Here is a 52,811-nt window from a genome sequence, read left to right as displayed (position 1 = left end):
CTCAGGATGAACTGCCCAAAGGGCAGCTGGTGGTGGAGGGGGAGAGACCCCTCCGTCACGCACTGCGTGCGCGCCACCTCCCCATCCCCTGCGGGGACAGGGAGGATTGGCTTGGACTCCCGGCGTGGAATAGCTGTTCCGATGTTGAGCCCGGCGCGAGCCGTTTTCCTACACTGGCGGTCTCTGTCACACTGCGCGTGGCATCTGTTTGCCCGTGCTCTTTGAACCGTTCATCTTCTTCGGCAAACGCGCTCTCTGGAGCATGAAGTTCCAGTGTGGCGAACTGTTTGGAATTAGCTGATTTTGCGAAAATCTGCCGTGGCCGGTATGGGCAAACTTCGCGAAGTTTCGCTGCACGGTTCTGGGCGGGGCTGGACCTTGAAATGAGAAGGGCCGCACCGGAAAACCGGTACGGCCCTTCGCATGGTCAGCGGCCGGAAGTGCCGCCAGCGAGTACCTTTATCGCTTAATTGAAATCAGCGATAATGCCTCGCGACGGAAATTGCCGACCTCTCTGCTGAACCATGAGACATCGGATCACCTCCTTTCGCGCTGTTGAGCCAGGTTGCCGCAATGAAGCGGCATGAACTTTGGGATGTTCCGGGCGCGTTTCCCAGGTCCCGCTGTTCTGTGAAAATTTGTGTCTGATTCTGCGGCGCACAACAAGTCTTGCAATCATTTTTTTTGCCGTCATTATCTCGGCTTCCGGTCAGTTTTCCCCAGCTGTGCGGTCACTTGCAGGCACGGTTTGGGGCGCTGGAAAGTGCGGCCTGCTTTCCCTGAAAATTTGCAGAATTTCGGCCTGTTTCGCCTCGCCTTGGAGTGTGTCCTAGCGGCAGTCTTCGATGACTCGCGATACTTCGGTCCAGCTCGGGATGTAGAGCGGGGCGGCACCCGTGGTTTCCACGGCGAAGCGGCCCCGGCTGAACGCCATGGCATCGAGCAGCGGATCGCGCGCCATGAGCGTGACGCCCACGCCGCCTGCAACCGGCACGGCGGGCAGGGCGCGGGTGGTCTCGCTGGTGCGGATTGTCATCGCAACCTGGCCACTGGCCCCGGCCATGGCGCGCAGCAGAGTAATCGTGTGGCGAGCCGGATTGCAGTGCAAGACGAACTGCCCGTTCGCGAAAGCCGCGTCGGACCCGCTAGCCGAGCGGGACCAGTGCCAGTTGCCCGGCGTCGCGGGCTGGTCGCGCCAGTTGGGGGCGGGCGACACCGTGGGCGGCGCTGCCGGTGCGGGCGGCGGCGGGGCCGGGCGCGCTGCAGTTGAAGGCGTGGGGGCAGGTGCGGGCTTGGGCGGCTGCGGCACGCAGGCGCCGAGCTGCGTTACGGCGGCAAGCACTGGGAGAGAGAGGATACGCAGGGCGATGGTGCGGGGGCGCGGATTTGCCTTCATGCGCACGGTATGGAATGACACGCGCCCCACCTCAAGTGCACAAGCTCAGATGACCGACCCGTCCACCTCTCGTCCTGTCGATAAAAAACGCAAGCCCGCCAAAGTGCGGGCCGATCAGATGCTCGTGGACCGGGGGCTTGCCGAAAGCCGCACCCGCGCGCAGGCGCTGATCCTCGCCGGGCTGGTCTTCTCCGGCGAGAGCAGGATCGCCAAGTCCGGCCAGAGCCTGAAGGACGACGCTCCGCTGGACGTGCGCGGGCGCGATCATCCCTGGGTTTCGCGCGGCGGCGTCAAGCTGGCCCATGCGATCGAGCATTTCGGCCTCGATCCCGCCGGGGCTGTCGCCATGGACGTCGGCAGTTCCACCGGCGGTTTTACCGACGTGCTGCTCAGCAAGGGCGCGGCCCATGTCTTCGCGGTGGATTCGGGGACCAACCAGCTTGCCTGGAAGCTGCGGCAGGACCCGCGCGTGACTGTGCTTGAACAGACCAGCGCGCGCATCCTGACGCCCGAACAGATCGACAGGCCGTGCAACTGGGTGGTCTGCGATGCCAGTTTCATCGGGCTGGCCAAGGTTCTGGAGGTGCCGCTGCGCCTCGCCGCGCCGTCGTGCCGCCTTGTCGCGCTGATCAAGCCGCAGTTCGAAGTGGGGCGTAACGAAGTGGGCAAGGGCGGTGTCGTGCGCGATCCGGCGCTGCACGAACGTGTCTGCGGCGAAGTGCGTGCCTGGCTGGAGGATGAGGGCTGGGAGATTCAGGGTATTGTCGAAAGCCCGATCAAGGGGCCGGAAGGCAATGTGGAGTTTCTCGTTTCGGCACGGCGGGATAATTGACTGTTAGCAGACGATTGCGCGTTGCGCTTCGCGCCTGCACAAAACGCGCCATCTTCGTGGCCGCCTAGTGATTCGGGAGTAGTTAAGCGAAATGACCCTGCTCGCCTCTTCAGGTCAGTTGCGTGCGAGTTTAATCCGCTGGGCTCTCGTTTGCGTTCCGGTGATCGTTCTTCTCGGCTTTCTTTCCGGCACGGCGGCGCAGAGCGGGCCGCAGAACCCGTGGTTTGCCGCTCTCGTCAAGCCTGCCGCCTATCCGCCGCCACAGGTGTTCGGGATCGTGTGGACCGTGCTTTACATCCTGATGGGGGTGGCACTGGCGATGGTCCTGTCCGCGCGCGGTGCGCGCAGGCGCGGTCTGGCGGTGATCGTGTTTGCTGTGCAATTCGTGTTGAACCTCGCCTGGTCGCCGGTGTTCTTCGGTGCGCATATGTTGACTGGCGGGTTGATCCTGATCGCGGTTCTCGACGTTGCGGCGCTGGTTACGGTGTTTCTGTTCGGCAGGGTACGCGTGGTCGCGGCGATGCTGCTGGTGCCCTATGTGCTCTGGCTGCTGTTTGCGACGTATCTCAACTTCGCGTTTCTTCAGGCCAATCCGGCGATGGACGGGGCCGCGGGAAATGGCGCGGTGGTGCGTTACGAGATCTGATAGGCTCTTGCGCTTGGGCGCGGAGAGTTCCATTTAGGCACCATGCAAAGCGAAAACCCCTTCGTCGCCGACTTCGCCAAGATGATGAACAGCGCCGCCGGTACTTTGGCCGGAATGGGGCGCGAAGCCCGCGAGAACGCTCGCGAGCGGTTCAAGGAGTTCATGGGAGACATGGACTTCGTCAGCCGCGAGGAGTTTGAGGCCGTCAAGGAAATGGCCGCCACTGCCCGGGCCGAGGCCGATGCGCTGAAAGCGCGGCTGGACGCGATCGAAGCGAAGCTGAACGCGGACGGCTGAGCCTCTTTTGCCTTCGGGTGCTTTGATCCTCCGGCGGGCTCAGGACTCAGCATGAGCGGTATCCGGTAGGATTGTGTCTTACACTCCGCTCATCCTGAGCTTGTCGAAGGATGGGGTGAGCCACTGCCGTTGCAGCTTTCCCAGCAACCGTCCAAACCCTCACCATGCACTTTCGCGCGCCCGCTCTTGTCTGCGCCACACATGCGCACGGCGAAACCGCCGTCATTGCCCGGCTGCTGACGGCGGACCATGGGCTTGTGGCGGCTTACGTTGCCGGAGGCAGGGGGCGGCAATTGCGTCCGGTGCTGATCCCCGGCAATGCCGTGGACGCGGACTTGCGTTCGAAAACTGAAAGCCAGCTTCCTTTCGCCCGCGTCGAACTGTTGCAAAGCCGCGGTCCCTGGCTGACCGAACCCTTGCCTGCCGCCGCCATTGCCTGGGTGACGGCGCTCACGGCTTCCGCCTTGCCCGAGCGGCACCCGTATCCGGCGCTCTACGAGGCGCTCTCCGCCCTGATCGAGGCCGTCTGCATGGCCCCTTCGGCACGCGGCTGGGCGCTGGCGCTGCTGTCCTATGAAGTGCTGCTGTTGCGCGAGCTGGGTTACGGCGTGCCGGTGCAGCGCCCCGATCCGTCCGACTGGGCCGCGATTCTCGATGCTTTTGACCGCATCGGGCGCGAATTGGCCCGCTACCCGCTTGCCGATCGCCGCAGAGACGTTATGGCGGCCCGCGACCTGCTGCGTGAGCGGCTGAAGCGTATCGAAGGCTGACAGAACATGACCAAGAACTCCCTGCGCATCGCGGTTTTCGCCGGTGACGGCATCGGCCCGGAAGTGACCGGAGAGGCCGTGCGCGTGCTCGAAAAGCTCGGCCTTGAAGGCCTTGAGCTGGTCGAGGGTGATGTCGGCGGCATGGCCTACCGCAAGCACGGTCACCCGCTGCCGTCCGAAACGCTGGAGACCGCGCGCTCTGCTGATGCCATCTTGTTCGGCGCGGTGGGCGATTTCTCGTGCGATAATCTGGAGCGTCATCTGCGGCCCGAACAGGCGATCCTGGGCCTGCGCAAGGAATTGGGCCTCTTTGCCAATCTGCGCCCGGCGCGCGTGTTTCCGGGGCTGGAAGACCTCACCACGCTGCGCTCCGAAGTCGCCAGCAAGATCGACCTCTTGATCGTGCGCGAGCTGAATGGCGATGTCTATTTCGGCGAGAAGGGCATCCGCACGCTGCCCGACGGGCGCCGTCAGGGCTGGGACATGATGTCCTATGCCGAAGATGAAGTGCGCCGCATTGCCCATGCCGGTTTCACCGCCGCGATGGGCCGCTCGAAGAAGCTGTGCTCGGTGGACAAGGCCAATGTGCTCGAAACCTCGCAGCTCTGGCGCGATGTGGTGATCGAGGTGTCGAAGGAATACCCGGACGTCGAACTCAGCCACATGTATGTCGATAACGCGGCGATGCAGCTGGTGAAAAACCCGGGCCAGTTCGACGTGATCGTGACCGGCAATCTCTTCGGCGATATCCTGAGCGATCAGGCCAGCATGTGCGTCGGCTCGATCGGCCTGCTGGCTTCGGCCAGCCTCGCCGAGGGGACGTATGGCCTCTATGAGCCGATCCATGGCTCGGCGCCCGATATCGCGGGCAAGGGGCTGGCCAATCCGATGGCGACGATCCTGTCCGCCGCGATGCTGCTGCGCCACTCGCTGGGGCTGGAAGAGCAGGCCGCGCGGATCGAGAATGCCGTGGCCGGTGCGCTTTCCGCCGGTGTGAAGGGCGGCGATCTGGGCGGTTCGGCAGGCACGCGGGAAATCGGTGACGCGGTGCTCGAACGCCTCTAATAAAGCTTTTTTGATTTTTACGATGTACACGCGGGACGCATGAACATTTCCAGTTCCGATCTTGCCCAGATCGCAGGTGCCGCTGGCGATTCCGCCAGCCGCCCGTTGGAGTTGGCCGTCGTGCTGCCGACTTACAACGAGCGCAAGAACGTTGCGACCATGGTCGAACGGCTCGACAAGGCGCTCAAGGGCATTGCCTGGGAAGCGATCTTCGTTGACGACAACAGCCCGGATGGCACGTCCGACGAGGCGCGCGAGCTGTCGCTGAGCGATCCGCGCGTGCGCTGCATCCAGCGCATCGGCCGCCGCGGGCTCGCCAGCGCGGCGATTGAGGGCATGTGCTCCACCGCCGCGCCGGTAGTGGCGGTGATGGACGCGGACCACCAGCACGATCCCGAACTGCTGCCGCAGATGCTGAAGGCGGTAACGTCGGGTGAATACGATCTCGCTTATGCGTCGCGCTTTGCCGAAGGCGCCAGTACCGAAGCCTGGGGACGGCCGGACCGGGTGAAGGCCTCTGGCCTTGCCAACCGGATCGCCAACAAGGTGACCGGCGTTGAACTGACCGACCCGATGAGTGGCTTCTTCATGTTGCCCACCCGGATTCTGCGCGCCGATGCCCATCGCCTCTCGGGCGTGGGTTTCAAGATCCTTCTCGATATCCTCGCCACGGTCGAAAGGCCGCTGCGCGTCAAGGAATTTCCCCTCCACTTCGCCGCCCGCGCGGAAGGCGAAAGCAAGCTGGATCAGACCGTCGTGTTCGAATTCCTCGTAGGCCTTTATGACAAGTGGCTCGGCCGCATCATCCCGACCCGCTTCGCGCTGTTCGGCACGGTCGGCGCGATGGGCGTGGTGGTGCAGTTCGCCGCGCTGTGGCTGATGCTGAGCGTGATCCTGGGCGAGCGCTTCGTCTACGGCCACTGGGAAACCGGCCGGATGACGTTCATTACTGCCAACACTGTGGCAGCGGCCGTGTCGATGACGTTCAACTTCGTGCTCAACAACGAACTGACCTATTCGGACAAGCGCCTGCGCGGTTTCGGCCCGCTGATGCGCGGCTGGGCGCAGTTCGGTGTGACCTGTTCGCTGGGCCTGCTTACGAACGTCGGCGCGGCGGCAGTGCTCAAGAGCATGGGCATCCATGACGTGCTGGCCGTGATCACCGGCATCGTACTGGGCGCGGTGTGGAACTTTGCCCTGTCGTCCAAGTTCGTCTGGGGCAAGTACTGACGGCTGTGAATGGTTCGCCAGCCGGTGGAGCAGGGTAACTGAGTCACGCCTTGCCAGCGAACGCAGTAAAAGCTGACGGTAATTCTACGGCGGCTAGCGCGGTTTGCTATCGGTAAGCGGATTTTCCGGATACGCCGGGATGGCGGACGCAGGCACTATCGAGCCAGCAATGCCTCAGGATCGTGATTGAGCGAGCCACCCTCGATAATTCGACCGTCATCGCAGATAATCACCGGCCCTTGCCCCACCAGCATTTCACCAAAATCACCGCTCGCGATGTACGCTTGCGACTGATAGAAAAAGGACCAGCCGCTCGACAAGCGCTGAGCTGAGCTGACGGGCGCCAACGGCTCACCGATTTCAGTCTGTTTGTGAAGCAAGAAGTTTCGAAAGGCGCTGGCTGCAACTTTTTGATCCATCAGAAATCGATAAATCAATTAGAAAGTCGCTGCCAACGAATTTCCGCTCACCCTGGCCAAAAGGTCGTCCAGTCTGTCCAATCGGCATCCCGATAACAGACAGTCATTCAACCTGAATTTCTTACGGTCTGCGGCCGGCTTCACCGCCAGGTCGGTAGCCACATCCAGAAGTTGTAGGCATCCTTGTAGGGCAGCGGCGTTGCCGAGATGATCGGGTAGAACACCGCGAACATCAGCAGGGACAGCACCATCGATCCTGTCGCCACCAGGCGCCAGCGGTCGCGGCGCTGCCACAGCACGTCCAGCCACAGGCCCATCAGCCCCATGAGGAACGCGCCGGAGAGCAGGTAGTGGTAATAGAACTGCACCGGCTTGCCGTTGAGCGCCCACATGGCCAGACACGCCGCATAGAGCACGATCAGCGCCAGCGCATCATAGCGGCGGCGGAACAGCATGGCCCACAGACCCCACAGCAGCGCCACCAGTCCGGCGAGCATCGAGAACGGATTGCCGATCATCACGATCCCGCGCTGGGCGCCGTCGATATCCTTGAACAGGTACCAGATCACCCGCCAGTTCACGATCCACTGATACCACTGGCTCTGGTAGGGGTGCGGCTTCCGGACGCTGTCCTGCAGCTTGATCATGTATTCGTGGTGGCCGATGAAATTCAGCGGGTTTATCGGCCGGTCGGTGTAGAACATCGCAGGCAGGAAGGTCAGCCAGTATACTGCCAGCGGGAACAGCCCCAGCCACAAAGTGGCCTCTGCCAGCGACACGCCCTTGATGGGGCCAGCCCCCTTGCGGCCGACGATGAAGACACCCCGTTCGCGGATGCGCAGGATCAGGAAGGCGAGGCCGGGCATCATCAGCGCCGGCGCGCTGCTCCATTTGGCGCCCAGCGAAAGGCCCAGTGCAATGCCGCTCAGCACCAGATGCACGCGCGCGCCGCCGGTCGAGCGGGCGCGCAGGGCGGCGGCGAATTGCCACAGGCCGACCATGCACATGCCTGCTTCCATCATGTCGAGCATGGCGATGCGGCTCTGGACGAACCACATGCAATTGGTCGCGAGCAGGGCCGTCGCCGCCAGCGTGGCCGCGCGGCGGCGCGAGAGGTGCCAGATCAGGCGGGAGAAGCCGAACAGGCCGAGCGTGCCGGACAGCACCGGGCCCAGACGCCAGGCCAGCGGGCGGTCCTCCAGGAAATGGATGCAGGCCGCGATCACTTCCTTGCCGAACATCGGGTGTTCGCGGTTGGCGGGGATCAGGTCCAGCAGCTTGAGCGCGGCGGGGACGTAGTGAACCTCGTCGAAATAGTATTTCGGCGGCATCGAAACCCGCCACAGCGCCAGCATCAGGAACAGGGCGGTAATGCCAAGGCACCAGCCGATCGGATCACGGGCATTTCTGGGGGATAGTGGCATTGGGCGAGCGGGATAGGCAGGAACGCGGGTCTCTGCAAGAGCGCTTGGCGCGCGACGGCTTGCGTTGGCCTGCGCGGCCTCTTACAGCCAGTGCCATGAAACGCACCACCGGACAGGACCGCAGCAAGACCCGCAACTGGCGCCCCGCAACGCGCGCAATCCGTGGAGGAACGTGGCGTTCCGAAATGGGCGAGACGAGCGAGGCGCTCTTCCTCACTTCCGGCTATTGCTACGACGATGCCGCCACCGTCGCCGCGCGCTTTGCCGGTGAGCAGGACGGCATGACCTACTCGCGCCTGCAGAACCCCACTGTGGCCATGCTGGAAGAGCGCATTGCGCTGCTCGAAGGCGCGGATGATTGCCGGGTTCAGGCCTCGGGCATGGCGGCGATGACGGCGGCGCTGCTGTGCCAGCTTTCGGCGGGCGACCACATGGTCTCGGCCCGCGCTGCGTTCGGTTCGTGCCGCTGGCTGGGTGACAGCCTGCTGCCGCGCTTCGGTGTCGATGTGACTGTGGTGGATGCGCGCGATACCGCCGCGTGGGAAGCGGCGATCCGGCCCAACACCAAGGTGTTCTTCTTCGAGACCCCGGCCAACCCGACGATGGACGTGGCCGATCTGGAAGCTATCGCCAATATCGCCAAGGCCCATGGCATCACTACGGTGGTGGACAACGCCTTCTGCTCGCCAGTGCTGCAGCGCCCGATGGAATTCGGCATCGACGTGGTTGCCTATTCGGCCACCAAGCTGATGGACGGGCAGGGCCGCGTGCTGGCAGGGGCCGTGTGCGGCAGCGAGGAATTCATCAACGAGAAGCTGCTGCCTTTCCAGCGCAATACCGGGCCGAACCTTTCGCCGTTCAACGCCTGGGTCGTGCTCAAGGGGCTGGAAACGCTCGATCTGCGGGCGAAGCAGCAGAGCGAGAACGCGCTCAAGGTCGGTCAGTTCCTCGAAGGCCGCGTGCCCGTGATCCTGCACCCCTGGCTGGACAGCCACCCGCAGCAGGCGCTGGCGAAGAAGCAGATGGACGCCTGCGGCCCGATCTTCAGCTTCGTGCTCGATGGCGGGCGGGCGCAGGCCCATGCGCTGCTCGATGCGCTGGAACTGATCGATATCTCGAACAACATTGGCGATTCGCGTTCGCTGATGTGTCATCCCGCTTCCAGCACGCACCACAACATGGGGCCCGAAGGGCGCGAGGCGATGGGCATTTCCGAAGGCATGCTGCGTATCAACGTGGGTCTGGAAGATGCCGATGATCTGATCGAGGATCTCGATCAGGCCTTGAGCAAGGCCGGCCTCTGAACGCGGTTGATCCCGGTGCCGATCCGGCGGCGCTGCTCGCAGCGATAGTCGAATCGAGCGACGATGCGATTGTCGGCAAGGCGCTGGACGGGCGTATCCTGAGCTGGAACGCTGCGGCAGAGCGCATTTTCGGCTGGTCTGCCGAAGAGATCATAGGCCGCAACGTGCGCACGCTCATCCCGGAGGACCGGCAGGCGGAGGAAGACGCGATCATCGCCAGCATCAGCGGCGGTGAGCGCATGCCTTCGTTCGAAACCGTTCGTCAGCGCAAGGATGGCAGCTTGGTCAGCGTTGCCGTTACCGTGTCTCCGGTGCGCGACGCCGAAGGGCGGGTTGTCGCCGCCAGTCAAATCGCGCGCGACATGTCCGAAAGCATCAGCATCCAAAACCGGCTGGCGCTGAGCGAGGAACGCTTTCGCTTGCTGGCAGACAATATCAGCCAACTGGCCTGGATCGCCGACAGCGAAGGTTCGATCTTCTGGTACAACAAGCGCTGGTTCGATTACACCGGCACGACGCTTGAACAGATGGAAGGCTGGGGCTGGAAAGAGGTCCATCATCCCGATCACGTCGACAGAGTGGTTGAGAAGATCGCCAGCCACTTCGCGTCCGGGGAGGACTGGGAAGATACTTTCCCGCTGCGCAGCGCGGAAGGGGAATGGCGCTGGTTTCTCTCGCGGGCCAAGCCCATTCGCGATGACAGTGGAACACTCCTCTGCTGGTTCGGCACCAACACCGATGTGACGGCCATGCGCGAGGCGGAAGAGCGGATCGAGCTGCTGCTGCAGGAGGTGAACCACCGCAGCAAGAACATGCTTGCCGTCGTGCAATCGCTGGCCCGCCGGTCAAACATAGACCGGCCGGATTTCATCGAACGTCTTGAACAGCGCATTCATGGGCTTGCCGCAAATCAGGACGTGCTTGTCCGCCGGGCGTGGTCGCGCATTCCCGTGCAGGAAATGGTGGAGGCGCAGTTGCGCTCGCTGGGGGACGCACAGGCCCAGATCCGCTGCGAAGGGCCGTTGGTAGAGCTGTCTTCGGGCGCGGCGGAGGCCATGGCGATGGCGTTCCATGAAATGGGCACCAACGCGCTCAAGTACGGGGCGCTCTCCGTGCCGGAAGGGCGGGTTGCGATTCGCTGGCGGATTTCGGGGGCGGGCGATGAAGCGCGGTTTCACATCGAATGGGTGGAAAGCGGCGGCCCGCCTGTTCGCGAGCCGGAACGGCAGGGTTTTGGCACGCGGATCATTGCCGATGTGCCCCGGGTCAAGCTCAACGCCGAAGTCCGGACCTGTTATGATCCGGAAGGCTTCCGCTGGATCCTGGATTGCGCAGCTGCGTCGATCCTGTGAGACGTGCGGGCCGCTTCAGCAAAGCAGTTGTAGGCTCGCGGATTCGCCGTTAGTCTGATTCTCACGATGAAGGAACTGTTCCAGCATACCGCGATCACGGACGGCGTAACGGTGCGCGTTGCCGTCAATTTCCTGCCCGAGCAATCACGCATCGAGGCGGGGAAGTGGTTCTGGGTCTATCACATCCGTATCGAGAACGACACGCCGCACACGATGCAGCTGATCTCGCGCCACTGGCGCATTACCGATGGGCATGGCGAAGTCAGCGTGGTCGATGGTGAAGGCGTGGTGGGTGAACAGCCGGTGCTGCGCCCCGGTGCCAGTCACGATTACGTCTCGGGCTGCCCGCTCTCGACCCCGCAAGGCTCGATGGAGGGCTATTACACCTTCCGCCGTACCGATGGCACCGAGTTCAAGGCGCTGATCCCCTTCTTCCCGCTGGCAGCGCCCGCTACAGCGGGCTAAGCCACTTGCGCGAGGTTGCCCTATGAACAGCCGCCAGCGCGATGTGCTCGATTTCTGGTTTCGCGAACTGACCCCGCAGGACTGGTTTCAGGCTGGCGAAAAGCTGGACCCCGTGGTGCGGCAGCGGTTTGGGGCACTGGTGGAAGAAGCGCGTGCCGGCGCGTTGGACGATTGGGCGGAAGACCGCCTTGGCCGTCTGGCGCTGATCATCCTGCTCGATCAGTTTCCCCGGCATATTTACCGGGGAACCGCTCAGGCTTTTTCCTCGGACCGCCGCGCGCAGCAGCTTGCCCTTGAAGGGATCGCTGCGGGCGTGGATGAGCAATTGGCGGCCAGCCAGCGGCATTTCTTCTATATGCCGCTGATGCACGCGGAAGATCCGGCCTTGCAGGCGAAGAGCATGGAGCGTTTCACGGCGCTGCGCGACTATGCAGACTGGATATTGCAGTTTGCCCAGGGGCATAGCGACGAGATTGCCCAGTCTGGCCGTTTCACGGGCCGCGATGCCGCGTTGGGCCGGTCCTGAACGAGCCGTGCCGGCCTTCTCCGGTTGTGCCCTTGCAACAGGAACTTCGTTGCCCTGTGCGGCTGCCGGGCATAGGGAGGCGGCATGAAGCGCACGCATCTGCCCCTTAACGCCCTTCGTGTTTTCGACGCCGCCGCCCGGCATCTTTCGTTCACGCGCGCGGCGGACGAATTGGCCGTCACTCCGGCTGCCGTTGGCCAGCAGATCCGCGCGCTGGAGGACTTGCTCGGCGTCGTCCTGTTCCGCCGCACCAGCAAGGGGCTTGAACTGACCGACGAGGCCGGTTCGGGCCTTGCCGCGCTGCGCACCGGATTTCTCCATTTTGAGGATGCGGTGCAGGCGATGCAGGCGGGGCAGTCCAGTCACGTCTATACCATTGCCGCGCCGCGCGAATTCTTCGCGGCCTGGCTGGCGCCGCGTCTTTCCGCGTTCCGTGCCGAAAACCCGCAGGTCCGCTTCGTGCTGCTTGACGGCGAGATGACCGATTTCACCGAAGCCAATCTCGATCTTGCGGTGCGCTGGACCGATGGTCCCGGCAATCTTGAGGGTGTGCCGCTCGGCGATCCGGACTGGGTCATGGTTGGCGAGGGGGACTGGATCGGCTGGCCCGGTGATGCGGCGCCGGGAAGCGAAGACGACGATGCCCCCTCGGGTGACGATGGCGAAGAGGGCAAGCCGCCAGTCATGGTCGCCGATGCCGGACAGGCGATGGCGGCAGCGCTGGCGGGGCTTGGCCGCGCGCGGGTGCCTGCCTTGCTGACTGCCGGGTTGAGCGAGGCGGTGGCGCAGGCTGTCACTGCTATCGAGGCGCCTTGCCGCCGGGGATACTGGCTGGTCGCCCCGCTGCCGCAGTGGCGGCAGAAAAAGGTGAAGGCGCTCGTCACCGCGCTTACCGCCGGGGCGTGACTCCGGCGCATTGACCGCCGGTGCATGGCGGGTCACTCTCCCGGAAAAACAGGGAGAGGAGATACGATCATGGCAAGGCACCCTTTTGTGGCGTTGGGCAAGGGCATCGCGGGAATGACGGCACTGGCGCTTGTGGCCCTGCCGCTGGCGGCACGCGCGCAGACCGCGCCTGCGGCTGATGAGGCCTCGCCGGTCGCCGGCTGGGACGCGTTCGTGGATACGCTGCGCGATCTTCCGGCCAGAATGCTGGCCAAATTGCCCGAAGACATGCGGCAGGACCCGCAGGTCCGCGCCGAGATCGGCCGGATCGCGCTCGATGCTCTGGCGAGCAGTTCGATTGCGGCGCTGGGGGCTGATCCCAAGGCGCCGGTGTTCCTGCCCGCCATCGGCCAAGTGCTCAATGTTGGCCAGCCCAACGCGGATACCGTGTACAAGATGGCGGCGGTCGATCCCACGCAGGCTTATCGCATTTCCGGCAAGGCGGGCACGATCCCGTTTGCGGTGATCGCGCAAGTCGCGCCCGGCAGCAACAACCGGCCGCATCTCGACCTTGCCACTCTCAAGGTGGACAAGGACGGGCGCTTCTCGGTGCTGCTCGCTGGCGATAAGCCGGAGAGCTACACAGGCGATTTCTGGAAGCTGGAGCCCGGTACGCACCGGCTGATGATGCGGTTCATGAGCGCGGACTGGGGCCACGAAACCGATCCGGTCGTGACGATCGAGCGGGTGGGCGCACTGATGGGGCGTCCGCGCCCGTCCGCGCAGGAGCTGACCGCGCGGCTCAACGGCCTCAGCCGTGCCGTTGCTTATCTCGCGCCGATGTTCGTCGGCCGGGTGGAGGAACTGGCCGGGGAAGGCTATGTCAACAGGTTCAAGGTCATGGTGCCGCCCGAAGGCGCGCTGGAATCGCAATTCTACTATGACGGCGTGTTCGATCTGAAGGACGATGAAGCGCTGATCATCGAGAGCGATGTGCCCGAGAGCTGCCGTTACCGCTCGCTGATCCTGACCAACGAACTCTACGAAACGATCGACTGGACCAACAACCATGCCAGCCTCAACGGCGCGCAGGCCGCGCCCGATCCGGACGGCAAGCTGCGCGTTGTGGTCTCGGCCAAAGACCCCGGCGTGAAGAACTGGCTCGATACATCCGGCTATCCGCGCGGGATCATCCAGGGGCGCTGGACCGGGTGCAGCAGCCATCCGATTCCAACACTTACCAAAGTGAAGTTCAGGGATATTCTGAAGTCTCTCCCGGCGGATGTGGCCAAAGTCACGCCTGAACAGCGTGATGCCATCGTGCGCGAGCGCAACCGCGCTTATCAGGCGCGTGCGCTGTGGTGACGGACGCGCAAAGGTAACCGTTTCAATCCGCATCGGAAATGGTCTAGGCATGTGACCCATGCCCAGACACTTCCTGACGTTTGCCTGCCTGAGCCTGGCGGCACCTGCCACGATCCTGACCACTTCGATGCTGGCTGCCGCGCCTGTGGCGGCAGCTCCTGCCCACAAGCCTGCCGACAAGGACGCCATGACCGGCCAACTTACTTTCGAGCGCGTTTTCGCCAGCCCTTCGCTCAATGGCCCGCAGCCGCGCGGGGTGAAGATCTCGCCCGACGGGCGCTACATCACGGTGCTGCGCAACCGCGCGGAAGACCGCGATCGCTACGATCTGTGGGCCTATGACCGCAGCGACGGGCAGTGGCGCATGCTGGTCGATTCGCTGAAGCTCGGCAGTGGCCGCGAACTCAGCGAGGCCGAGAAGATGCAGCGCGAGCGCCAGCGCCTGAGCGGCATCAAGGGCATCGTCAGCTATGACTGGACGCAGGACGGCAAGGCCATTCTGGTGCCGCTCGACGGCGATCTCTATCTGGCCGGGCTCGACGGATCGGTGCGCCGCCTGACGGATTCGCCCGAGGATGAGCTCAATTCCGCGCTGAGCCCCAAGGGAACCTACTTATCCTATGTGCGCGACCGGCGGCTGTGGATCGGCAAGCTGGGCGACAGCGCGCAGACCCCGGTGACGCCCGAGGAAAGCGCGGAGACCGTGCACTGGGGCGAGGCGGAATTCGTCGCGCAGGAAGAAATGGGCCGGATGGACGGCTACTGGTGGTCGCCTGACGATGCGCACATTGCGGTCGAGCGCTTCGATGAGGCGCCGGTGGGCGTGGTGACGCGCGCGGCCATCGGGGCGGAGGGCACCAAGACCTACCAGCAGCGCTATCCGGCGGCGGGCACGCCCAATGCGCTGGTTTCGCTCGCGGTGATGAAGCCGGACGGCAGCGGGCGCGTCGATGTCGATCTGGGCGGCGATGCCGATACCTACCTCGCCCGTGTCGACTGGGCGCGCGATGGCCGCACGCTCTATGTCCAGCGCGAGAACCGCGCGCAGACCCGGCTCGACATGCTGGCGGTGGACCCGGACACCGGCAAGAGCCGCGTGCTGTTCAGCGAACGCAGCGCGGACAAGAGCTGGATCAACCTCACCGATAACTACCGCTTCCTGAAGGACGGCAGCCTGATCTGGTGGTCGGAGCGGGATGGCTATGGCCATCTCTTTCATTTCGCGGACGGTCAGTGGCAGCAGCTCACTTCGGGCAAATGGGTGGTCACGAAACTTGTCGGCGTCGACGAGAAGAAAGGCCGCATCTACTTCACCGGCACGAAAGACGATGTGCTGGCGCCGCAGCTCTATGCCATCGGGTTGCAGGGCGGCGCGCCCGAGCGGCTGACGGACATGGGCTGGTATAACGGCGCCGTCGCCAGCACCGATGCGACCACCTTCGTCGTCTCGCGCTCCTCGCCCACGCAGCCGCCGCAAAGCTACATCGCCGATGGCGAGGGCAAGCGGCTCGCCTGGCTGGAGGAAAATGCGCTCGATGCCTCGCATCCTTATGCGCCTTATGTCGCCAGTCACCGGAAGACGACGTTCGGCACAGTGAAGGCGGATGACCGCTCCGATCTGCACTGGATGATGATCACGCCCGAGATGAAGCCCGGCAAACGCTATCCGGTGTTCTTCGAGCATTACGGCGGCCCGCACGTGCAGACCGTCTCGCGCGCTTGGCAGGGCGCCTTGCCGCAGGCGATCGTCGACAAGGGCTATATCTTCTTCGAGATCGACAACCGCGGCAGCGCCGATCGCGGCGTGGTGTTCGAAAGCCAGATCCACCATGCGATGGGGACGGTCGAAGTGGCGGACCAGCGGGCCGGGGCGGCCTATCTCAAATCGCTGCCCTTCGTCGATCCGGACAAGATCGCGATCTACGGCTGGTCCTACGGCGGCTATATGACGCTCAAGATGCTGGAGGCCGATCAGAGGCTCTATGCCGCAGGCATTGCCGGGGCGCCGGTGACGAAGTGGGAACTCTACGATACCCATTATACCGAACGCTACATGGGCGATCCGCGCAAGGTGCCGCAGGCCTATGCGGCGTCAGACGCGCTGGACGATGCGGTGAAGATCGCCGATCCGCTGTTGCTGATGCACGGCATGGCCGATGACAATGTGGTGTTCGAAAACAGCACCGCGCTGGCGGCGAAGCTGCAGGGTGACGCGCGGCCGTTCGAGATGATGTTCTATCCCGGCTATACCCATGCGGTGAAAGGGCCGAAGATCAGCGTCCACGTGTGGGATACGATTTTCGACTTCCTCCAGCGGCATGGCGTGACGCCTGAGGAGAGGGACTAGCTGACGTTTCTCGATCCTCCCTGTCCCCGCAGGGGATGGGGAGGGGGACCGCCCGCGCAGCGGGTGGTGGAGGGGGCTCAAAACCCATCCGTCACGCACTTCGTGCGCGCCACCTCCCCATCCCCTGCGGGGACAGGGAGGAATGCTGCGGCGCTCACTCCGGCGTGTGGCACACGGCTTCGACATTGATGCCATCGGGATCGAGCACGAAGGCCCCGTAATAGGTGGGATGATAGTATGGCCGCAGGCCGGGCCCGCCGTTATCGCGCCCGCCCGCATTCATGGCCGCAGCGTAGAACGCATCGACATCGGCCCGGCTCTCCGCCCGGAACGCCACATGGAGACCGCTGCTCAGAGTGCCTTCGCTGCCGAGCCAGAAGAAGGGCTTGCTGTCCCGGCCATACCCGCTCCCGGCATAGCCGCCGGTCTGTTCCTTGGTGATTTCGAAGACGCGCTTGAAACCGAGCGGGGCGAGCGCCGCGTCATAGAACTGTCTGGAGGCGGCGAAATCGCTGGCGACAATACCGATGTGATCGATCATGAGGCGAGTCTCCTCTGCTGTTCTCGCCCCCCTTATGCACCCGGTTCCCTTCCATGAAAAAGGCTCCGAAGGTGCACTTCGGAGCCTTTTCGTGTCCGGCATTCCGGCTGGATCAGAATTCCAGATCCTGAATCGGCCCGTCAAAATTGCCGCCGAGCTTGGTGATGGCTTTGGCCAGCTTGTCCTGCGGCACACCGGCGATGTAGCCGTCGATGATGCGCTGGTAATTGCTGATCATGCCTTCCACCCGTTCGGACAGGCGCATGAATTCGAAGCCGGTCGCATGCAGGCCCTTCTGCTGGATCGGGATGTTCGAATAGTCCTGCCGGGGGATCGGCGGGAAATCGGCGCTGTCATAGGGCAGCACGGTGGGCTCCATCACCGGTTCGGGCTCCTCGCCTTCGGGGAAGAAGGTGAGCGACCAGATCTCGAAGAAGCAGCTTTCCGGGCCGGTCGGGCGGATGCGGTAGGCCGACATCGAGCTGAAATAGGGCAGCAGGAAGTAGTGCGGGAACAGGAACTCCACCGCGTTCACCGGATCGGTCTGCGCGACGGTGCACAGGTCCGGGATCGGCTCGCCTTTCTCCTTGAGCTGCGTGGAGATGGTGTGCATCACCATGCCCAGCCACATCATCATCGCCTGCCCCTTGTCCTCGGGCAGGCCCTGCGTGGCGTGCTGCAGGCTCTTGGCGATCTCCACTTCCTTGGCATGGAGCATTCCGGCCATGCCTTCGCTCAGCCGTTCCATGTTGACGATCATCGCCTCGATGTTCTCTTCCATCGTCAGCGAGGGATCGGCGAGCATCGGCGTGCGGTCGGGATTGTCCGGCATGGCGTACATGCTGTCGTACATCATCGGCACCGCGTGCTGGAGCTGCGGGTGCGTCTGCATCACGTGATAGCCTTCCATGAAGGCTTCCATCGCGATCTTCCAGTTAGCCGGAATTTCGGTGGCAAAGCACCATTCGGCGCGCAGCTTGCCGATGTGGTGGGCATCGAGCCGGTCCGCCACCGGGCCGAGCGCTTCCTTTACCGAAGGCGCATCGGGATCGTGGTTGATCCATACGCAGCCGCCCCAGGCTTCGGCGCGGCAGGGGATCAGGTTGAGATCGCCGTCCTCAAGCTGCCGCTCGCTGAACAAGTGCTTGCCGTAGACCAGCGTGCTTTCGCCGTCCATGTTCCAGCGCCAGCCGTGGAACGGGCAGACGAAGCCGCTCTTGGAGCAGTTGCCGTGCGCCGTGGCATGGCTGGCGCCGATGGGGGTGCCGCCCGCGAAAGGCACGCCGCGGTGGCGGCAGGCGTTGTGAAAGGCCTTCACGCCGCTCGCCGTGCGCACGATGATCACGGATTTGCCGACGTTTTCGTACTCGATCCAGTCGCCGATCTCGGGAATCTGCTCCTCGCGGCAGGCCATCTGCCAGCAGTGGCCCCACAAGTGCTCGACTTCGGCCTGGTAGAAGTCGTTGTCATAGTAGCGCTTGGCCGGGATCCGGTCGGGTTCGCCGATGGGAAAGGGGACGGGCCGCAGGCCTCCGTCAGCTGATTTGAGCACTCCCACACCTCTTTTGATCGTGAGTCTGTTGTTGTGGAGCGAGTGTAGAGCCCGCAGGAGGCGAGGCAATGGCGCAAGGCCGCGAGATCATCGCAGGCGCGCTAAATCGCGGCAGCGCTGCCGCACAGGTCAAGTCCGCGCCGCAGCGCTGCCGCGATAGTCGCACCGGCTGGCCGGTGCAGACGGGCCTTGCGCTTGATGCCGCCACGGCCTTGCCCTAGCGAAACCGCAGGAAAAAGGCATTGCGAGAGAGGCAAGAGGACATGGCATTCAAGACCCGCGTCACCGAGATGCTCGGCATCGAGCACCCGATCGTGCAGGGCGGCATGCAGGGCGTGGGCCTTGCCGAACTGGCGAGCGCGGTGTCCAACGCGGGCGGCCTCGGCACGCTCACCGCGCTGACCCAGCCGAGCCCCGAGGCGCTGCGCGAGGAGATCGAGCGCTGCCGCGCGATGACGGACAAGCCCTTTGCCGTGAATATCACCGTGCTGCCCACGATCCTGCCGCCCGACTACAAGGGCTATGCCCAGGCCGCGATCGACGGCGGCGTGAAGATCATCGAGACAGCGGGCACCCAGCAGGTGCGTGAGATATGGGAAATGGTGAAGCCGCACGGGATCAAGATCGTGCACAAGTGCACCGCCGTGCGCCATGCGCTCTCCGCCGAACGCCATGGCTGCGACATCATTTCGATCGACGGTTTCGAATGCGCCGGGCACCCGGGCGAGGACGATATCCCCGGCCTGATCCTGATTCCGGCCGCAGCGGACAAAGTGAAGATCCCGATGCTGGCCTCGGGCGGCATCGGCGATGCGCGCGGGCTTGTTGCGGCGCTGACGCTCGGCGCCGAAGGCATCAACATGGGCACGCGTTTCTGCGCCACCAAGGAAGCTCCGATCCACGACAACATCAAGCAGCTCTACGTGAACAACGACGAGCGCGGCACCAACCTCATCTTCCGCAAGTTCAAGAACACCGCACGCGTGGGCAAGAACTCGGTGTCGGACAAGGTGGTCGAGATTTCGGCCCGCCCCGATGCGGTGTTCGAGGATATCAAGCCCTATGTCGCGGGCGCGGTGGGGCGCGAGATGCTCAAGAGCGGCGATGTCGATCAGGGCATCTTCTGGGCCGGCATGGTCCAGGGCCTGATCCACGACATCCCGAGCTGTCAGGAACTGATCGAAGGCATGATCGGCGAGGCGGAAGAAATCGTGAAGGGACGGCTCGGCGCGATGCTGGGCTGAGGAAAGCCCTTTCAACGCCCGTTCATCCTGAGCCTGTCGAAGGATGTTGGAATCAAGGCGCTGTGCTAAGCGTGCTTCGACAAGCTCAGCACGAGCGGAGGTGGGGCAGCCCGCCTGATAAGGGTTATTGGAGATACCTGAATGGCTTACGAGCATATCCTCTACAGCGTCGAGGACGGCGTCGCGCGCATTTCGCTGAACGATCCCAAGACGATGAACGGCGTCACCGAGCCGATGGGCCATGAAATGGTCGATGCTTTCGACCATGCCGCGAGGGATGCGCGTGCCGTGCTGCTGACGGGGGAGGGCAACGGCTTCTGCTCGGGCGCGAACCTGGCCGCTGCGCAGGACATGCTCGCCGATCCGATGCGCGATGTCGGCGGTCAGCTCGATCGGGTGTTCAACCCGGTGATCATGGCGATCAAGCGGATGGAACAGCCGGTGATCACGGCGGTCCGCGGCCCGGCAGCAGGCTACGGCGCGGGGCTCGCGGCGGCGGGCGATGTGGTGCTGATGGCGGACAATGCCTTCTTCTTCTGCGCCTTCTGCCATGTCGGCCTCGTGCCCGATGGCGGCGCGACCTATCTGCTGGCGCAGGCGGTCGGCCGCGTGCGCGCGATGCGGATGATGCTGCTGGGCGAAAAGATCGATGCCAAGACCGCGCTCGACTGGGGCCTTGCCACGAAAGTCGTGCCCGAAGCGGATCTCGACAGCGAAGCGATGACGCTGGCGAAATCTCTCGCCGCCGGTCCGCGCTCGCTGGGCCTGATCAAGCGCATGGCCTGGGACGCGCTCGATTCCAGCCTCGAAACCGCGCTGCAGGCCGAACGGCGCGGCCAGCGCGATGCCGGGCGGACCGAGGATTTCCTCGAAGGCGTCACCGCGTTCGCGGAGAAGCGCAAGCCGGTGTTCAAGGGGCGCTAACGGCCGCGCGGGGCCGGGGTAGTGCCGAAAGCCGTCCACAGCGAATTGGCCCGGCGGCGGGTTGCGGCTTGAACCGCCGTGCGAAGGCGTTCATGACACGTGGATCGGGACCATCGTTTGCAGGCCTGTCCCGGCTGAGAGACGCATCGTGCTCCCGCTTGCAGCAGGGGTGAAAGTTGCAGGCCGTCTCTCCCGTTCCTCCGGCGCCAGTCCGGCCCTGATCTACTCATTGAGATGTTTTACACGCGTCTTTCCGGCGCAATCGGGCTGGCCGTTCCGCTAACGGCCAAAGGCGCGGTGCGCCGGGAGTATTCATGACCGAGGAAGATGAGCTGGTCGGTATCGCGCATGTGCCCGGCGGCGTGGAATTGCGGCTGGTGCGGCACGGCGATGACGATGGCTTCACGATCCTGTTGGAGGACAATGAACTCATGAGCACGGATGCCAGCGCCTCCGAAGAAGCGCTGGCGACGATGACGTGCGCCAGACTGGGAAATCGCGGCGGCCTTCACATGCTGATCGGCGGTTATGGAATGGGCTACACACTGCGCGCGGCGCTTGCGGCCTTGCCGGACGATGCCAGCGTGTGTGTGGCGGAGCTTGTGCCCGAGATCATCGAATGGGCGCTTGGCCCGATGCGGCATGTCACGGCGGGGTGCCTCGATGATCCTCGCGTCATGCTGGTCGATGAAGACGTGGGCAGGCTGATCCGCGCGGCGCGGCAGGGCTACGATGCCATTCTGCTGGATGTCGACAACGGCCCCGAAGGCCTGACTTGCAGGCAGAACGATGGCCTCTATTCCCCAGACGGGCTGCACAACGCGTTACGGGCATTGCGGCCCGGCGGCATTCTGGCGGTATGGTCGGCCTGGCCGGACCCGGTTTTTACCGCGCGTCTGGAGGAAGCCGGTTTTACCGTATCGGTATCGGCCGCGACATCGCTGCCGGACGGCAAGGGCTGGGAACACGTCATCTGGTTTGCCCGCAAACCCTGAGATACCGCGTTCCGGACAGCCCTCCCGGCGTCAGATAATCTTGCGCTCTTTCATATCCGCAATGTTCTCTGCGCTGTAGCCGATCTCGCCCAGCACATCTGCATTGTGCTCGCCCAGCATCGGCGGGGCCATGCGGATGGTGGCGGGGCTTTCGCTCATCTTGGCAAGCGGGCTTTCGATCAGGTCGACATGGCCGCTTTCCGCATAGGCGTGCGGGGTGCGGGCGCGCAGTTGACGGTGCTGGACCTGCTCATCTTCCCACACATCGGCCAGCTCGTTGTACTTGGCGGCGGGGATGCCCACACCGTCGAGCATTTCCTGCACTTTCACCGTGGGAAACTGGCGGCTCCAGGCGTTGATGATGTCCATCAGCTCGGCGCGGTTGGTCTTGCCGCGCTTGAAATTGCTGTCGAAGCGTTCGTCGGTGAACAGCTCGGGCTGTTCCATCAGCACGGTGAGACGGCGGAAGTGTTCGTCCGTCCCGGCGGTGAGGTAGATGATGCCGTCCGCGCAATAGATGAGGTCAGCCGGGCCGCCGCCGTTGCCGCCATTGCCGAGGCGGGGCGGGGCATTGCCGCTGATCAGGTAGTCCTGCATGATGTGGCTGACCATCGCCACCGAACTGTCGAGCAGCGCGATGTCGATATACTGCCCTTCGCCGGTCTGGTTCCGGTACATCAGCGCGCCCAGGATCGCGAGCGCTGTGTTGTGGCCGGTGACGAAATCGACGAGGCTGGGCCCGGTCTTGAGCGGCCCCGCGCCGGGCTGGCCATCGGGAATGCCGGTGACGGCCATCATGCCGCCGGTTGCCTGAAACAGCCCGTCATAGCCGGGGCGCGCGGCCATCGGGCCGTCCTGTCCGAAGCCAGTGACGGAGCAGTAGATCAGGCGCGGGTTGATGGCCTTCAGGCTCTCGTAATCGAGGCCGAAGCGCTTGAGGTCGCCCACTTTGTAATTCTCGATCAGCACATCGGCGGTTTCGATGAGCTTTTTCAGAATTTCCTGCCCTTCCGGCTCGCGGTGGTTGACCGTGATCGAGCGCTTGTTGCGGTTGGACACGGTGAAGAAGCTGGAATGGCGGGTTTCCACGCCGTCCTTGCCGGGCACCCATGAGAAGCCGTAGCCGCGCCCGTCATCACCCACGCCCGGGCGTTCGACCTTGATCACGTCCGCACCGAGATCGCCGAGGATCTGGGCGCCGACCGGGGCGGCGAAGACACGGCTCATGTCGATCACGCGGATGCCGGAGAGGGCTGCCTTGCTGGCGGGGGCGGTCTGGGTCATGGTCCTCTCGGTCGCTTCTTCTTTGGTGTTTCGGAAAGCCGGACACTAGCCAGCGCGCGGGGGCGGGCCAAGTTGGCAGGGCGTGCTCATCGCAGCGACGATCAAGGGCGCTTGCCGCGCCCGTCAGGCTTGGTCCGGCGGGGAAAACGACGTTAAGCCGCCCGGGTTGAAGTTTACCCCCTTCGTCATTGCGAGCGCAGCGAAGCAATCCAGGGCGGTTTGCACGACTCTGGATTGCCGCGGGGCTTTGCCCCTCGCAATGACGAAAAAGCAATGACGGCAAGCGCTGCCGCCATCTCATGGCAGCGAGGCCGAAGGGAAGGAAGAATATGGGCGAGATGAAAGTGGCGATCATCACCGGTGCGGGCAGCGGCATCGGTCTGGAAACGGCAAAGCTCCTGCACAAGGAAGGCTTCGCGATCGTCGGCGTCGGCCGCAGCAAGGACAAGCTGGCGACGCTGGAAGCGGCCATCGGCAATCCCGATCACGTGCTGGCGATCAGCGCCGATGTCACCGATCCCGCCGCGCCGAAGATGATCGTCGACAAGACGCTCGAACGCTTCGGCCGCATCGATGCGCTGGTGAACAATGCCGGTGTCGGCAGCCCCAAGCCGCTTGATGAGACGGACGATCCGACGCTGGATTCCTTCCTCGACATCATGCTGGTGGCGCCGTTCCGCCTGTGCCGCGATGCGATCCCGCACCTCAGCGACGGGGCCAGCGTGGTGAACGTCACCAGCACTTTCGCGCATATCGGCGGGCGCCGGGGCGGAGCCTATTCGGCGGCCAAGGGCGGCCTCAAGTCGATGACCGAGCACATGGCCTGCGAATATGGCCCGCGCGGCATCCGCTCCAACTGCGTGGCGCCCGGCGTGACGATGACCGACATGGTCGCCCACCGTTTCGAGGACGAAGTGTTCAAGCGCAGCAACGTGGAGACCACGCCCTATCCGCGCCTCGCCCAGCCGGAGGACATCGCCTCGGTCATTGCGTTCCTGTGCCTGCCGGGCAGCGAGATGATTAATGGCCAGTCGATCGTCGTCGATGGCGGCTGGACGGCGACCAAGTACCTCAGCCCGCGCGTGACCCGCACCAGGTGGATCGAGCCCGACGAGGCATGAGCGCGTTGCCGCTGCGGTCAAGCAGCGGCGATTGCTCCGTCATGCTCGATCCGGGATAGTCCGGGGCAAACAGCGTCCCCGGGAGAATTGGGCATGATCAGAGGCATCCATCACATCGGCGTGAACTGCCGCGATATCGCGCGGATGAAGCGCTTCTATTGCGAGGCTTTCGGCTTCGAGCCGGTCGACGAGGACGGGTTCGGCTGGGCGGACATGGAGGTGATGGACTACATCGTCGACGTGCCCGGCTCGAAAGCCAGGGGCTACATGCTGCGTGCGGGCACCTGTTACCTCGAACTGTTCGAATACAGCGCGCCAGCGTCCGGTCTCGACAGGCCGCTGCGGCCCTATGACCGGGGCTATACGCACATGTGTATCGACGTGACCGAGATTGAGAAGGACATGGCGCACCTCAAGGCCTGCGGCATGACCTTCAACGATCGCGAGTTTGTGGATGCGGGCCATGTGAAGACGCTCTACGGCTACGATCCCGAAGGCAATGTGATCGAAGTGCAGCAATGCGCGCCTGCCAATGGCTTCACGCTGGAGGAACTGCGCGAGCGGGCTCCGGCGGATTGACGGGCCAGTCCCCGTGCGGGAACTGGCGGCCGCTTCCGCAACCGGTAGGCAGAGAGGCCGACGCGCCGGAAAAGGCACGCGGCCAGAGGGAGAGAGCGGCTTGGCCGATGCGAAACTGACTGCGGGGCAGGAATTCCGCCGCCATTGGAAGATGGTGCTGGCAGCGGCTATCGGCTTTTCGTTCACATCGATCACTACGGCCGCCATGGGGCTTTTTATCGGCCCGATCAGCAGCGAGTTCGGCTGGAGCCGGACGCTTACGGCCTCAGGCGTCTCGATCACTGCATTGCTGACGTTCCTGTTCTCCCCTCTGTTCGGAGTGTTCATCGACAAGTGGGGCGTGCGCCGGATGGCGCTCCCCGGGCTGGTGCTGATGGCAGGGGTGATCAGTTCGCTCAGCCTGCTCGATGGATCGGTGTGGCAGTGGTTCGCGATCTGGGCCGCCTATACGGTGGCCGCGCTGATGACCAAGTCCACGGTCTGGACTGCATCGGCGAACAGCACGTTCGATGCCGGGCGCGGGCTGGCCTTGGGGTTGGTGCTTTCGGGAGCGGCGCTGGCGCAGGCTTTCGCGCCTCCGGTTGCCGAATATCTGATCCGCGTGCACGGTTGGCGCATGGCTTTCGTCTGGATGGCCGTGGGCTGGGGGTCGGTGGCGGTGCTGATGTGCCTGCTCTGGCTGCGCGATGGCTATGAGATCAGCCGCAAGCAGCGTGAGGCCAACCCGGAGCAGGCCAAATCGCGCGCATTGCTGGACGTGCCGGGACTGACGGTGCCGCAGGCGCTGCGCGATCCGGCGCTGTGGCGCATCGCGATTTCCACTTTCGTGATCATGACCGTGACCATCGGTCTTGTCGTCCACCAGATCCCGATCCTGACCGAGGCCGGTTTCAGCCGCGAAACCGCAGCGCTCTATGCGATCCCGGCGGGGCTTTCGGGGATTGCGGGCAAGCTGATTACAGGATCGCTGCTGGACCGGTTCCCGGCGCGGTGGGTTGGCGGGCTGACCATCGGTGCAACGGCGGTATCGTTCCTGCTGCTGCTCATGCCCGGGGCACCGGCCTGGGCGATGATCGCGGCGCTGATGATCAATGGCTATGCCGGAGGCACCAAGCTGCAACTGGTGGGCTACCTCACCGCGGCCTATTCGGGCATGCGCAAGTTCGGTGCGATTTTCGGGCTGATGGCGAGCCTGATCGCGGCGGGATCGGGGCTGGGCCCCGTGCTGGGCGGCGTGATTTACGACGTCTGGCACAGCTATGTGCCCGGCCTGTGGGGCGGGTTTGTATTGACCTTGCTCAGCGCGCTGCTGCTGCTGGGGCTGGGCCCCTATCCGGACTGGAGCAAACGGGAAGCCGCGCGCGTCACGTAGTGACGGCAGGCGCTACCGAATCGCGGATGATTAGATCGGTCTCGAACCCGCCGGCCGTTTGCGTCTGAGGCGTGCCGCTCATGATGCGGGCCACGGCTTCGCGGGCGATGGCGGTCCACGGCACATGCATCGACGTCAGCGGCGGCAAGGTGCGGGCGGCGAGGGCGGTATCGTCGAACCCCACGACAGACAGTTCGCCGGGCACCGAGACCCCGGCTTGTGCCGCGGCATGGAGCACGCCGTTCGCCATTTCGTCGTTACAGGCGACGATGGCCGTGGGGCGGGGGCTGACTTCCAGCAGCAGACGCCCGGCCGAAATGCCGGATTCGAACGTATTGTCCCCGGAAACAATCAGCGAGGGACCCCGGTCCAGTCCGTGATCGGCCATGGCATCGAGATATCCCAGTTCGCGCTGCTGCGCGGTGAGCGAGCTTTCAGGGCCGCCGACAAGGCCGATACGGCTGTGCCCGATGCGAACCAGCCAGGTGACGAGCGTGGCCATGGCGCTGCGATCGTCGCAGGCGAGCCCGTTTTCGCCGCGCACCCGGCCCAGACGCACGCAACGGATCTGGGCTTGGGCGCAGATGTCCGCCAGATCCTCACGCTCGGACAGCGGCGGCAGCAGGACGACGCCGGCCGGGCGCAGGCGGTCGAGGAACGAGCGCAGCCGTGCGGCTGCATCACCCGGGGGCAAGGGCTGCAGCACAAGCGCCAGTTCGCTGCCTTCGAGCGCTTCCGTCATGCCAGCTTCCACCAGTTCGAACACGCCCCGGTCCGAATTGTCATGGATGAGCGCGGCGAGGAAATTGCGCTGCAGCGCCAGCGCGCGCGCCTGGGCATTGGGCACGAAGCCGGTATCGGCGATGACAGCCTCAACCTTGGCCCTCGTTTCCGCGCTCAGCAGTTCGGCATGGTTGAAGTAGCGGCTGACCGTCTTTTTCGAGACGCCGGCCAGTTCGGCGATCTCGGTAATGGTCATTCGCGAAGAGGGGACCTTCATCGGCAATCCTTCAAGGCCCGCGCCTTGCGGAACCATCTGGGTAAAATCGGTTGGCCCTTAAGGAAATGGGACGGAGCGCTAAGTCAAGGTTTCACACGGATTACAGGCGGCAAAACGGCAAGGATGACGGGAAAGGACGTGCAAAACCGGCCTGTACGGCGCGCGAACGGGGACTGTTCCGTATCGGTGCTGATACAACCGCGCGATTGCAGAGCGGCGGCAACCGGCCTAAGGCGGCGTTCCCTTTGGCCGCCACAGCTGCCCCATTCGCGCCAGGAAAGAGATGAAGCCCGCCCCGCCGCAACGCCACTACGGAATGGATTGGCTGCGCATTGGTGCCTTCGTGCTGCTGATCTTCTACCACGTCGGCTACAATTTCACCCCCTGGGGCTATCAGACGCCGACGCGCGGCGTGGTGAGCTGGGCCGAGATTCCGCTGCTGGGGCTCAGCCCTTGGCGGCTTTCGCTGCTCTTTGCGATTTCCGGCTATGCCAGCGCCGCATTGCTGGCCAAGGACAAGGGCAGCACCAGCGCCTTTTTCCGCAGCCGTCTGGCCCGGCTGGGCATCCCGCTGATCTTCGGCCTGCTCGTGGTCGTGCCGCCGCAGCCCTACATGGGGCTGGTCAATTCGGGGTACGAGCACAACTACTTCTACTACCTGATCCACGATGCCTTCAGCTTTCAGAAGATCCGGTACGAATACGTGCCGCGCGTGATGCACTTGTGGTTCGTGATCTACCTGCTGGCCTATACCGCGCTGCTCTGCGCGGTGCGGGCAGCGCTGCCGCAGGGCTGGCGCGACAGTATCCGCAAGGCCGTCGAAAAGGTTCTGGCAGGCCCGTTGCTCCTGCCGCTGGGGATCGGGCTTGTCTACGCAGTGCGCGAATACGTGCCTTACGGATGGACGGACATGCACTCGCTTCTGGAGGACCGGGCGGCGCATCTGCACTATTGCGGAATGTTCCTGTTCGGCTTCCTGCTGCGCCAGTCCGAGACCTTGCGGCTGGCGATTGCCAGGCAGTGGAAGCTGGCCGCCGTGCTGGCCGTCGCGGGCTTCGTGTGGACGGCGGGCGATACCGCGATCTTTCCCGGCAATGTGCCGACGCCGCCAGAATGGCGGGCGCCGCTGTGCTTTTCCAAGTCCGTGCAGAGCTGGTCCACGGTGATCGCGCTGTTCGGCATTGCCGACCGGTACTGGAACTATGATGCGAGCTGGCGCGCCACGCTCGCCGAAGCGGTCTTCCCCGTCTATATCGCCCACCAGACGGTGATGGTGCTGGTCATGTACCCGATCCGTGACTGGGGCATGACGGCGTTGCCGGAATTCCTCGTGCTGGCCGGATCGGTGGCGGCGGGGTCCTGGCTGTTCTACCTGATCGGGCGAGAGATCGGGCCGCTGCGCCCGCTGATCGGGCTCAAGCGCCAACGCCCGCCCAAGCGCAGGACGCCGAAGGAACCGGCGCTGGCGTAGTATGGTGGAAACGAAGTTCACATCATAGTTCGTCGCCCCCGCGAAGGCGGGGCCCCGCTGCCTTTTCCTGCGCTATGCCGCGAGAAGCGGGATCCCCGCTTTCGCGGGGATGGCGGAGATGTGATAAGAACTTCACTTCCACCATGCTTTAGCGTGATCGCTCTACCTTGAATCGTCATTGCGAGGCCCCAAGGGCCGCGGCAATCCAGAGCGGGCGCAAACTGCCCTGGATGGCTTCGCTTCGCTCGCCATGACGAAAGCCATATTCACAGACGATCGCGCGCTGCGCCGGGGCGCCTGACCAGAAATCTTTGCCGGTGGGATGTGGACCGGCCCCGCGGGAGGAGAGCCCGCGAGGCCGGAACCTCGCGAAAATTCAGTCTTTGGTCAGCAGCAGCGCGGCCGCCATCGGCCCGCCGCCGGAACTGGCGACGGCCACTTTGGGATCGCCCGGAATCTGCCGGTCTCCGCCGTTGCCGCGGAGCTGGGTGACGGCCTCGTGCGCGAAGCCGAAGCCGTGCAGGCGCCCGGAGCCCAGCTGGCCGCCGGAGGTGTTCAGCGGCAGTTCGCCGTCGCGCGCGATGCGTGTGCCGCCTTCGATGAACTTTCCGCCTTCGCCTTTCTCGCAAAAACCGAGCCCTTCGAGCCAGGTGATCGGCAGGAAGGCAAAGCCATCGTAGAACTGCGCCATGTCGACATCGTTTACCGTGTAGTCGGTGCGCTTCCACAAGTCGGGGCCCGTGTCATAGGCGGCGGGCCATTCTACCTGATCCCACGAATAGCGGTCCACCGATCCGGCCATCGCGGCGATGCGGATCGGCTCGCACTTCACCTCGTCGAGCGCGTCGCCCGCCGAAACGATGATCACGGTGGAGGCATCGGAGAAACGGTCGCAGTCATAGAGGCACAACGGTGTCGAGATCATGCGCGCCGACATGTACTTGTCGAGCGTCAGCTCTTCCTTGGTGATCGCGCGGGCGCGCGGGTTCAGCATCGCGTTCTTCGATCCGTTGATCGCGATCTGGCCGAGCTGTTCGCGGGTCAGCCCATATTTGTGGACGTGGCGTGCGGCGTATTGCGCGGTCCAGCAGGCGGCCGAAGTGGCCCAGAACGGGCTGGTCCACTGCGAGGGGCCGGAAACGGTTTCCGAGCGCGCGGGCATGTAGTGCGCCGGATCGGCCATGCCGCCCGCCTCATAGACGGTACGGAAGCACAACACATGGCGGCAGATGCCTTCCTTCACCGCCCAAGCGGCCATGCCTATGGCGGAAAGCTGCGCGGGCTGCTCCAGCGCGCCCATCTGCCATTTCGATTTGATGCCCAGCGCATCGATCACTTCGTCGGTGCCGACGGGAGAGAAGGCGAGGTAGCCGTGAGACTTGCCCGGGAATGAGAAGACGCCGTCGATCTGGTCGAGCGTCAGGCCCGCTTCGGCCACAGCTTCCTTCGCCGCGTCGAGCGTCAACAGCAGCGGATGGCGCGGCAGACGTATGCCGACTTCGGACTGGCCGACGCCAGTGATGTAAGCTTCTTTCGCCATCTCAACCAACTTTCTCGAACAGCGGATAGAAGATGCCGTCGTTCTCTTCGAACGTGACGCGCACCGCATCGCCGAATTTCACCTCTTCCACCGGCGAATTGACGATGTTGGTGGTGAGGTAGACGCCCGGCACCCCGTCGAGCGCGACGCGCGCGATCACGTAAGGCACCGGCAGGTCCTTGGCCCAGGGCTGGTGGTTTACCGTCATCGTATCGATCACGCCGGTTCCGGCCACGGCTTCCGGCGCCACGTTTTCGGACTGGCAGTGGCGGCACAGCACGCGCGGGGGATGCGTGTATTCGCCGCAATCGCCGCACTTGATGATGTTGAGCTTGCCTTCCGCGCCGCCGGTCCAGAACGGTGTGTTTTCCTGGTCAAGCTTGGGCTTTGGCCGTGGGGGTGCCATCTGTGATCTCTCCCTGTTCGAGCCGGATAGTTCTTCCGCAAGGCCCCTTTACGTCAAGTGCGCCGGATTATTGATCGTCGCTGCGGTTGGGCATTTCAACGCACCGCCGGCATGATCTCTTCGGCCACCCATTGCGTGTAGTCGTAATAGGCCTCGATCGAGGGCAGGGCGGGAATGGGCACCGAACTCCAGGTGACGCCAAGGTCGCTGAGATGGCCCAGACGGTCGATGATGTCCTGCCGGGATTGTCCGGCGCGGGCCGCGGGATCGTCCACCACTTTGTGCCCTTCGCCGACGCGGGCGGTGGACATGCCGTAATACACGTCCGCGAGCTGGCCGTTGTAGCCCGGCTGGGAGCGGATGAAGTCGATCCGTGCGGGAATATCGTCCGGCTTGGTCAGGAACGGCCACCAGCCCTGCGCGTAACGGGCGGTGCGCCGCAGCACGGCATCGGCATCGCCGCCGAACCAGACGGGCAGGTGCGGCTTCTGCACCGGCTTTGGCTCGAAGGCGACATCCTTGAACGAGACGTATTCGCCTTCGAACCGGGGCTCGTCCTGGGTCCACAGTGCGATGATCGCCTGGATATATTCCTCGGCCATGGCGCCGCGCTTGTGGAACGGCACGCCGAGCAGGGCGAACTCCTCCTCCAGCCAGCCCACCGCGAATGTCACCGTCACCCGGCCGGAGGAGAGCCAGTCCATCGTCGAAAGCGCCTTGGCGGTGACGATCGGGTTCTGCGCGGGCAGGATGGCGATGCACGAATTGACGCGGATCGTCTTCGTTGCCCCGGCCATATAGGCCATCGCGGTATAGGCGTTGAAATAGAACGGGCCGGACAAGTCCACGTGGCGGCGCGGGATCACGTGATGCTCGGGAACCGCGATCATTTCGTAGCCGAGCTTTTCGGCCCACTTCGCCAGCTTCGTCTGATCGGCGCCAGTGACCTGCATTTCCCACGGCTGCATCGTGGCCTTGAGCTGCAGCATGTGCGGCATCGCGAAACCGAGCTTCATATATTTCTCCCCATCCTCCCCCATCGGGGGAGGGGGACCATGCGAAGCATGGTGGAGGGGCACGGGCGGCAAAACGAAACCTTGCGCAAACCGCCGGTGCCCCTCCACCACCCTGCGGGTGGTCCCCCTCCCCGTGCCGGGGAGGATTAATCGATCACCTTGCGCGCGATCAGATCGTCCATTTCCTCTTCCTGCAAGCCCAGCAGTTCACGGTAGACATAGGCATTGTGCTCGCCCAGCAGCGGTGCGCCGCGTTCGATCGCTGCCGGATCGGGGCTCATGCGCCATGACGGCCCGATGATGGGGCGGGCGCCGGTGCGGTGGTCGGAGACCATGCGATAGGCCTCGCGCGCCCACAGGAATCCATCTGTGCACAGATCGATCGAACTCATCGACTGGAACGCCGGAACGCCCGCTTTCCGGAGCATTTCGGCCAGTTCCGCGGCATCGTGCGGGCGGGTGAGCGCCGCTAGCTCTGCATCGAGTACCTGGCGGTTCGCCTGCCGCTCCGCCAGCATGGCAAAGCGTGGGTCGGCGGCAAGGGCAGAGGCCTCCAGCACCTCGCACAGGGCCTGCCATTCCGCCTCGTTCGCTACGGCGATACTTGTCCAGCCGGTGTCCAGACAGGGATAGGCGCCGTGCGGGCACATCTCGGGATGGAAATTGCCGTCGGCCTCGGGAATCTCTCCGGTGACGGACCATGCGAACAGGCTGTCGCCGACAAGGCTGGTCATCGTCTCGACCGCCGACAAGTCGATGAACTGGCCTTCGCCGGTGGTTTCGCGGTGATGCAGCGCGGCGACGCAGGCGAGCGCGGCGCAGGCCCCGGCGGTGGAATCGCCGTAGCGGATATTCATGCCCTTGGGCGTTTCCCCCTCGTGCCCGACGAGCGCGGTGAGGCCGGACAATGCGGCGAAGCATGGCGCATAGCCGGTCTGATAGCCCAGCGGCCCGTCGGTGCCCCACATCTTGATCGAACACTGGATGAGATCGGGCCTGATCGCTTTCAGGCTTTCGTAGTCGAGCCCGGAGCGCTCCATCGCGCCGGGGCGGATATTGTCGATCAGGATATCGGCCTCGGCGATCATCCGCTTGACCAGATCCAGCCCCTCGGCGCTCTTCATGTTGACCTGGACCGAGAGCACTTCCTGATTGATCGAGAGGAAATAGGGGGCGGAATTGATGTCTACCCCGCCATAGGCGCGCATCTCGTCGAGATTGCTCATCGATTCGATCTTGATGACCTCGGCCCCGAGATGGGCGAGCATCTTGCCCGCGTAGGGGCCGGCCCAGACTTTGGTCAGCTCGATGACGCGCACGCCCTTCAATGGGCCACCCCGGTCAGCCAGCGGCATGGCAGGCCTCCTCTTTTCTTCCCCCTTGATGGGGGAAGGATACGAAGCCTTGGCGACGAAGGAGCCTAGGTGCAGTTGGATGGGGGTGATGGTGCGTGAGAGCGCAGTTCACCCCCACCCAACTTCGGCTAGGCAGACAAGCTGCCAAGCCTGCGTATCCCTCCCCCATCAAGGGGGAGGAAGTGAGCCCCAAAACTGTCCGTCGTCCCCGCGCAGGCGGGGACCCCGCTTTTTGTGCCTTGCCGGTAGAGCATGAAGGAAGCGGGGCCCCCGCCTGCGCGGGGGCGACGCAGAGTTTTTCCGGGGTGAGGGGGCAGGGCACTGCCTGCAAGTGATCCGAAGTCCTCATCGCGCTTCCCTCTGATCCGCACCCAGTCCCGGAGCAGGCTTGCGCACGCGCACCGGCGTGGCGCTCATGCGGTAGGAGGCGCCGGGATAGGCGACTTCACCGAAGGCCGGATGCTCGGCCTGTTGGAAGAACGCGCGGTGGCTGAACTGTTCGTGCCGGGGCAGGTCGGCGGCGGTGTTGACCGGAACCATGGCGACACCTGCCTTCTGCGCCGCCTCGGTGATGGGCAGCTTGTCCTGCCGGGCGATCCAGCCGGTGAAGGCCTCGCGGAATTTGGCGACATTGGCCGGGGTGCAGTCGAACTCCAGCCAGTCCTCGCGGAATGCGGCGGCCCAGCCGGGATGACCCATCAGCTCGCACAGGGCCTTCCAGTGCTGCTGCGTGGTCATGATCAGGAAGACATGACCGTCCCTGCACGCGAACGAGGTGCCGGGGCCGCCCATGTCGTAGGCGGTGCGCTCGGTACCGGGATCGATGTCGCCCGCCAGCATCCGGCCCAGCACGCAGTCGGTGCGGTTGAGCTGCACTTCCACTTCGGAGACGTCGACGAACTGCCCCTCGCCGGTGCGGCGCAGGCGCAGCAGCGAGGCGAGCGTGCACAGGGCGGCATCGATCCCGGCTTCGTAGTCCGAAAGGAACCGCCCGGCGCCTTTCAGCGGCGGCTTGTCCGGCGGGGTCTCGCTGGGCGTGTGATAGGCCCAGCCGCCCGCGTTGATGACGTTGAGCGGACGGCAGATCTGCATCTCCGCGGGCGCGCCTTGCCCGAAAGGCGTGACGACGGTGTGGACGAGCGCGGGGAAAGCTTCCGCTACCGCTGCTTGCGACAGGCCATGGCGCTGGCACCAGTCCTCGGCGTGATCGTCGATCAGGGCATGGGCGCGCGAGAGCAGGCGGCTCAGCAGGGCGCGATCTTGCGCTGTTTCAAGGTCCAGAACGACCGATTTCTTGCTGGTGTTGAGATAGGCGAAAAGCGTGCTCTCGCCGCTGTGGAACGGACCCATGCCGCGCGTGGGCGCGCCGCCGGGGCGCTCCACCTTGATCACTTCGGCGCCAAGGTCGGCCAGCAGCTTGGCGGCATATTCGCCGCTCACGCGTTCGGCGGTTTCGATCACGGTGAGGCCGGCGAGGGCACCGGGAGTATCCATTACAGCGATTGTCCGTCGTCGATGAGAAAAGGAAAGGCCGTCACAGGCAGGAGCCGCCGGGGCCGGGGAAGGCACTGGCGGCTCCTGCCTGGAAGCGCGAAGGTCACTTGCGTTGCAGCGCCTTCCAGTTCGGGATCTTCGGCTCCATCGCCATGTACTTGTCGACCGCCTTTTCGAAATGGCGGATGCGGATTTCCTGATAGTCGCCCAGCGTCAGGCCCGGCTTGGCCGAAGCCTCCACGCCTTCCTGCTGGAGGAACAGGTTGTCCGTATCCTGATCGAGAATGCCGCCGAAGCCCGGGTCCATGCCCTCCGCATCGCAGAACGACTGTTCGGCCGTCAGGTGCACGGGCTCGGCCGTTTCCACATAGCTGCCGTCCTTGGGCCGGGGGCGCAGGAACAGCACTTCGTAAAGGCTTTCGCGGTGGTTCTTCGGGTTCGGGCGGAAGCGGTAGACCATCGGCAGCGAAATGCCCGGGAACAGGAAGGTGTTCGGGAAGATCGTGTAGCTGAAGCAGTCGAGGATTTCCGAATCCGACATCGCCGAAAGATCGGTGTTGGCGGCCTTTTCGAACATGGTGCGGAACATGTCCGCCATCATCTGGCGCGCGGTCTGGCCTTCGGGGACCTGCGGCTTGTCGGTGACGATCGAGCTGTCGCCCACGGTGAACATGTCGAGCACGTCCTGCTCGCTGTATTTGCCCGCATGTTCGGGGCTGACCACGCCCAGTGTCGAGATGAAGCGGTTCACGTGGTCGCCGTAGGTATCGTACTGCGAGTTCACGTCCGCATTGGTCGGCGAGACTTGCGGGTGCGTGTCGGGCACGTGGTAGGCCTCCATGAAAGCCTCGATATTGAGCTTCCAGTTGGAGGGGATCGGCTTGGTCACGTGACAGGCGATGTAGCGGTCTTCCAGTTTCCAGGCCTTGATGTGCGCCAGCGCCTGCGGGCCGAGATAGTCCTCAAGGCTGGGGGCGTCCGGGTCCATGTTGATCCACACGAAGCCGCCCAGCGTCTGCACCTGCGCTTCGGGAAGGGAGTATTCCTGGGGATCGGCATGGGGAAAATCCCAGGGGCACAGCATCGACTTGTTGGTGCCGTCGATATTCCAGCTCCAGCCGTGGAAGCTGCACTTGAACTCGCTGGCCGCGCCTTCGGTGCCCGATGCGCGCAGCTTGGTGCCGCGGTGGAGGCAGGCGTTGAAATAGGCGCGGATCTCGTCCTCGCCCACGCGGGTGACGATGAACGAGTAGGGCCCGATGTCGTAGACGTAGTAATCGCCCACTTCGGGAATGTGCTCCTCGCGGCAGGCGAACTGCCAGGTGCGCGTCCACAGGCGCTGGAATTCCTCCTGCATGTATTGGGCGGAGGTGTAGCGCGTTGTGTCGATATCCTCGCTGCCGAGGTATTCGTAGGACTCGCTGGCCACCCATTCGGGCGCCTTCTTCCTGTCGCGGGCAATGATGTCCTGCGTGCTGATATCGGGGTGGCGCGCCTCTCCGGGCTGCATCTTGCCGGTCTGGACGTTCATGGCTTGGTGCTCCTTATTCCGCGGCGACGGCGTGTGCTTCGGGCGCGGGGGTGTTCTGTTTTGCGGCGAGGGCGGGGGACATCTTCTGGATCAGGCCGTCCCGCATCACGAAGGCGACCTTCTCGGGGCCGGACAGGACGGAGAGGTCGGCCAGCGGATTGCCGTCGACGAGGATGAGATCGGCCAGCTTGCCTTCTTCCAGCGTGCCGAGGTCTCCGCCATAGCCCATGGCGAGGCCGCCGTTGCGGGTGGCGCAGATCAGCGCGTCTGCGGGCGAATAGCCGTAGAGATCGACGAAGGACTGGATATCGCGCCCCTGCGTGCCGTGCGGGCTCCAGCCGAAGCCGTAATCGCCGCCGATGAGGTGGCGAATGCCGCGCTTGCGCAGTTCGGTGTGCGTCTTGACCGAGTGTTCCAGCAGTTCGGGAATGTTCATGTAGCCGCCCACTTCGGGCGTCAGCCCATGGCCGGCGGCCTCACCCGCCATGATCTGCGCGAAGAGGCCCACGGTGGGCACGACGAAGATATGGTCCTTCGCCTCCTCCATCATGTCGAGCAGTTCCGCGTCGGAATATTCGACATGGAAAAGGCCGTCGACACCGGCGCGCACGCAATGCTTGGAGCCTTCGACCGAGCGCGTGTGCGCGTTGATCTTGCGGCCATAGGCATGCGCGGTTTCGGCGGCGGTGCGGATTTCGTCGAACGTCATCGGCGTCGTGTGGCCGGGGGTGTTCGGGTAGAATGGGTCGCCCGAGACATCGAGCTTGATGTTGTCGATCCCCTCGCGGCAGTGCAGGCGCACGGCCTTGCGCATTTCCTCCACGCCATCGACGATAGTGGCCGGGCCGATGCGCGGATTGTGGAGCGTGCTTTCATCGCCCATCGCGCCGGTCACGCTGATTTCCATGCCGCCAGCGCGGATGCGCGGGCCCGGCAGGCGCCCGGCGTTCACTTCCTCGCGCACCGCGACGGCGAGCTTCAGCTTGGCTTCCGAGGCGCCGTAAGCGCTGGTGAAACCGGCCTCGATCAGGTTCTTCGCCCCGCGCGCGGCAGTGAAAGCCTGGGTTTCCGGGCTCGGCGTGATCAGATCTTCGGTGGCGCCGACGTTCTCGAACGAGAGGTGCGCGTGGCCTTCGGTCATGCCCGGCATGCAGAACAGGCCGGTGGCGTCGATCACCGCGTCCGCCGCTTGCCCGCCCGCGCCGGGGCCTACAGAGACGATGCGGTTGCCTTCCACCAGCAGATCGCCCGTGAAGGCATCCGCGCCGGTGGCCGTGAACATCGTGGCGTTCTGGATCAGGGTCCGGCCCACGTTTCCTCTCCTTGTTGCCCGGCGGGGCGCGGGTGCGCCGCAGGCCGGTTTCGCGATGGGCAAAGTAGTTTGGGCACAGGTTCCGGCAAATGACTGGCCCTGCAGAACCGGTTTCCCCTGACGGCGCGCGCCGGTGCGATCTTCCCTGTCAGTCAAGGGACGGCGCGCGGGAGGCCCTTTGCAGAGGGAACGGGCTCAGGCATGGAACGGGAAAACGTGCATTCGCCGGGGTGTGGGGCCAAGGCGGGCAGGGCGAGAGGACAGGGCAAGAATGGGCAATCTGAAAGTCACCATGACCGACGTCGAAGGCGCGACGCAGACGTTCGACGATGTCGAGGAAGGCATGAGCCTGATGGAGCTGGGCAAGCTGCACGGCGTGGCGGGCATCATGGGCGATTGCGGCGGCGGCTGCGCCTGCGCGACCTGCCATGTCTATGTTGCGGAAGACTGGTTCGCGAAAGTCGGCGAGCCGGACGACATCGAGTTCGCGATGCTCGACATGGTGGCCGACGTGATGAAGGACAATTCGCGTCTGGGCTGCCAGATCAAGATGTCGCCCGAGCTGGACGGGATCGAAGTGACGGTGGCGCCTGCCTCTTCGTATTGAAGCTAGATCCTCCCTGTCGCGCAGCGATGGGGAGGGGAACCGCCCGCGCAGCGGGTGGTGGAGGGGGAGAAACCCCTCCGTCACGCACTACGTGCGCGCCACCTCCCCATCGCTGCGCGACAGGGAGGAGTGAAGACTGCCTTTTGCCCGCAAGGGCAAGCACGGCTTCGAAGGCGGGCATGGCGGCGGGGTGGCCGGGCGTCCATATGATAAGGCAAGACAGGCAGTGCCGCGCAGGCAGCAGACCCGCGCATGATAGGCGAGAGGAGCACTCATGGCGACACAGACCACCGAGGACCGCGTTTCCGAGCGGCTTGCGCTTACGCCCGAAGAGACGGCGCTGCTCAAGGAAGGCACGCTGACCGATCGCGCCGTTCAGGCCCATCCGCGCGCGTTCTACCGCGCAATGCGTCACGGCGATCCGATCCATTTCGACGAAAAGCTGGGCTCCTGGCTGGTGACGCGGCACGAGGATATCTCGGCGGTGCAGTCCGATCCGGTCACGTTCTCGGTCAAGCACGGCTATTCCGAACAGCAGGCGCGCGGGATGCGCGAGGAATTCGAGGCCTACTTGCGCGAGCATGGCGGCGGCTACTTCCCCGACGCGATCATGTCCGACCCGCCCTATCACACGCGCATCCGCAAGCTGATGGAGAACGCCTTCACCGCCCACCGCGTGAAGGAACTGGAGCCGCGCATCACCGCCGTTGTCCATGACCTGATCGCCAGCGTGGTGGCCAGGGGAGAGGGCAAATGCGATGCCGTGAAGGACATCGCCATCCCGCTGACCATCCGCGTGATCGTGGAACAGCTCGGGCTCGATCACGGCATGGAAGAGCAGATCTCGCGCTGGTCGGTCGCCGTCACCGCGCAGATCGGCGCCATGCAGACGCGCGAGACGATGCTGGCGAACGCGAAGGAAATCGCCGAGCTGCAGAACTACCTCATCGGCAAGATGCGCGAGCGCGAAGTCACGCCGACCGAGGACATGATTTCCGACCTCGTGAACGCCGAAGTGACCAATGCCGACGGTACGAAGGAAAAGCTGACGTTCGAGGAAGCGGTTTCGCTGTGCCGCGCGGTGCTGATTGCGGGCAACGACACGACCGCGACCGCCATCGGCAACCTGTTCTACGTCCTCACCACCAAGCCGGGCATTGCCGAACTGCTGGAAAGCGTGATCGACGATGACCGCCAGCTCAACCGCTTCATCGAGGAGCATCTGCGCAGCGAGCCGCCGGTGCGCGCGCTTTCGCGCATGACCACGCGCGAAGTGACGGTGAACGGCACCACCATCCCGGAAGGGGCGCACCTGCTGCTGGTCTACGGTTCGGGCAACGATGACGAGACGGTGTTCCCCGAACCGCGCAAGTTCGACATCGAGCGCAAGAACCTCGGCCGTCACGTGGCTTTCGGGGGCGGCCCGCACCGCTGCATCGGCCTCGCACTCGCGCGCATGGAAGTGAAAGTCGCCGCACGCGAGATCGTCAGGCAGATGAAGAACCTCAAGCTGGCGATCCCCGAAAGCGAGATCACCTATCAGCCTTCCGTCGCCACGCGGACGATCGAATCGCTGCCGATCACTTTCGAAACGCGCTGAGGCCGGGCAAGGGGGGAAGACGTGGCACAGGATCTGGCGGGCAAAGTCGCTATCATTACCGGCGGTGCCAGCGGCATCGGCAAGGCGACCGTGGAACTGTTCGTGGCCGAAGGCGCCAAAGTCGTCATCGCCGATATCCAGGATGAGGCGGGCGAGGCACTGGCCGCGAAACTGGGCGATGCCGCCGTGTATCGGCATACCGACGTCGGCAGTGAGGCGGATATACAGGCGGTGGTCGATCTGGCCGTGGAGCGTTTCGGCGGGCTCGATATCCTGTTCAACAACGCGGGCATGTCGTGCGGGGCCTATCCCAGCTTCCTCGACGACAAGCTGGACGATTTCGACCGGGTGATGCGCGTCAACGTGCTCGGGCCGATGCTGGGCACGCGCAATGCCGCGCGGGTGATGAAGGCGAGCGGGAAGGGCGGGGTGATCCTCAACAACTCGTCTATCGCCGGGCTGCTCGCGGGCATGGCGATGATGACGTACCGGGCTTCCAAGGCGGCGCTGATCCAGTTCAGCAAGTCCTCGGCCATCGATCTGGCGCAGCACGGCATTCGCGTGAACTGCATCGTGCCCGGGCATGTCCGCACCGAACTCTCCTCCTTTGGCGAGAAAGGCGCGGACAGCGATCTGGCCGCGCGGATCGAGCAGGGAGTCGGCGCCGTCTATCTCTCCAACCAGCTGATAAAGCGGCGCGGGGAGCCGGAAGACGTCGCCCATGTCGCGCTGTTTCTGGCGAGCGACAAGTCCCGGCACATGACCGGCGCGGTGATCCCGGTCGAAGGCGGGGTGACGACAGGCGATCCGGTCAATCATCTGCAGGAGATCATGGATGCGCGCGCCGCGGCCATCGCGGGCGGCAAGACATAGTGTGAAGAGGGCGCAGGGCGGTGGAAACGAGGTTCGTATCGTTGTTGTCCGTCATCCCCGCGAAGGCGGGGATCCCGCTTTCTATGGCGCAACGTCAGAATCAGAAAAGGCAGCGGGGCCCCCGCCTGCCCAAAGGGCAGTTTATCCTGAGCGGCCGACCTGCCGGCCAGCCGAAGGGCGGGGGCGACGAAGTTTACACTACACCACTTTGAAGAAGGCGCGCCGTAAGAGCGCGTTGCATAAGGAGGGAAGTCATGAGGCAAGTGATTCTGGCCGCGCTGGCGGCCGGTACGGTCCTGTCGGGCACGGATACCGCATTCGCGCAGGCGGCAGGTGAAGAGGGCGCATCGAATGGCGAGATCATCGTCACCGCGCGCCGCCGCGACGAAACGCTTTCAACGGTTCCGGCCGCGATCACCGCGCTGGGCAATGATGATCTGATCCAGCGCGGGGTGCACACCGACTCCGACCTGCAAACGGTCGCGCCGGGACTGACGATTCGCCAGACGCAGGGCAACAACTCGCTGACCTATTCGATCCGCGGGCAGACGGCGGATACCTTCTCTGGCTCGCCCTCCGCCGTGATCGCCTATCTCAACGAAGTGCCGCTGACGATCAACGGCGCCTCCTCGTTCTATGACCTTGAAAACGTGCAGGTTCTGAAAGGACCGCAGGGCACATTGTTCGGGCGCAATGCCACGGGCGGGGCGGTGCTCTACAACTCGGCCAAGCCGGTGAACGAGCTCAAGGCCACGCTGCGCGGCCGGATCGGCAACTACGACATGCACGAAGTGGAAGGCATGGTGAACGTGCCGCTGGTGGACGATACCGTGCTGCTGCGCGCCGCTTTCGATACGGTCCGCAAGGATGGCTACATCCGCAACCTGCTCAACAATGAGCGGCTGGGCAATATCAAGCGCGACAGCGGCCGTGTGACGCTGACAGTGAAGCCCGCTGAGGGCATCACCAACACCACCATGGCGCAATATACGAAGACCGGCGGCACCAATACCGGCGCGTCCTACACCTACAGCGTCTATTCCTGCGGGGATACGAACAACGGCTATGCACTGACCTGCAGTGCCGGGCTGCTGTTCGGGCCGGGGCTGGATGCCGCGTTCGGCACTCCGGGGCTGTGGGATGCCTATCTGGCGGCGCATCCCGATGCCTATGCGCCAGGGCTGGCCGCCTATGTCGACGAGCAGCGCCGGATCGGGCCTTACAAGACCCGCCATCCCGGCGGTGCCAGCCATCACGGCAAGGACTGGTTCGTCACCAACACCACCGAGATCGAACTCGGCGGCGGGGCGACGCTGCGCAATATCTTCGGCTATTCGAATTCGAAGACGCGCTCGGAACAGCCCCAGCTCGGCGCGCCTTTCGTCACGATCCTGACGGCCAATGCCGATGCCGGGGAATACGGCAACCAGCTCAAGGTGCGCTCGTTCTCCGAGGAAGTGCAGCTTCTGGGCGATGTTCTGGACGGGAAGCTGGAATATATCTTCGGCTACTACATGCAGCGCCAGCGCAGCGATACGCTCTGGCCGCAGACCTATTTCGATGTCTCGCCGGTGCTGGCGCCCAGCTATGTCACCAACAATTTCCGCACCCGCAACAAGACCGACGCGCTCTATGGCCAGCTTTCCTACGAGGTCGTTCCCGATCTCAAGCTGACCGGCGGCCTTCGCTACACCTGGGAGCGCGTCTCGATCGAGCAGCTTCCGGCGGCGACGTACACCTATGGCCTGCCCGGCCAGAAAAAGACCTTCTCCGATCCTGCTTGGGAAGTGGGGCTGGAATACAAAATCACGCCCGAGTGGTTCGCCTATCTGAAGACGCGCGGCAGCTTCCGTTCGGGCGGTTTCAACGGCGCGGCCCCGCCTGTGAGCGCCACGGCGACCGGCGGCGGCAACCTGTTCGATTCCGAGCATACGCAGGACATCGAAGGCGGTCTCAAGTATTCGGGTTATGCCTTTGGCCATCCGGCGAATTTCGCGGGCGCGGTGTTCGTGCAGTGGATTCAGGACGTACAGCGCGTCGAGTTCCCCGATCCCGACGGGCCGGGCGGTCTGGCCTCGATCGCGGTGACGGCCAATGTGCCTTCCAGCCGCATCTGGGGCTTTGAGGCGCAGGGCAATGTGCGGCCGGTGGAATGGCTCGAACTGGGTGGCTCGATGGCCTACACCAATGCGAAGTTCACCGACGGCAATATCGAGCTATTCGGCACGCCCTATTCCTATGGGCCGGTGGGCGATACGCCCAAGTTCTCGGGCACGGCTTATGCGCAGATCACGATGCCGGTGGGCGAGAATATGGGCGATGTATCGCTACGTGGCGAAGTCTATGGTCAGAGCGCGCAGTACTTCTCCAACGCGGCGGCTTCGATCGCACCGGGCACGCGCCTGCCGGGCTATGCGCTGGTTCATGCGCGGCTGGACTGGAACGATATCGCCGGTTCCAACTTCTCGGCAGCCTTGTTTGCCAAGAACCTCACCGACAAGGCCTATTTCGTAGGCGGCATGACGCTCGCCGCCGCGCTTGGCCACAATGCCGCCGCGGTGGGCGCGCCGCGCACTTACGGTCTGGAGCTGAGCTTCAAGTACTGAGGAACGAGGCGATGTCCCCGGCGATCTTGCCGGGGATTTCGAGATTGAGCAGGTGGCCCGCGTCGGCATGGTCGATGCGGGCCACGTCTTGTCCGGCTCCGGCGATCACATCCGCGATCAGCCGGAAATCCTCGGTGTCCAGCCCGCCGGTCAGCAGCAGCGTGGGCACGGCGAGATCGGTGAGCCTGTCGATATCGGGCAGTTCCGGGCGCTGATCGTCCTGCACCCACTGCCTTCCGTGGAACCCGGCGATTGATTCGCGCAGCATGTCGGCAGCGGGGCTGGCGCGGGTCGGATCGAAGAGCGGATGCTCCCACCACAGCACGCGCGCGGTCTTCATGTCTCCGGCACGCGCGGCGCGGCCGATCTTTTTCCAGCGCTCGATCCATTCGCTCGTCCACGACCAGCCGACCATCGCCGGACTGATCAGCACCAGCTTGCGCACGCGGTCCGGCCAATTCAGCGCAAAATGGAGTGCGGTGGCCCCGCCCATGGACAGGCCGCACAAGTCGATCCGGTCGATTTGCAGGCGGTCGAGCAGGGCCAGCAGGTCCTCGGCGTGCGAAAAGGGTACTCCGGCCTCTCCGCTCGAATCGCCGAAGCCGCGCTGATCGTAAGTGATCAGCGGAATGTCCGCGGGCATGGCGGAAATCAGCGGCTGCCAGTCATGCCGGGAGCCGCCGAAGCCATGGATGAGGACGAGCGGAGCGCCCGTACCTTCGCGCCGCTCTCCAACGAGGGCGGCATTGTCCAGCTCGATACGAAAAGGGGCGGTCATGGCCGCCCCTTGGTAACGCCATCCGGCCAAGCTGCAAAGGGCGGCGTGTCGTGCTGGCCCTAGTATGAGGGAACCGGGTTCCTATCACCACCTCGTCATCCCCGCGAAAGCGGGGATCCCGCTTCCGGGGCATAGCGCAAGAAAAGAAAGCGGGGCCCCCGCCTGCCCAAAGGGCAGTTTATCCTGAGCGGCCGACCTGTCGGCCAGCCGAAGGGCGGGGGCGACGAATTATGAGGTGACTTCGCTTCCTCGACACGAGGTGTTGCCTGCAGGTAGCCCTGGGCTGAATGCAGGCAATATCTTAAGCGCTCAGGCGGAACCCATGTAGCGGCCGCCGTTCACACTGATGGTCTGACCGGTGATGTAGCTTGCTTCCTCGGACGCGAGGTAGCTGGCGGCGGCGGCGATGTCGTCGACCGTGCCGATGCGCTTGACGGGCAGGGCATCGCCGTAGGCCTTGATCGCGTTCGGGGCCTGCATGACCGCGGCACCCCGCAGCATCGGCGTGTCGATCGAGCCCGGCGGGATCATGTTGGCGGTGATGCCGGTGCCGCCCAGTTCCATCGCCAGCGCCTTGGTCAGCCCGAGCAGACCGCCCTTCGACGAGACATAGGCGGACTGCATCGGCGATCCGGTCTGGGTCGAGGACGAGGTGATGTTGATGATGCGGCCCCATTCGGCCTTGAGCATGTCAGGCACGATCTCGCGCGTGACGAGGAAAGGCCCGCGCAAGTTGATGTGCAGCACTTTGTCCAGCAGCGCATCGTCCATGTCGAGGAACGGCACGAAGGGGGCAATGCCGGCATTGTTCACCAGGATCGTGATCGGGCCCAGCGTGCTGCGGGTCTGCGCCGCCGCCGCCTCGATCGCGGCGCGGTCGGAACAGTCGGCGGTGATCGCGAGGCCCTTGCCGCCCGTTTCGGTGATGGTCTTTACCGTTTCCTCGGCGCCTTCGCCGTTGACGTCCCACACCGCGACGGCGGCGCCGTCCTCTGCCAGGCGGACGGCAATGGCCCGGCCCATGCCCGAACCGGCACCGGTGACGACCGCAACGCGGCCTTTGAGCGAACGTGTCATTGTGAAGACTCTCCCGAAGTGGCTGTGTCAGCTGCTGAACACGTGATCAGTATCCGGCCCGGGGAAGTCAAGCCGCCTAGGCGATGTCCGCAGGCGAAAGCGTCACATCCGTTCGGCAAAGCCGCCGTAGCGGCCACGGTGGAACAGCATCGGATCGTCCTCGCGCACGGTTTCCATGCGCAGAACCTGGCCGAGCACGAACCAGTGGTCGCCCGCTTCGGTGACGGAATAGAGCTTGCACTCGATGCAGGCGATCGAATTGGCGATGACCGGCAGGTTGTGGTCCGACACCACATATTCGACGCCGACGAACTTTTCGGCCCCGCGCGCCGAGACCGAGCGGCACACGTCCTGCTGATCGCTGCCCATCACATTGACGCAGAAATGCCCGGCCTTCTCGATCAGCGGCCAGGACGAGGAGGACTTGTCCGGAAAGAAGCCCACCAGCGGCGGATCGAGCGAGACTGAAGTAAACGTGCCCACGACCATCCCGGCCGGCTTTTCCCCGTCGAGCGCAGTGATCACGCAGACCCCGGTGGGATAGCTGCCGAGCACTTTGCGGAAAGCGGCCGGATCGATGGTTGTCTCACTCACGGGCAATGGTCTCCGTCTGGTTGCGTCTTGCAGCGGGCGCCTGGTCCGGGCCGGGGCCGGAGAGGATACGCCACCGCGATATCGGCGCCGTTCCTGCCTTCTTCGGGGTTTCAGGGCAAGCGCTGTCATGAAAAACGTGCCTTGAAACCTACGCAAATCGAATGGCTGCATCGCAACATGAATGCCGCGCTTGATTGCAGCTGCAGTAGATTTAACCGCGCGCTTAAATTGCTTGCCATCGCGCCGCCAAGAGTGCAGGGGCGGGGCAAATCGGAGTGTCCCGGCAGGCCGGGGCCTGCTGCGCAGGAGATGACCGATGAAGAGAACCCCGCTGATTGCCGCCATGGTGCTTGCCATGGCCTTGTCCGCCTGTTCGGGCGGCAAGCAGGAGCCCGAACCTGCCGCCAGCAGCGAAGCGAGTGCGCAGGCAACGGATGCGGCGGTGGAGGCGGCTGCCGATAACAGTATTCCCGAGGTCCTGCGGGGCCGGTGGGGGCTGGTTCCCGCTGACTGCACCAGCAGCCGGGGCGATGCCAAAGGTCTGCTGACGATCAGCGGCGACACACTCACATTCTACGAATCCGTAGCGGAACTCGGTTTTATAAAGGCGCGTGAGGCCGGCCGGATCACCGCCGCTTTCGAATTTTCGGGCGAGGGCCAGAGCTGGGTTCTCGACGTTACGCTTTCGACGCCGGACGGCGGCAGGACGCTCGTCCGCAAGGACACGGGGCCGGACGCGGCGCCGGAACCGCTCACCTATCAGAAGTGCCCATAAGCGGCAGGTTTACCAAAGACAGGGGTTGAAATGACCGAACAGTTCGGGCTGACCGAAGACCAGATCGCGATCCAGGAGACCGCGCGCAAGTTCACCGCCGACAGGATTACGCCCTTCGCGGCCGAGTGGGACGAGACGTGCCACTATCCGGTGGACGTGTGGAAGGCCGCGGGCGAGCTGGGCTTCGGCGCGATCTACGTTTCGGAAGAGAACGGCGGCATCGGCCTGGGCCGTCTCGACGCGGCGCTGATCATGGAAGCCATGAGCTACGGCTGCCCGGCGACCAGCGCTTACGTCTCGATCCACAACATGGTCGCCTGGATGATCGACACCTTTGCCGATCAGCAGCTCAAGGACCGCTATCTGCCCGATCTGGTGACGATGGAGAAGATCGGTTCCTACTGCCTCACCGAACCCGGCTCGGGCTCGGACGCGGCGGCGCTCAAGACGTCTGCCCGGCTGGAGGGCGATCACTATGTGCTGAACGGCACCAAGCAGTTCATTTCGGGCGGCGGTTATAACGACGTCTATGCGGTCATGGCCCGCACCGGCGAGCACAAGTCGCGCGGGGTGTCCTGCTTCATTGTGGACAAGGACACGCCCGGCCTCAGCTTCGGCGCGCCGGAAAAGAAGCTGGGCTGGAATGCCTCGCCTACCGCGCAGGTGATTTTCGAGGACGTGCGCGTCCCGGTCGAGAACCGCGTCGGCGCCGAGGGGGACGGCTTCAAGTTCGCGATGGCCGGGCTTGACGGCGGGCGCCTCAACATCGGCGCCTGCTCGCTGGGCGGCGCGCAGCGCTGCCTCGACGAGGCGGTGCAGTACGTGAAGGACCGTAAGCAGTTCGATCAGCCGATCGCCGAGTTCCAGAACACCCAGTTCCGCCTCGCCGAAATGGCCGCCGAACTGGAAGCGGCCCGCGCGCTGCTCTACCTCGCCGCCGCCAAGGTGACGGCAGGCGCGCCGGACAAGACGCGCTTTGCCGCCATGGCCAAGATGATGGCGAGCGACACCGGCTCCTCGGTGGTGGACCGCGCGCTGCAGATGTTCGGCGGCTACGGCTACTTGCGCGACTATCCGATCGAGCGCTTCTGGCGCGACTTGCGCGTCCACCGTATCCTCGAAGGCACCAACGAGGTCATGCGCATGATCATCGGGCGCGATCTGCTGAAGTAACGGGGGGATTGCTGAAATCATGACGGATGAGCTGCTGATCCGGCGCGAGGGCGTTGCGGGCATCATTTCGCTGAACCGGCCCAAGGCGATCCATGCGCTGACGCTGGGCATGTGCGAGGGGATGAGCGAAGTGCTCACCCGCTGGGCTGCCGATCCCGAAGTGCAGGTCGTGATCCTCGATCATTCCGAGGGGCGCGGCTTCTGCTCGGGGGGCGACATCAACCTGCTGCGCCAGTCGGCGCTGGAGGATGGCGGCGTCGCCGGGCGGCAGTTCTTCTTCGCGGAATACCGGCTCAACCATCAGCTCTTCACGTATGAAAAGCCGGTGGTCGCGTTCATGGACGGGATCACCATGGGCGGCGGCGTGGGGATTTCCCAGCCCGCGAAATACCGCGTGGCGACGGAGAACACCCGCTTCGCCATGCCCGAAACCGGCATCGGCCTGTTTCCGGACGTGGGCGGCGGCTGGTATCTCTCGCGGCTGGAGGGGCGCGTGGGCCAGTTCCTCGCGCTCACCGGCGCGCGGCTGAAGGGGGAGGAATGCCTCTGGGCCGGTCTCGCCTCGCACTACCTGCCGAGCGAGGAACTGGCCGAAGCCAAGCGCCGCATCGCCGCGGGGCACGAGATCGCGGGCGTGCTGGGCGCGCTGGCGGTCAACCCGCCCGAACCGGCGGTTGCCGGACAGGCCGCGCAGATCCGCAAGCACTTCGCTTTCGACAGGCTGGAGGAAGTCCTGGCCTCGCTCGATGCGGAAGGCAGCGAGTGGGCGGACAAGGAACTGGCCTCGCTGCGCACCAAGAGCCCGCAGGCCTGCAAGGTTTCGCTGCGCCAGCTTGCCGAATCCGCGAAGCTGGAAACTTTCGCACAGAATATGGCGATGGAATACCGCATGGGCAGCCGCGTGATCGTCCTGCCCGACTTTGCCGAGGGCGTGCGCGCGGTGATCGTCGACAAGGATCAGGCGCCGAAATGGAACCCCGCCACACCCGAAGGCGTGACCGACGACATGCTGGATGCGATCTTCGCGCCCTTGCCGGAGAACGAGGAATGGACGCCGCTGTGACTTTTGCCTCGCCCATAGAGCTCTATCACGTCGTCAAGCAGGCGTGGTCGGCCGAGACGATCCCCGATGCGTTCGATCCGGCCAATCCCTGCCTCAACCAGTGCGCGGTAACGGCATTGGCCGTGCAGCATTACTTCGGCGGAGACATCTGCAAGAGCAAGACCCAGGGCGGGACTCACTTCTACAACCTGATCGACGGACGGTATTGGGATCTGGCCACGGACCAGTTCGACGAGCCGATCCCCTACGACAACACGCCGACTTCGCGCGAAGAAGCGCATGAACACGCCAGCGCTGCCCATCTCGCGGCACTGATCGCCAACATCGAAGCGAACACCTGAAGGACATCACCATGAGCTACGAAACGATCCTGGTCGAACAGAAGGGTGCCGTCACCCTGATCACGCTCAACCGCCCGCAGGCGCTCAATGCGCTGAACGCGCAAGTGCTGGCCGACATGATCGATGCCTTCGGCAAGTTCGAGGCGGACGCCTCGCAGCTCTGCGCGGTCGTGACCGGATCGGGCGACAAGGCTTTCGCCGCCGGGGCCGACATCAAGGAGATGGCGGACAAGTCCGGCGCCGAGTTCTATGCGCAGGATTTCTTCTCCGGCTGGACCAACCAGCTTGTGAAGGTAGTGCGTAAGCCGTGGATCGCGGCGGTCAATGGCTTTGCGCTGGGCGGCGGCTGCGAAGTGGCGATGATGGCGGACTTCATCATCGCCTCGGAAACCGCGAAGTTCGGCCAGCCCGAAGTCAAGCTGGGCGTGGCGCCGGGCATGGGCGGCTCGCAGCGCCTCACCCGCGCGGTCGGCAAGGCCAAGGCGATGGACATGTGCCTGACCGGCCGCATGATGGACGCCGCCGAAGCCGAGCGCTCAGGGTTAGTCAGCCGCGTGGTTCCGGCGGACAAGCTGCTGGAAGAAGCGATGAAGGCCGCCGAGACCATCGCCGCGATGCCGCCGCTTGCCGCGATGATGAACAAGGAACTGGTCGACATGGCGTTCGAGACCACGCTCGACACCGGCCTCGTCATGGAGCGCCGCATGTTCCAGGTGCTGACCGCCACGGAAGACAAGGCCGAAGGCATGAAGGCTTTCGTCGAGAAGCGGCCGGGCGTCTGGAAGGGCAGGTGATTGCTGCCTTTTTCTTTGCGGTGTTCGGGGCATTCCTGACTTGGGTGTCTGTCCTCAATTGGCGGCATCGCGGTGAAGAAAAGATAAGTCTGCTGGAGGCTGCGATCCTGAAGGCGGCGGGAGAAGACCCTCTTCCGCCGTCATGGATCGATCGGCTTCTGCACAAGTTTCACATCGCTTTTGCGTCTGTTTTTGGCCCATTGTTCCTGTTTCTGGCGCTGGCGATGCTGATCAACGAACTTGGGAGAATGACATGAAGACGATCGCGTTCATCGGCCTTGGCAATATGGGGGGCGGCATGGCCGTGAACCTCGTGAAGGCGGGGCACAAGGTCCGTGCCTTCGATCTTTCAGAAGAAGCGCTGGCCAGGGCGAAGGACAACGGCTGCGAGACCTTCGCCACCGTTGCCGAAGCCGTCGCCGGGGCGGATGCGGTCGTCACCATGCTGCCCAACGGCCAGATCGTGAAATCGGTCTATACTGGCGACGTGATCGGCAAGGCGCCCAAGGGCGCGCTGTTCCTCGATTGCTCGACCATCGATGTCGCCACCGCGCGCGAAGTGGCCGGGCTCGCCGGGGAGGCGGGCTATACGATGGTCGATGCCCCGGTCTCGGGCGGCATCGCGGCCGCGAACGGCGGCACGCTGACGTTCATGGTCGGCGGCTCGGAGGAGGCTTTCGCACAGGCGGAGAAGGTGCTGGAGCCGATGGCCAAGGCGGTGATCCATGCCGGGCAGGCCGGCAGCGGGCAGGCTGCCAAGATGTGCAACAACATGCTGCTGGCGATCCACATGATCGGCACTTGCGAGGCGATGGCGCTGGCGGAGAAGGCCGGGCTGGACCCGCAGAAATTCTATGAGATCAGCTCGAAGTCGACGGGCTATTGCTGGTCGCTCAACGACTATACCCCGGTTCCGGGCATCGGCGCGGCGAGCCCGGCGGACAACGGTTACGAGGGCGGCTTCGCCTCGGCGCTGATGCTCAAGGATCTGGGGCTGGCGATCGGCAGCGCGCACGACACGGATGCCAAGGTTCCGCTCGGCGAACATGCGCTGGAAATCTACAAGGCCTTTGTCGAGGCAGGCAATGGCGGCAAGGACTTCGGCGCGATCTTCACGACGTTGTGAAGGCGTGCTGCGGAAAGGGCATCGGGTGAATATCAGGCAAGACGATCCGGCCGCGCCGCATGTTTCCGGTCTGCTTGCCTTTCATCTTGAGGAGCTTCGCGGCGTGATGGGCGAGCACGCTTTCGCGCTCGATGCGAGCGGGCTCTCATCCCCCGATGTCACGTTCTGGACCGCTTGGCGGGAGGACGAGCTGGCGGGCTTCGCGGCCCTCAAGCATCTCGGCGCCGGTCTGGGCGAAGTCAAATCGATGCGGGCCGCCCCATCCGCGCGCGGTTCCGGCGTGGGCCGGGCGCTGATGGACCACGTCATCGCCGAAGCCCGGCAGCGCGGATATCGCGAACTCTATCTGGAAACCGGCACCGCGCCGCTGCACGAACCGGCGATCGGGCTCTACCGGCGGTCCGGCTTCGTCAATTGCGCGGCTTTCGCGGACTACCAGCCCAGCCCGCACAACCAGTTCATGGTGCTGGCTCTCTGAGCCCCCGCCGCCGTTCGATTTCGAAACGCGGCAGCTTCATCCCCTTGGTGCGGCTGGTCAGGTGATACTGGCGGCACAGCCCGCAGCGGTAGGGGCGCAGCGGGAAGGGCGCCTTTGCCGCAGCTTCCAGCGCCGCGTCCTCGCTCGCGTAGCGGACCTTGCGGCGGCAGATGCCGGGGCGGGTGCGCATTACCCTGTCTCGGTGATGGACAGCGTGATCATGGCGATCCCGCACAGGACAAGGAAGATACCCGCTGCCCGCATTTTGCGGTCTGACTTGTAAGGCGGATAGGCCAGCAGAGAGCGGCGTTCTTCAAAAAAGGTTTCCTCAGCCCCAGCATCCAGTTGAGCGAGACGCTCGCTCCATGCGGCTTCGGCGGCTTTCCGCTTGCGATGGGGCCATAGAGCCATCGGAATGCCTGAAACGAGGCTTAAAATACCAATAGCGAAGCCGAAGAAGTCCATGATCTTTGCCCGCCCGATGCGTCAGCCGAGCAGCTTCGCGCCCAGCAGCATCAGCATCTTCACGTCGATGGCGTAACCTTCGGCACGCCAGCCCGCCACGGCCTCGCCGATCTGCGCGAGCGGCACGCGGTGGACCACGATGTCCTCGCTGTCGACACCGCCGCCTTCGCCCACTTTCACCAGATCGTGGGCGCGGAACAGGGTGAAGCTTTCGCTGACCATGCCGGGCGAGGAGAAGAACTCGCCGAGGTCTTCCATGCGGCCCGCCCGGTAGCCGGTTTCCTCTTCCAGCTCGCGCAGGGCGGCGACGCTGGCGTCTTCCCCGGCGACATCGTCATGATCGCCCACCAGCCCGGCGGGCAGTTCCATGCAGCGCCTGCCCAGCGGCACGCGGTACTGATCGACGAGGATCACGTGATCCTCGGCATCGACCGCCAGGATCACCGCCGCATGGATGCCGCGCGCGCGGCCGACATATTCCCACTTGCCGCGCCGCTTGGCCGTTATGAAGCGGCCCTCCCACATGATCTCTTCGGGTTTACCGGCATCGTAGTGGTCGGCCAGATCTTCGCTCACGCCTGTCATAGCTCGATTCATACCTCGATCAGTCTGTCGGGAAGTTCGTTCACATCGTCGTCCGCGCGCGGGAAGTGCGGCGCGACGATCGCGCCCACTTTGCCGATCGCGGCGCACATGCCGTCGGCGATCCGGCCCTCGCGCACATGAGTAAGCATGGCTGCCATGGCATCGCCCCAGACTTGTGGATCGACCTTGGTGGCAATCGCTTCGTCGGCGACGATTTCGGCGCGGTGTTCGCGCATCGAAAGGTAGATCAGCACGCCGGTGCGCCCCATGGTGCGTTGCTCGGCACCGATGCGGAAAGCGCGGACGGCGCGGTCATGCACGCGCGCGGTCTTCACCGCCGCCGGGATCAGCCGGAACTTGAGCGGCTGCCAGTACTGGACGAGGAACACCACGCCAAAGCTCAGCGCGGCCATAGCCGCCGCCAGCGAAATGATCGCGCGCGGCGTCCATTCGTGGCCCCAGTCGGCCAGCAGGTGATCGTAGAGGCCGAGATAGAAGCCCGGCGTGATGACAAGCACGCACAGCGCCAGCAGCGAGGCTGCCGACGACCAGGCGAGCTGGACGTCGGTATAGCCATCGGACCGGTCGGCCAGGATCGTGACGATCTCGCCCGCGCTCTGCAGTTCGGCCTCAGCCACGGCGGCGCTGATCTTCGCGTGATCGTCCGCCGAGAGATAGGTAGTCGGGGTCATGGCTGTCTCCCTTACCAGCTGCCGCTCGAACCGCCGCCGCCGAAGCTGCCGCCGCCGCCGGAAAAGCCGCCTCCGCCGCCGAAGCCGCCCCCGAAGCCGCCGCCGCCTCCCCAGCCGCCGCCAC

Annotated in this window: 54 protein-coding genes; 33 read left to right on the top strand and 21 right to left on the bottom strand. The window is 64.4% G+C overall.

Annotated elements, in window-relative coordinates; translation table 11 throughout:
* Window positions 1-829: 829 nt before the first annotated feature.
* Complete coding sequence (locus tag MTR66_RS17135; protein WP_243923287.1) at window positions 830-1,396, bottom strand: hypothetical protein; 567 nt, start codon at window positions 1,394-1,396, stop codon at window positions 830-832.
* Window positions 1,397-1,445: 49 nt separating this feature from the next.
* Here MTR66_RS17135 and MTR66_RS17130 point away from each other — a divergent pair, with 49 nt between their 5' ends.
* From MTR66_RS17130 to MTR66_RS17105, 6 genes are all read left to right on the top strand, one after another.
* Entirely contained in the window at window positions 1,446-2,228 is a 783-nt protein-coding gene (locus MTR66_RS17130) for a TlyA family RNA methyltransferase (RefSeq protein ID WP_243923285.1), read from the top strand.
* 91 nt (window positions 2,229-2,319) lie between these two features.
* Window positions 2,320-2,874 (top strand): TspO/MBR family protein, encoded by a 555-nt coding sequence (locus tag MTR66_RS17125; RefSeq protein WP_243923283.1) that lies wholly within the window; start codon window positions 2,320-2,322, stop codon window positions 2,872-2,874.
* A 42-nt stretch (window positions 2,875-2,916) separates the two neighbouring features.
* Complete coding sequence (locus MTR66_RS17120) at window positions 2,917-3,171, top strand: accessory factor UbiK family protein (protein ID WP_243923281.1); 255 nt, start codon at window positions 2,917-2,919, stop codon at window positions 3,169-3,171.
* A 164-nt stretch (window positions 3,172-3,335) separates the two neighbouring features.
* Window positions 3,336-3,941 carry a DNA repair protein RecO gene (gene recO, locus MTR66_RS17115; protein ID WP_243923280.1) on the top strand — a complete coding sequence of 202 codons (606 nt, stop codon included), beginning with the start codon at window positions 3,336-3,338 and terminating at the stop codon, window positions 3,939-3,941.
* Window positions 3,942-3,962: 21 nt separating this feature from the next.
* Window positions 3,963-5,006 (top strand): 3-isopropylmalate dehydrogenase, encoded by a 1,044-nt coding sequence (gene leuB / locus MTR66_RS17110; RefSeq protein WP_243923291.1) that lies wholly within the window; start codon window positions 3,963-3,965, stop codon window positions 5,004-5,006.
* 39 nt (window positions 5,007-5,045) lie between these two features.
* Window positions 5,046-6,236: a glycosyltransferase gene (locus MTR66_RS17105; RefSeq protein WP_243923279.1), complete on the top strand. Its 1,191-nt coding sequence runs from the start codon at window positions 5,046-5,048 to the stop codon at window positions 6,234-6,236.
* A 155-nt stretch (window positions 6,237-6,391) separates the two neighbouring features.
* Here the strand turns inward: MTR66_RS17105 and MTR66_RS17100 are convergent, their stop codons facing one another.
* Entirely contained in the window at window positions 6,392-6,655 is a 264-nt protein-coding gene (locus MTR66_RS17100; protein WP_243923278.1) for a YrhB domain-containing protein, read from the bottom strand.
* A gap of 140 nt (window positions 6,656-6,795) precedes the next feature.
* Complete coding sequence (locus tag MTR66_RS17095) at window positions 6,796-8,079, bottom strand: phospholipid carrier-dependent glycosyltransferase (RefSeq protein WP_243923277.1); 1,284 nt, start codon at window positions 8,077-8,079, stop codon at window positions 6,796-6,798.
* A gap of 95 nt (window positions 8,080-8,174) precedes the next feature.
* On the opposite strand from MTR66_RS17095, the gene MTR66_RS17090 reads away from it, so the two are divergent.
* From MTR66_RS17090 to MTR66_RS17060, 7 genes are all read left to right on the top strand, one after another.
* On the top strand, window positions 8,175-9,383 hold the full coding sequence (locus tag MTR66_RS17090; protein WP_243923276.1) for a trans-sulfuration enzyme family protein: 1,209 nt from the start codon (window positions 8,175-8,177) through the stop codon (window positions 9,381-9,383).
* Window positions 9,380-10,735 (top strand): PAS domain S-box protein, encoded by a 1,356-nt coding sequence (locus MTR66_RS17085; protein WP_243923289.1) that lies wholly within the window; start codon window positions 9,380-9,382, stop codon window positions 10,733-10,735. The genes MTR66_RS17090 and MTR66_RS17085 overlap by 4 nt, the downstream gene beginning before the upstream one ends.
* A gap of 66 nt (window positions 10,736-10,801) precedes the next feature.
* Window positions 10,802-11,200: a Co2+/Mg2+ efflux protein ApaG gene (gene apaG, locus MTR66_RS17080; protein ID WP_243923274.1), complete on the top strand. Its 399-nt coding sequence runs from the start codon at window positions 10,802-10,804 to the stop codon at window positions 11,198-11,200.
* A gap of 22 nt (window positions 11,201-11,222) precedes the next feature.
* Window positions 11,223-11,726: a DUF924 family protein gene (locus tag MTR66_RS17075; RefSeq protein ID WP_243923272.1), complete on the top strand. Its 504-nt coding sequence runs from the start codon at window positions 11,223-11,225 to the stop codon at window positions 11,724-11,726.
* A gap of 84 nt (window positions 11,727-11,810) precedes the next feature.
* Window positions 11,811-12,632, top strand: coding sequence for a LysR family transcriptional regulator (locus MTR66_RS17070; protein ID WP_243923270.1), 822 nt, complete (start codon window positions 11,811-11,813; stop codon window positions 12,630-12,632).
* Window positions 12,633-12,701: 69 nt separating this feature from the next.
* A complete protein-coding gene (locus tag MTR66_RS17065; RefSeq protein ID WP_243923267.1) occupies window positions 12,702-13,976 on the top strand; it encodes a DUF1214 domain-containing protein in 1,275 nt (424 codons plus the stop codon).
* 58 nt (window positions 13,977-14,034) lie between these two features.
* Window positions 14,035-16,323, top strand: a complete 2,289-nt coding sequence (locus MTR66_RS17060; protein WP_243923265.1) for a S9 family peptidase — start codon at window positions 14,035-14,037, stop codon at window positions 16,321-16,323.
* Between the two features lie 154 nt (window positions 16,324-16,477).
* Here the strand turns inward: MTR66_RS17060 and MTR66_RS17055 are convergent, their stop codons facing one another.
* Window positions 16,478-16,864, bottom strand: coding sequence for a VOC family protein (locus MTR66_RS17055; protein ID WP_243923264.1), 387 nt, complete (start codon window positions 16,862-16,864; stop codon window positions 16,478-16,480).
* A gap of 112 nt (window positions 16,865-16,976) precedes the next feature.
* On the bottom strand, window positions 16,977-18,416 hold the full coding sequence (locus MTR66_RS17050; protein ID WP_243923263.1) for an aromatic ring-hydroxylating oxygenase subunit alpha: 1,440 nt from the start codon (window positions 18,414-18,416) through the stop codon (window positions 16,977-16,979).
* Between the two features lie 68 nt (window positions 18,417-18,484).
* Between MTR66_RS17050 and MTR66_RS17045 the strand changes: the two genes are divergently transcribed.
* The 4 genes from MTR66_RS17045 to MTR66_RS17030 all read left to right on the top strand — a co-directional run bounded on the left by MTR66_RS17045 (window position 18,485) and on the right by MTR66_RS17030 (window position 21,579).
* Window positions 18,485-18,637 (top strand): hypothetical protein, encoded by a 153-nt coding sequence (locus MTR66_RS17045; RefSeq protein WP_243923262.1) that lies wholly within the window; start codon window positions 18,485-18,487, stop codon window positions 18,635-18,637.
* Between the two features lie 42 nt (window positions 18,638-18,679).
* Entirely contained in the window at window positions 18,680-19,660 is a 981-nt protein-coding gene (locus MTR66_RS17040) for an NAD(P)H-dependent flavin oxidoreductase (RefSeq protein ID WP_243923261.1), read from the top strand.
* 141 nt (window positions 19,661-19,801) lie between these two features.
* Entirely contained in the window at window positions 19,802-20,584 is a 783-nt protein-coding gene (locus MTR66_RS17035) for an enoyl-CoA hydratase-related protein (RefSeq protein ID WP_243923260.1), read from the top strand.
* A gap of 314 nt (window positions 20,585-20,898) precedes the next feature.
* On the top strand, window positions 20,899-21,579 hold the full coding sequence (locus tag MTR66_RS17030; RefSeq protein ID WP_243923259.1) for a polyamine aminopropyltransferase: 681 nt from the start codon (window positions 20,899-20,901) through the stop codon (window positions 21,577-21,579).
* A gap of 30 nt (window positions 21,580-21,609) precedes the next feature.
* Here MTR66_RS17030 and MTR66_RS17025 read toward each other — a convergent pair whose 3' ends face one another.
* Window positions 21,610-22,863 (bottom strand): CaiB/BaiF CoA transferase family protein, encoded by a 1,254-nt coding sequence (locus MTR66_RS17025; RefSeq protein WP_243923257.1) that lies wholly within the window; start codon window positions 22,861-22,863, stop codon window positions 21,610-21,612.
* Window positions 22,864-23,192: 329 nt separating this feature from the next.
* Here MTR66_RS17025 and MTR66_RS17020 point away from each other — a divergent pair, with 329 nt between their 5' ends.
* The 3 genes from MTR66_RS17020 (at window position 23,193) to MTR66_RS17010 (ending at window position 25,935) form a co-directional block, all read left to right on the top strand.
* Entirely contained in the window at window positions 23,193-23,984 is a 792-nt protein-coding gene (locus tag MTR66_RS17020) for an SDR family NAD(P)-dependent oxidoreductase (protein ID WP_243923255.1), read from the top strand.
* Between the two features lie 93 nt (window positions 23,985-24,077).
* Window positions 24,078-24,563 carry a VOC family protein gene (locus MTR66_RS17015; RefSeq protein WP_243923253.1) on the top strand — a complete coding sequence of 162 codons (486 nt, stop codon included), beginning with the start codon at window positions 24,078-24,080 and terminating at the stop codon, window positions 24,561-24,563.
* A 100-nt stretch (window positions 24,564-24,663) separates the two neighbouring features.
* On the top strand, window positions 24,664-25,935 hold the full coding sequence (locus MTR66_RS17010; RefSeq protein ID WP_243923251.1) for an MFS transporter: 1,272 nt from the start codon (window positions 24,664-24,666) through the stop codon (window positions 25,933-25,935).
* On the opposite strand, the gene MTR66_RS17005 is transcribed toward MTR66_RS17010, so the two are convergent.
* A complete protein-coding gene (locus tag MTR66_RS17005; protein WP_243923250.1) occupies window positions 25,928-26,914 on the bottom strand; it encodes a LacI family DNA-binding transcriptional regulator in 987 nt (328 codons plus the stop codon). The genes MTR66_RS17010 and MTR66_RS17005 overlap by 8 nt on opposite strands.
* 304 nt (window positions 26,915-27,218) lie before the next feature.
* Here MTR66_RS17005 and MTR66_RS17000 point away from each other — a divergent pair, with 304 nt between their 5' ends.
* On the top strand, window positions 27,219-28,406 hold the full coding sequence (locus MTR66_RS17000; protein WP_243923249.1) for an acyltransferase family protein: 1,188 nt from the start codon (window positions 27,219-27,221) through the stop codon (window positions 28,404-28,406).
* A 376-nt stretch (window positions 28,407-28,782) separates the two neighbouring features.
* Here the strand turns inward: MTR66_RS17000 and MTR66_RS16995 are convergent, their stop codons facing one another.
* The 7 genes from MTR66_RS16995 to MTR66_RS16965 form a co-directional block, all read right to left on the bottom strand.
* A complete protein-coding gene (locus MTR66_RS16995; RefSeq protein ID WP_243923248.1) occupies window positions 28,783-29,946 on the bottom strand; it encodes a thiolase family protein in 1,164 nt (387 codons plus the stop codon).
* Window position 29,947: 1 nt separating this feature from the next.
* Window positions 29,948-30,352: a Zn-ribbon domain-containing OB-fold protein gene (locus MTR66_RS16990; RefSeq protein ID WP_243923247.1), complete on the bottom strand. Its 405-nt coding sequence runs from the start codon at window positions 30,350-30,352 to the stop codon at window positions 29,948-29,950.
* A 95-nt stretch (window positions 30,353-30,447) separates the two neighbouring features.
* A complete protein-coding gene (locus tag MTR66_RS16985) occupies window positions 30,448-31,368 on the bottom strand; it encodes a TIGR03619 family F420-dependent LLM class oxidoreductase (RefSeq protein ID WP_243923246.1) in 921 nt (306 codons plus the stop codon).
* Window positions 31,369-31,514: 146 nt separating this feature from the next.
* Window positions 31,515-32,723: a CaiB/BaiF CoA transferase family protein gene (locus MTR66_RS16980; protein WP_243923245.1), complete on the bottom strand. Its 1,209-nt coding sequence runs from the start codon at window positions 32,721-32,723 to the stop codon at window positions 31,515-31,517.
* A 345-nt stretch (window positions 32,724-33,068) separates the two neighbouring features.
* Window positions 33,069-34,217 carry a CaiB/BaiF CoA transferase family protein gene (locus tag MTR66_RS16975; RefSeq protein ID WP_243923243.1) on the bottom strand — a complete coding sequence of 383 codons (1,149 nt, stop codon included), beginning with the start codon at window positions 34,215-34,217 and terminating at the stop codon, window positions 33,069-33,071.
* Window positions 34,218-34,320: 103 nt separating this feature from the next.
* Window positions 34,321-35,748 carry an aromatic ring-hydroxylating oxygenase subunit alpha gene (locus MTR66_RS16970; protein ID WP_243923242.1) on the bottom strand — a complete coding sequence of 476 codons (1,428 nt, stop codon included), beginning with the start codon at window positions 35,746-35,748 and terminating at the stop codon, window positions 34,321-34,323.
* A gap of 13 nt (window positions 35,749-35,761) precedes the next feature.
* Window positions 35,762-37,060 carry a metal-dependent hydrolase family protein gene (locus MTR66_RS16965; RefSeq protein ID WP_243923241.1) on the bottom strand — a complete coding sequence of 433 codons (1,299 nt, stop codon included), beginning with the start codon at window positions 37,058-37,060 and terminating at the stop codon, window positions 35,762-35,764.
* A 271-nt stretch (window positions 37,061-37,331) separates the two neighbouring features.
* On the opposite strand from MTR66_RS16965, the gene MTR66_RS16960 reads away from it, so the two are divergent.
* The 4 genes from MTR66_RS16960 (at window position 37,332) to MTR66_RS16945 (ending at window position 42,746) form a co-directional block, all read left to right on the top strand.
* Window positions 37,332-37,667, top strand: a complete 336-nt coding sequence (locus tag MTR66_RS16960; RefSeq protein ID WP_243923240.1) for a 2Fe-2S iron-sulfur cluster-binding protein — start codon at window positions 37,332-37,334, stop codon at window positions 37,665-37,667.
* A 274-nt stretch (window positions 37,668-37,941) separates the two neighbouring features.
* Window positions 37,942-39,267: a cytochrome P450 gene (locus MTR66_RS16955; protein WP_243923239.1), complete on the top strand. Its 1,326-nt coding sequence runs from the start codon at window positions 37,942-37,944 to the stop codon at window positions 39,265-39,267.
* 21 nt (window positions 39,268-39,288) lie between these two features.
* Entirely contained in the window at window positions 39,289-40,140 is an 852-nt protein-coding gene (locus MTR66_RS16950; protein WP_243923238.1) for an SDR family NAD(P)-dependent oxidoreductase, read from the top strand.
* A 254-nt stretch (window positions 40,141-40,394) separates the two neighbouring features.
* Window positions 40,395-42,746, top strand: coding sequence for a TonB-dependent receptor (locus MTR66_RS16945; protein WP_243923237.1), 2,352 nt, complete (start codon window positions 40,395-40,397; stop codon window positions 42,744-42,746).
* Here MTR66_RS16945 and MTR66_RS16940 read toward each other — a convergent pair.
* From MTR66_RS16940 to MTR66_RS16930, 3 genes are all read right to left on the bottom strand, one after another.
* Window positions 42,736-43,524, bottom strand: coding sequence for an alpha/beta fold hydrolase (locus tag MTR66_RS16940; RefSeq protein WP_243923235.1), 789 nt, complete (start codon window positions 43,522-43,524; stop codon window positions 42,736-42,738). The two genes, MTR66_RS16945 and MTR66_RS16940, sit on opposite strands and share 11 nt — an antisense overlap.
* Before the next feature lie 309 nt (window positions 43,525-43,833).
* Window positions 43,834-44,601: an SDR family NAD(P)-dependent oxidoreductase gene (locus tag MTR66_RS16935; RefSeq protein ID WP_243923233.1), complete on the bottom strand. Its 768-nt coding sequence runs from the start codon at window positions 44,599-44,601 to the stop codon at window positions 43,834-43,836.
* A 102-nt stretch (window positions 44,602-44,703) separates the two neighbouring features.
* Window positions 44,704-45,195, bottom strand: coding sequence for a flavin reductase family protein (locus tag MTR66_RS16930; protein ID WP_243923231.1), 492 nt, complete (start codon window positions 45,193-45,195; stop codon window positions 44,704-44,706).
* A gap of 316 nt (window positions 45,196-45,511) precedes the next feature.
* Between MTR66_RS16930 and MTR66_RS16925 the strand changes: the two genes are divergently transcribed.
* The 8 genes from MTR66_RS16925 to MTR66_RS16890 are packed head-to-tail and all read left to right on the top strand — an operon-like array spanning window position 45,512 to window position 50,945.
* Window positions 45,512-45,970, top strand: coding sequence for a hypothetical protein (locus MTR66_RS16925; RefSeq protein ID WP_243923229.1), 459 nt, complete (start codon window positions 45,512-45,514; stop codon window positions 45,968-45,970).
* A gap of 30 nt (window positions 45,971-46,000) precedes the next feature.
* Entirely contained in the window at window positions 46,001-47,143 is a 1,143-nt protein-coding gene (locus MTR66_RS16920) for an acyl-CoA dehydrogenase family protein (RefSeq protein WP_243923227.1), read from the top strand.
* Window positions 47,144-47,162: 19 nt separating this feature from the next.
* Window positions 47,163-48,206, top strand: a complete 1,044-nt coding sequence (locus tag MTR66_RS16915) for an enoyl-CoA hydratase/isomerase family protein (protein WP_243923225.1) — start codon at window positions 47,163-47,165, stop codon at window positions 48,204-48,206.
* Entirely contained in the window at window positions 48,191-48,547 is a 357-nt protein-coding gene (locus MTR66_RS16910; protein WP_243923223.1) for a YunG family protein, read from the top strand. The genes MTR66_RS16915 and MTR66_RS16910 overlap by 16 nt, the downstream gene beginning before the upstream one ends.
* Window positions 48,548-48,558: 11 nt before the next feature.
* Window positions 48,559-49,341: an enoyl-CoA hydratase-related protein gene (locus MTR66_RS16905; protein ID WP_243923221.1), complete on the top strand. Its 783-nt coding sequence runs from the start codon at window positions 48,559-48,561 to the stop codon at window positions 49,339-49,341.
* Window positions 49,338-49,598 (top strand): hypothetical protein, encoded by a 261-nt coding sequence (locus MTR66_RS16900; RefSeq protein ID WP_243923219.1) that lies wholly within the window; start codon window positions 49,338-49,340, stop codon window positions 49,596-49,598. Before MTR66_RS16905 ends, MTR66_RS16900 begins: the two co-directional genes overlap by 4 nt.
* Window positions 49,595-50,467: a 3-hydroxyisobutyrate dehydrogenase gene (gene mmsB, locus MTR66_RS16895; RefSeq protein ID WP_243923217.1), complete on the top strand. Its 873-nt coding sequence runs from the start codon at window positions 49,595-49,597 to the stop codon at window positions 50,465-50,467. Before MTR66_RS16900 ends, mmsB begins: the two co-directional genes overlap by 4 nt.
* Window positions 50,468-50,492: 25 nt before the next feature.
* On the top strand, window positions 50,493-50,945 hold the full coding sequence (locus MTR66_RS16890) for a GNAT family N-acetyltransferase (protein ID WP_243923215.1): 453 nt from the start codon (window positions 50,493-50,495) through the stop codon (window positions 50,943-50,945).
* On the opposite strand, the gene MTR66_RS16885 is transcribed toward MTR66_RS16890, so the two are convergent.
* The 4 genes from MTR66_RS16885 to MTR66_RS16870 are packed head-to-tail and all read right to left on the bottom strand — an operon-like array spanning window position 50,926 to window position 52,687.
* Window positions 50,926-51,135: a hypothetical protein gene (locus MTR66_RS16885; RefSeq protein ID WP_243923213.1), complete on the bottom strand. Its 210-nt coding sequence runs from the start codon at window positions 51,133-51,135 to the stop codon at window positions 50,926-50,928. The genes MTR66_RS16890 and MTR66_RS16885 overlap by 20 nt on opposite strands.
* A complete protein-coding gene (locus MTR66_RS16880) occupies window positions 51,135-51,410 on the bottom strand; it encodes a hypothetical protein (protein ID WP_243923211.1) in 276 nt (91 codons plus the stop codon). Before MTR66_RS16880 ends, MTR66_RS16885 begins: the two co-directional genes overlap by 1 nt.
* Window positions 51,411-51,431: 21 nt before the next feature.
* Window positions 51,432-51,995: an NUDIX hydrolase gene (locus MTR66_RS16875; RefSeq protein WP_243923209.1), complete on the bottom strand. Its 564-nt coding sequence runs from the start codon at window positions 51,993-51,995 to the stop codon at window positions 51,432-51,434.
* Between the two features lie 8 nt (window positions 51,996-52,003).
* Window positions 52,004-52,687: a TPM domain-containing protein gene (locus MTR66_RS16870; RefSeq protein ID WP_243923207.1), complete on the bottom strand. Its 684-nt coding sequence runs from the start codon at window positions 52,685-52,687 to the stop codon at window positions 52,004-52,006.
* Window positions 52,688-52,811: the final 124 nt, after the last annotated feature.

The sequence above is a fragment of the Novosphingobium beihaiense genome (genome assembly GCF_022832375.1).
In the GTDB taxonomy this organism is placed as follows: Bacteria; Pseudomonadota; Alphaproteobacteria; order Sphingomonadales; family Sphingomonadaceae; genus Novosphingobium; species Novosphingobium beihaiensis.
Note: the sequence above shows the minus strand (reverse complement) of the source record. Positions and strands in the feature narration are given on the sequence as shown.

Excerpts from the sequence above, each read along its gene's own strand:
- MTR66_RS17135 (WP_243923287.1), bottom strand. The coding sequence starts at position 1,396 with ATGAAGGCAAATCCGCGCCCCCGCACCATCGCCCTGCGTATCCTCTCT.
- MTR66_RS17130 (WP_243923285.1), top strand. The coding sequence starts at position 1,446 with ATGACCGACCCGTCCACCTCTCGTCCTGTCGATAAAAAACGCAAGCCC.
- MTR66_RS17125 (WP_243923283.1), top strand. The coding sequence starts at position 2,320 with ATGACCCTGCTCGCCTCTTCAGGTCAGTTGCGTGCGAGTTTAATCCGC.
- MTR66_RS17120 (WP_243923281.1), top strand. The coding sequence starts at position 2,917 with ATGCAAAGCGAAAACCCCTTCGTCGCCGACTTCGCCAAGATGATGAAC.
- recO (WP_243923280.1), top strand. The coding sequence starts at position 3,336 with ATGCACTTTCGCGCGCCCGCTCTTGTCTGCGCCACACATGCGCACGGC.
- MTR66_RS17105 (WP_243923279.1), top strand. The coding sequence starts at position 5,046 with ATGAACATTTCCAGTTCCGATCTTGCCCAGATCGCAGGTGCCGCTGGC.
- MTR66_RS17100 (WP_243923278.1), bottom strand. The coding sequence starts at position 6,655 with ATGGATCAAAAAGTTGCAGCCAGCGCCTTTCGAAACTTCTTGCTTCAC.
- MTR66_RS17095 (WP_243923277.1), bottom strand. The coding sequence starts at position 8,079 with ATGCCACTATCCCCCAGAAATGCCCGTGATCCGATCGGCTGGTGCCTT.
- MTR66_RS17090 (WP_243923276.1), top strand. The coding sequence starts at position 8,175 with ATGAAACGCACCACCGGACAGGACCGCAGCAAGACCCGCAACTGGCGC.
- apaG (WP_243923274.1), top strand. The coding sequence starts at position 10,802 with ATGAAGGAACTGTTCCAGCATACCGCGATCACGGACGGCGTAACGGTG.
- MTR66_RS17075 (WP_243923272.1), top strand. The coding sequence starts at position 11,223 with ATGAACAGCCGCCAGCGCGATGTGCTCGATTTCTGGTTTCGCGAACTG.
- MTR66_RS17070 (WP_243923270.1), top strand. The coding sequence starts at position 11,811 with ATGAAGCGCACGCATCTGCCCCTTAACGCCCTTCGTGTTTTCGACGCC.
- MTR66_RS17065 (WP_243923267.1), top strand. The coding sequence starts at position 12,702 with ATGGCAAGGCACCCTTTTGTGGCGTTGGGCAAGGGCATCGCGGGAATG.
- MTR66_RS17060 (WP_243923265.1), top strand. The coding sequence starts at position 14,035 with ATGCCCAGACACTTCCTGACGTTTGCCTGCCTGAGCCTGGCGGCACCT.
- MTR66_RS17055 (WP_243923264.1), bottom strand. The coding sequence starts at position 16,864 with ATGATCGATCACATCGGTATTGTCGCCAGCGATTTCGCCGCCTCCAGA.
- MTR66_RS17045 (WP_243923262.1), top strand. The coding sequence starts at position 18,485 with ATGGCGCAAGGCCGCGAGATCATCGCAGGCGCGCTAAATCGCGGCAGC.
- MTR66_RS17040 (WP_243923261.1), top strand. The coding sequence starts at position 18,680 with ATGGCATTCAAGACCCGCGTCACCGAGATGCTCGGCATCGAGCACCCG.
- MTR66_RS17035 (WP_243923260.1), top strand. The coding sequence starts at position 19,802 with ATGGCTTACGAGCATATCCTCTACAGCGTCGAGGACGGCGTCGCGCGC.
- MTR66_RS17030 (WP_243923259.1), top strand. The coding sequence starts at position 20,899 with ATGACCGAGGAAGATGAGCTGGTCGGTATCGCGCATGTGCCCGGCGGC.
- MTR66_RS17025 (WP_243923257.1), bottom strand. The coding sequence starts at position 22,863 with ATGACCCAGACCGCCCCCGCCAGCAAGGCAGCCCTCTCCGGCATCCGC.
- MTR66_RS17020 (WP_243923255.1), top strand. The coding sequence starts at position 23,193 with ATGGGCGAGATGAAAGTGGCGATCATCACCGGTGCGGGCAGCGGCATC.
- MTR66_RS17015 (WP_243923253.1), top strand. The coding sequence starts at position 24,078 with ATGATCAGAGGCATCCATCACATCGGCGTGAACTGCCGCGATATCGCG.
- MTR66_RS17005 (WP_243923250.1), bottom strand. The coding sequence starts at position 26,914 with ATGACCATTACCGAGATCGCCGAACTGGCCGGCGTCTCGAAAAAGACG.
- MTR66_RS17000 (WP_243923249.1), top strand. The coding sequence starts at position 27,219 with ATGAAGCCCGCCCCGCCGCAACGCCACTACGGAATGGATTGGCTGCGC.
- MTR66_RS16995 (WP_243923248.1), bottom strand. The coding sequence starts at position 29,946 with ATGGCGAAAGAAGCTTACATCACTGGCGTCGGCCAGTCCGAAGTCGGC.
- MTR66_RS16990 (WP_243923247.1), bottom strand. The coding sequence starts at position 30,352 with ATGGCACCCCCACGGCCAAAGCCCAAGCTTGACCAGGAAAACACACCG.
- MTR66_RS16985 (WP_243923246.1), bottom strand. The coding sequence starts at position 31,368 with ATGAAGCTCGGTTTCGCGATGCCGCACATGCTGCAGCTCAAGGCCACG.
- MTR66_RS16980 (WP_243923245.1), bottom strand. The coding sequence starts at position 32,723 with ATGCCGCTGGCTGACCGGGGTGGCCCATTGAAGGGCGTGCGCGTCATC.
- MTR66_RS16975 (WP_243923243.1), bottom strand. The coding sequence starts at position 34,217 with ATGGATACTCCCGGTGCCCTCGCCGGCCTCACCGTGATCGAAACCGCC.
- MTR66_RS16970 (WP_243923242.1), bottom strand. The coding sequence starts at position 35,748 with ATGAACGTCCAGACCGGCAAGATGCAGCCCGGAGAGGCGCGCCACCCC.
- MTR66_RS16960 (WP_243923240.1), top strand. The coding sequence starts at position 37,332 with ATGGGCAATCTGAAAGTCACCATGACCGACGTCGAAGGCGCGACGCAG.
- MTR66_RS16955 (WP_243923239.1), top strand. The coding sequence starts at position 37,942 with ATGGCGACACAGACCACCGAGGACCGCGTTTCCGAGCGGCTTGCGCTT.
- MTR66_RS16945 (WP_243923237.1), top strand. The coding sequence starts at position 40,395 with ATGAGGCAAGTGATTCTGGCCGCGCTGGCGGCCGGTACGGTCCTGTCG.
- MTR66_RS16940 (WP_243923235.1), bottom strand. The coding sequence starts at position 43,524 with ATGACCGCCCCTTTTCGTATCGAGCTGGACAATGCCGCCCTCGTTGGA.
- MTR66_RS16935 (WP_243923233.1), bottom strand. The coding sequence starts at position 44,601 with ATGACACGTTCGCTCAAAGGCCGCGTTGCGGTCGTCACCGGTGCCGGT.
- MTR66_RS16925 (WP_243923229.1), top strand. The coding sequence starts at position 45,512 with ATGAAGAGAACCCCGCTGATTGCCGCCATGGTGCTTGCCATGGCCTTG.
- MTR66_RS16920 (WP_243923227.1), top strand. The coding sequence starts at position 46,001 with ATGACCGAACAGTTCGGGCTGACCGAAGACCAGATCGCGATCCAGGAG.
- MTR66_RS16915 (WP_243923225.1), top strand. The coding sequence starts at position 47,163 with ATGACGGATGAGCTGCTGATCCGGCGCGAGGGCGTTGCGGGCATCATT.
- MTR66_RS16910 (WP_243923223.1), top strand. The coding sequence starts at position 48,191 with ATGGACGCCGCTGTGACTTTTGCCTCGCCCATAGAGCTCTATCACGTC.
- MTR66_RS16905 (WP_243923221.1), top strand. The coding sequence starts at position 48,559 with ATGAGCTACGAAACGATCCTGGTCGAACAGAAGGGTGCCGTCACCCTG.
- mmsB (WP_243923217.1), top strand. The coding sequence starts at position 49,595 with ATGAAGACGATCGCGTTCATCGGCCTTGGCAATATGGGGGGCGGCATG.
- MTR66_RS16885 (WP_243923213.1), bottom strand. The coding sequence starts at position 51,135 with ATGCGCACCCGCCCCGGCATCTGCCGCCGCAAGGTCCGCTACGCGAGC.
- MTR66_RS16880 (WP_243923211.1), bottom strand. The coding sequence starts at position 51,410 with ATGGACTTCTTCGGCTTCGCTATTGGTATTTTAAGCCTCGTTTCAGGC.
- MTR66_RS16875 (WP_243923209.1), bottom strand. The coding sequence starts at position 51,995 with ATGACAGGCGTGAGCGAAGATCTGGCCGACCACTACGATGCCGGTAAA.
- MTR66_RS16870 (WP_243923207.1), bottom strand. The coding sequence starts at position 52,687 with ATGACCCCGACTACCTATCTCTCGGCGGACGATCACGCGAAGATCAGC.